The sequence below is a fragment of the Amaricoccus tamworthensis genome (genome assembly GCF_049800875.1).
In the GTDB taxonomy this organism is placed as follows: Bacteria; Pseudomonadota; Alphaproteobacteria; order Rhodobacterales; family Rhodobacteraceae; genus Amaricoccus; species Amaricoccus tamworthensis.
This window is the reverse complement of record NZ_JBNAFV010000022.1, coordinates 1-57,324: the sequence shown is the minus strand read 5'-3', so window position 1 is coordinate 57,324 and position 57,324 is coordinate 1. Positions and strand designations below refer to the sequence as shown.

General features: G+C 59.8%; 51 protein-coding genes. 38 read left to right on the top strand and 13 right to left on the bottom strand.

All coding sequences use genetic code 11. From position 1 onward, the window contains the following. Positions 1-83 precede the first annotated feature (83 nt). Together ACP15P_RS21510 and ACP15P_RS21505 are read left to right on the top strand one after the other, a co-directional pair. Positions 84-1,044 (top strand): IS630 family transposase gene (locus ACP15P_RS21510; RefSeq protein ID WP_424926437.1). Its coding sequence is split into 2 segments (ribosomal slippage): positions 84-428 and positions 430-1,044, totalling 960 coding nucleotides; the frame shifts between segments, so codons are not numbered across the junction. A 208-nt stretch (positions 1,045-1,252) separates the two neighbouring features. Continuing rightward, positions 1,253-2,206 (top strand): FliM/FliN family flagellar motor switch protein, encoded by a 954-nt coding sequence (locus ACP15P_RS21505; RefSeq protein WP_424930527.1) that lies wholly within the window; start codon positions 1,253-1,255, stop codon positions 2,204-2,206. Positions 2,207-2,381: 175 nt separating this feature from the next. Here ACP15P_RS21505 and ACP15P_RS21500 read toward each other — a convergent pair whose 3' ends face one another. Further along, positions 2,382-2,759: a response regulator gene (locus ACP15P_RS21500; protein WP_424930526.1), complete on the bottom strand. Its 378-nt coding sequence runs from the start codon at positions 2,757-2,759 to the stop codon at positions 2,382-2,384. Positions 2,760-3,218: 459 nt separating this feature from the next. Here ACP15P_RS21500 and ACP15P_RS21495 point away from each other — a divergent pair, with 459 nt between their 5' ends. The 9 genes from ACP15P_RS21495 (at position 3,219) to ACP15P_RS21455 (ending at position 11,813) form a co-directional block, all read left to right on the top strand. Next, positions 3,219-3,539, top strand: a complete 321-nt coding sequence (locus ACP15P_RS21495; RefSeq protein WP_424930525.1) for an STAS domain-containing protein — start codon at positions 3,219-3,221, stop codon at positions 3,537-3,539. Beyond that, positions 3,536-3,904: a response regulator gene (locus ACP15P_RS21490; RefSeq protein ID WP_424930524.1), complete on the top strand. Its 369-nt coding sequence runs from the start codon at positions 3,536-3,538 to the stop codon at positions 3,902-3,904. The genes ACP15P_RS21495 and ACP15P_RS21490 overlap by 4 nt, the downstream gene beginning before the upstream one ends. Before the next feature lie 23 nt (positions 3,905-3,927). After that, positions 3,928-6,120, top strand: coding sequence for a chemotaxis protein CheA (locus ACP15P_RS21485; protein ID WP_424930523.1), 2,193 nt, complete (start codon positions 3,928-3,930; stop codon positions 6,118-6,120). A gap of 4 nt (positions 6,121-6,124) precedes the next feature. After that, positions 6,125-6,595 (top strand): chemotaxis protein CheW, encoded by a 471-nt coding sequence (locus ACP15P_RS21480; RefSeq protein WP_424930522.1) that lies wholly within the window; start codon positions 6,125-6,127, stop codon positions 6,593-6,595. After that, positions 6,592-7,470, top strand: a complete 879-nt coding sequence (locus ACP15P_RS21475; protein WP_424930521.1) for a CheR family methyltransferase — start codon at positions 6,592-6,594, stop codon at positions 7,468-7,470. Before ACP15P_RS21480 ends, ACP15P_RS21475 begins: the two co-directional genes overlap by 4 nt. An 81-nt stretch (positions 7,471-7,551) precedes the next feature. Further along, on the top strand, positions 7,552-7,938 hold the full coding sequence (locus tag ACP15P_RS21470; RefSeq protein ID WP_424930520.1) for a hypothetical protein: 387 nt from the start codon (positions 7,552-7,554) through the stop codon (positions 7,936-7,938). Between the two features lie 353 nt (positions 7,939-8,291). Continuing rightward, the gene (locus ACP15P_RS21465; protein WP_424930519.1) at positions 8,292-10,187 is read left to right on the top strand and encodes a methyl-accepting chemotaxis protein; all 1,896 of its coding nucleotides are present in this window, start codon (positions 8,292-8,294) and stop codon (positions 10,185-10,187) included. A 43-nt stretch (positions 10,188-10,230) separates the two neighbouring features. Then, positions 10,231-11,268 carry a protein-glutamate methylesterase/protein-glutamine glutaminase gene (locus tag ACP15P_RS21460; RefSeq protein WP_424930518.1) on the top strand — a complete coding sequence of 346 codons (1,038 nt, stop codon included), beginning with the start codon at positions 10,231-10,233 and terminating at the stop codon, positions 11,266-11,268. Further along, on the top strand, positions 11,265-11,813 hold the full coding sequence (locus ACP15P_RS21455) for a chemotaxis protein CheD (RefSeq protein WP_424930517.1): 549 nt from the start codon (positions 11,265-11,267) through the stop codon (positions 11,811-11,813). The genes ACP15P_RS21460 and ACP15P_RS21455 overlap by 4 nt, the downstream gene beginning before the upstream one ends. Positions 11,814-11,852: 39 nt before the next feature. Here ACP15P_RS21455 and ACP15P_RS21450 read toward each other — a convergent pair whose 3' ends face one another. Continuing rightward, a complete protein-coding gene (locus tag ACP15P_RS21450) occupies positions 11,853-12,881 on the bottom strand; it encodes an aldo/keto reductase (RefSeq protein WP_424930516.1) in 1,029 nt (342 codons plus the stop codon). A 171-nt stretch (positions 12,882-13,052) separates the two neighbouring features. Here ACP15P_RS21450 and ACP15P_RS21445 point away from each other — a divergent pair, with 171 nt between their 5' ends. From ACP15P_RS21445 to ACP15P_RS21435, 3 genes are all read left to right on the top strand, one after another. Further along, entirely contained in the window at positions 13,053-13,496 is a 444-nt protein-coding gene (locus ACP15P_RS21445; RefSeq protein WP_424930515.1) for an RbsD/FucU family protein, read from the top strand. Positions 13,497-13,537: 41 nt separating this feature from the next. Next, positions 13,538-14,383 carry an EamA family transporter gene (locus ACP15P_RS21440; protein ID WP_424930514.1) on the top strand — a complete coding sequence of 282 codons (846 nt, stop codon included), beginning with the start codon at positions 13,538-13,540 and terminating at the stop codon, positions 14,381-14,383. Between the two features lie 61 nt (positions 14,384-14,444). After that, on the top strand, positions 14,445-15,386 hold the full coding sequence (locus ACP15P_RS21435; RefSeq protein ID WP_424930513.1) for a hypothetical protein: 942 nt from the start codon (positions 14,445-14,447) through the stop codon (positions 15,384-15,386). Between the two features lie 44 nt (positions 15,387-15,430). Here ACP15P_RS21435 and ACP15P_RS21430 read toward each other — a convergent pair whose 3' ends face one another. From ACP15P_RS21430 to ACP15P_RS21420, 3 genes are read right to left on the bottom strand one after another with little or no spacing between them, the layout of a single operon-like run. Next, complete coding sequence (locus ACP15P_RS21430; protein ID WP_424930512.1) at positions 15,431-16,483, bottom strand: substrate-binding domain-containing protein; 1,053 nt, start codon at positions 16,481-16,483, stop codon at positions 15,431-15,433. Positions 16,484-16,505: 22 nt separating this feature from the next. Continuing rightward, positions 16,506-17,561 carry an ABC transporter permease gene (locus tag ACP15P_RS21425; protein WP_424930511.1) on the bottom strand — a complete coding sequence of 352 codons (1,056 nt, stop codon included), beginning with the start codon at positions 17,559-17,561 and terminating at the stop codon, positions 16,506-16,508. Continuing rightward, on the bottom strand, positions 17,552-19,078 hold the full coding sequence (locus ACP15P_RS21420; protein ID WP_424930510.1) for a sugar ABC transporter ATP-binding protein: 1,527 nt from the start codon (positions 19,076-19,078) through the stop codon (positions 17,552-17,554). The genes ACP15P_RS21425 and ACP15P_RS21420 overlap by 10 nt, the downstream gene beginning before the upstream one ends. A 129-nt stretch (positions 19,079-19,207) precedes the next feature. Between ACP15P_RS21420 and mtnK the strand changes: the two genes are divergently transcribed. Continuing rightward, the gene (gene mtnK, locus ACP15P_RS21415; RefSeq protein WP_424930509.1) at positions 19,208-20,479 is read left to right on the top strand and encodes an S-methyl-5-thioribose kinase; all 1,272 of its coding nucleotides are present in this window, start codon (positions 19,208-19,210) and stop codon (positions 20,477-20,479) included. Further along, the gene (gene mtnA, locus ACP15P_RS21410) at positions 20,479-21,591 is read left to right on the top strand and encodes an S-methyl-5-thioribose-1-phosphate isomerase (RefSeq protein WP_424930508.1); all 1,113 of its coding nucleotides are present in this window, start codon (positions 20,479-20,481) and stop codon (positions 21,589-21,591) included. The genes mtnK and mtnA overlap by 1 nt, the downstream gene beginning before the upstream one ends. A gap of 6 nt (positions 21,592-21,597) precedes the next feature. Here mtnA and ACP15P_RS21405 read toward each other — a convergent pair whose 3' ends face one another. Both ACP15P_RS21405 and ACP15P_RS21400 read right to left on the bottom strand, forming a co-directional pair. Further along, positions 21,598-22,572 (bottom strand): sugar-binding transcriptional regulator, encoded by a 975-nt coding sequence (locus ACP15P_RS21405; protein ID WP_424930507.1) that lies wholly within the window; start codon positions 22,570-22,572, stop codon positions 21,598-21,600. A gap of 72 nt (positions 22,573-22,644) precedes the next feature. Next, entirely contained in the window at positions 22,645-23,925 is a 1,281-nt protein-coding gene (locus tag ACP15P_RS21400; RefSeq protein ID WP_424930506.1) for a RepB family plasmid replication initiator protein, read from the bottom strand. A gap of 686 nt (positions 23,926-24,611) precedes the next feature. Between ACP15P_RS21400 and ACP15P_RS21395 the strand changes: the two genes are divergently transcribed. The 8 genes from ACP15P_RS21395 (at position 24,612) to fdhF (ending at position 35,353) form a co-directional block, all read left to right on the top strand. Next, complete coding sequence (locus ACP15P_RS21395; protein WP_424930505.1) at positions 24,612-26,024, top strand: AAA family ATPase; 1,413 nt, start codon at positions 24,612-24,614, stop codon at positions 26,022-26,024. Then, the gene (locus tag ACP15P_RS21390; protein ID WP_424930504.1) at positions 26,002-27,078 is read left to right on the top strand and encodes a ParB/RepB/Spo0J family partition protein; all 1,077 of its coding nucleotides are present in this window, start codon (positions 26,002-26,004) and stop codon (positions 27,076-27,078) included. Before ACP15P_RS21395 ends, ACP15P_RS21390 begins: the two co-directional genes overlap by 23 nt. Positions 27,079-27,126: 48 nt before the next feature. After that, positions 27,127-28,002 (top strand): LysR family transcriptional regulator, encoded by an 876-nt coding sequence (locus ACP15P_RS21385; RefSeq protein WP_424930503.1) that lies wholly within the window; start codon positions 27,127-27,129, stop codon positions 28,000-28,002. Positions 28,003-28,212: 210 nt separating this feature from the next. Next, positions 28,213-29,880: a formate--tetrahydrofolate ligase gene (locus ACP15P_RS21380; protein WP_424930502.1), complete on the top strand. Its 1,668-nt coding sequence runs from the start codon at positions 28,213-28,215 to the stop codon at positions 29,878-29,880. A gap of 168 nt (positions 29,881-30,048) precedes the next feature. Next, entirely contained in the window at positions 30,049-31,740 is a 1,692-nt protein-coding gene (locus ACP15P_RS21375; RefSeq protein ID WP_424930501.1) for an NAD(P)H-dependent oxidoreductase subunit E, read from the top strand. Then, the gene (locus tag ACP15P_RS21370; protein ID WP_424930500.1) at positions 31,737-32,105 is read left to right on the top strand and encodes a VOC family protein; all 369 of its coding nucleotides are present in this window, start codon (positions 31,737-31,739) and stop codon (positions 32,103-32,105) included. The genes ACP15P_RS21375 and ACP15P_RS21370 overlap by 4 nt, the downstream gene beginning before the upstream one ends. Before the next feature lie 8 nt (positions 32,106-32,113). Then, positions 32,114-32,554, top strand: coding sequence for a hypothetical protein (locus ACP15P_RS21365; RefSeq protein WP_424930499.1), 441 nt, complete (start codon positions 32,114-32,116; stop codon positions 32,552-32,554). 3 nt (positions 32,555-32,557) lie between these two features. Beyond that, complete coding sequence (gene fdhF / locus ACP15P_RS21360; protein ID WP_424930498.1) at positions 32,558-35,353, top strand: formate dehydrogenase subunit alpha; 2,796 nt, start codon at positions 32,558-32,560, stop codon at positions 35,351-35,353. Between the two features lie 4 nt (positions 35,354-35,357). Here fdhF and brnA read toward each other — a convergent pair whose 3' ends face one another. Both brnA and ACP15P_RS21350 read right to left on the bottom strand, forming a co-directional pair. Continuing rightward, a complete protein-coding gene (gene brnA / locus ACP15P_RS21355) occupies positions 35,358-35,573 on the bottom strand; it encodes a type II toxin-antitoxin system BrnA family antitoxin (RefSeq protein WP_424930497.1) in 216 nt (71 codons plus the stop codon). After that, entirely contained in the window at positions 35,560-35,823 is a 264-nt protein-coding gene (locus tag ACP15P_RS21350; protein ID WP_424930496.1) for a BrnT family toxin, read from the bottom strand. The genes brnA and ACP15P_RS21350 overlap by 14 nt, the downstream gene beginning before the upstream one ends. A 215-nt stretch (positions 35,824-36,038) precedes the next feature. Between ACP15P_RS21350 and ACP15P_RS21345 the strand changes: the two genes are divergently transcribed. Further along, positions 36,039-36,869: a sulfite exporter TauE/SafE family protein gene (locus ACP15P_RS21345; RefSeq protein ID WP_424930495.1), complete on the top strand. Its 831-nt coding sequence runs from the start codon at positions 36,039-36,041 to the stop codon at positions 36,867-36,869. A 109-nt stretch (positions 36,870-36,978) separates the two neighbouring features. Here ACP15P_RS21345 and ACP15P_RS21340 read toward each other — a convergent pair whose 3' ends face one another. Both ACP15P_RS21340 and ACP15P_RS21335 read right to left on the bottom strand, forming a co-directional pair. Further along, positions 36,979-38,088 carry a Gfo/Idh/MocA family protein gene (locus tag ACP15P_RS21340; protein ID WP_424930494.1) on the bottom strand — a complete coding sequence of 370 codons (1,110 nt, stop codon included), beginning with the start codon at positions 38,086-38,088 and terminating at the stop codon, positions 36,979-36,981. Positions 38,089-38,098: 10 nt separating this feature from the next. Continuing rightward, the gene (locus tag ACP15P_RS21335) at positions 38,099-38,797 is read right to left on the bottom strand and encodes a GntR family transcriptional regulator (protein WP_424930493.1); all 699 of its coding nucleotides are present in this window, start codon (positions 38,795-38,797) and stop codon (positions 38,099-38,101) included. A 91-nt stretch (positions 38,798-38,888) separates the two neighbouring features. Between ACP15P_RS21335 and ACP15P_RS21330 the strand changes: the two genes are divergently transcribed. From ACP15P_RS21330 to ACP15P_RS21280, 11 genes are all read left to right on the top strand, one after another. Next, positions 38,889-40,043 (top strand): LLM class flavin-dependent oxidoreductase, encoded by a 1,155-nt coding sequence (locus ACP15P_RS21330; protein WP_424930492.1) that lies wholly within the window; start codon positions 38,889-38,891, stop codon positions 40,041-40,043. Beyond that, positions 40,044-40,937: an aldo/keto reductase gene (locus ACP15P_RS21325; protein WP_424930491.1), complete on the top strand. Its 894-nt coding sequence runs from the start codon at positions 40,044-40,046 to the stop codon at positions 40,935-40,937. Further along, positions 40,934-41,560 (top strand): flavin reductase family protein, encoded by a 627-nt coding sequence (locus ACP15P_RS21320; RefSeq protein WP_424930490.1) that lies wholly within the window; start codon positions 40,934-40,936, stop codon positions 41,558-41,560. The genes ACP15P_RS21325 and ACP15P_RS21320 overlap by 4 nt, the downstream gene beginning before the upstream one ends. A gap of 59 nt (positions 41,561-41,619) precedes the next feature. Continuing rightward, the gene (locus ACP15P_RS21315; protein WP_424930489.1) at positions 41,620-42,210 is read left to right on the top strand and encodes a TRAP transporter small permease; all 591 of its coding nucleotides are present in this window, start codon (positions 41,620-41,622) and stop codon (positions 42,208-42,210) included. Beyond that, positions 42,210-43,499 (top strand): TRAP transporter large permease, encoded by a 1,290-nt coding sequence (locus ACP15P_RS21310; protein ID WP_424930530.1) that lies wholly within the window; start codon positions 42,210-42,212, stop codon positions 43,497-43,499. Before ACP15P_RS21315 ends, ACP15P_RS21310 begins: the two co-directional genes overlap by 1 nt. A 66-nt stretch (positions 43,500-43,565) precedes the next feature. After that, complete coding sequence (locus ACP15P_RS21305; protein WP_424930529.1) at positions 43,566-44,591, top strand: TRAP transporter substrate-binding protein; 1,026 nt, start codon at positions 43,566-43,568, stop codon at positions 44,589-44,591. Between the two features lie 322 nt (positions 44,592-44,913). After that, positions 44,914-46,821: a hypothetical protein gene (locus ACP15P_RS21300; protein ID WP_424930488.1), complete on the top strand. Its 1,908-nt coding sequence runs from the start codon at positions 44,914-44,916 to the stop codon at positions 46,819-46,821. A gap of 258 nt (positions 46,822-47,079) precedes the next feature. Further along, positions 47,080-47,445: a hypothetical protein gene (locus ACP15P_RS21295; RefSeq protein ID WP_424930487.1), complete on the top strand. Its 366-nt coding sequence runs from the start codon at positions 47,080-47,082 to the stop codon at positions 47,443-47,445. A 148-nt stretch (positions 47,446-47,593) separates the two neighbouring features. Further along, positions 47,594-48,682, top strand: a complete 1,089-nt coding sequence (locus ACP15P_RS21290; RefSeq protein ID WP_424930486.1) for a glycosyltransferase family protein — start codon at positions 47,594-47,596, stop codon at positions 48,680-48,682. Beyond that, on the top strand, positions 48,669-50,768 hold the full coding sequence (locus tag ACP15P_RS21285) for a glycosyltransferase (RefSeq protein WP_424930485.1): 2,100 nt from the start codon (positions 48,669-48,671) through the stop codon (positions 50,766-50,768). Before ACP15P_RS21290 ends, ACP15P_RS21285 begins: the two co-directional genes overlap by 14 nt. Then, positions 50,713-51,123 (top strand): hypothetical protein, encoded by a 411-nt coding sequence (locus tag ACP15P_RS21280; protein ID WP_424930484.1) that lies wholly within the window; start codon positions 50,713-50,715, stop codon positions 51,121-51,123. The genes ACP15P_RS21285 and ACP15P_RS21280 overlap by 56 nt, the downstream gene beginning before the upstream one ends. Positions 51,124-51,342: 219 nt before the next feature. On the opposite strand, the gene ACP15P_RS21275 is transcribed toward ACP15P_RS21280, so the two are convergent. Then, positions 51,343-52,365 carry an NAD-dependent epimerase gene (locus tag ACP15P_RS21275; protein WP_424930483.1) on the bottom strand — a complete coding sequence of 341 codons (1,023 nt, stop codon included), beginning with the start codon at positions 52,363-52,365 and terminating at the stop codon, positions 51,343-51,345. A 13-nt stretch (positions 52,366-52,378) separates the two neighbouring features. Continuing rightward, positions 52,379-53,737 (bottom strand): UDP-glucose dehydrogenase family protein, encoded by a 1,359-nt coding sequence (locus ACP15P_RS21270; protein ID WP_424930482.1) that lies wholly within the window; start codon positions 53,735-53,737, stop codon positions 52,379-52,381. Positions 53,738-53,981: 244 nt separating this feature from the next. Here ACP15P_RS21270 and ACP15P_RS21265 point away from each other — a divergent pair, with 244 nt between their 5' ends. Together ACP15P_RS21265 and acs are read left to right on the top strand one after the other, a co-directional pair. Further along, on the top strand, positions 53,982-54,971 hold the full coding sequence (locus ACP15P_RS21265; protein ID WP_424930481.1) for an MDR family oxidoreductase: 990 nt from the start codon (positions 53,982-53,984) through the stop codon (positions 54,969-54,971). A 569-nt stretch (positions 54,972-55,540) separates the two neighbouring features. Further along, on the top strand, positions 55,541-57,324 hold a 1,784-nt coding region (gene acs, locus ACP15P_RS21260; protein WP_424930528.1), incomplete at its 3' end, for an acetate--CoA ligase.

Sequence of the window (57,324 nt, the reverse complement as noted above, 5' to 3'; positions counted from 1 at the left end):
TAAAGCGGTTTGCGTTTGATCTGAATCGAATTGGGATTCACAAGCCCGCCTTCGTCTGATTCACTTCTGTTTGGAGGTGGATCATGGGCAAACCTTACTCTTTGGACCTTCGGGAACGGATTTGCGCCTACGTCGCTAAGGGCAATTCGGCCCGTTCAGCGGGGCGGCTGTTCGGTGTGAGCGCAGCCACGGCGGTGCGATTGGCAGCGGAGCACCGTAAACACGGCACGGCGGTTCCCAAGCCGCAAGGTCGTACCGCCGGCCGGTTCGGCAAACTCGCCCCGCACCGGGACTTTTTGCTGGAGATCGTGCAGGCCGAACCGGACATCACGCTCAAGGAACTGGCCGCCGCCCTCGCAGAGACACATGGCGTGGAAGTACAGCTCTCCTCGCTGCACCGCGCGCTCGAACGCGCCGGACTGTCATATAAAAAAAGGACTGATCGCGGCGGAACGTGACCGACCGGCGTTGCTCCAGGCCCGCCGTGATTGGATCAAGCGCCGCCAGCCCCGTATGCGCGCGGAGCCGCACAGGCTGGTTTTTATCGATGAAACTGCCGTGAAGACGAACCTCACACGGTTGCGCGGTCGGGCCCCTGTCGGTGAGCGGCTTTATGCCGGGGCACCTTTTGGCAAATGGGGCACGCAGACCTTCATCGCAGGGCTGACGCAGGATGCCCTGATCGCACCGTGGGTGATCAAGGGAGCCATGAACGGTCCGGCCTTCGACACTTACATCGAAACCCAACTGGCCCCGGCGCTCGAACCCGGAACAGTTGTGATCCTCGACAACCTGTCCACCCACAAAAGCCCGCGTGCGGCACAAGCCCTGAAAGAGCGCGGCTGCTGGTTCTTGTTCCTGCCCGCATACAGTCCCGATCTCAATCCCATCGAAATGGCCTTCTCGAAGCTCAAAGCCCACCTGCGACGCATCGGCGCCAGAACCTTTGAAACATTGTTTCAGGCGCTCGGAGACATCTGCGATCTGTTCGACCCGCAGGAGTGCTGGAATTTCCTCAAAGCTGCAGGGTATGCCTCAGATTAAACGCAAAACGCTTTAGAATCGGTTCGGTCCATCCACAAACGAACGACCCACCACCACCCATTTTCGGCGGCAGGATTAAATGTCCTGCCGCCTTTTTCTTACCGTATGCCGGATTCCCGGGGTGATTGTCACCGCGCGGTGCAGACCGTTCAGGTTTCAGTAACCATTAACTTCTTTAATACAATTGGACTCAAATGGAGATGGATCAATGGCTGCTGGTGAAACCCTGCTGGAGCGGAAGCTTAATCAGACCGGTGTCGCACGCTCACCGCTGCCCGATCCCGATCTGCTGGGCCAGACCTTTGCCCGCCAGATTGAGGAAAAACTGCGCCCCCTGATCAAGACGACGGTCAGTGCGATGGTTCTTGAAAACAAGATCATCAAGGTAGCGGAAGCCAATCAGGACATATCCGTTCCGTCCATGCTGGGTTTCATCGACGTGGAACACGCGACGATCAATGGTTTGATGGTTCTCGATACGGACTTCACCTATCACCTTGTCGACCTCATGCTCGGGGGCGATCCCTCCACGGCACCAATGGCGATTACACGGTCCTTTACCGAAATCGACACCTCCATGTGCCGGCTTCCGATGGATGCAATGATGCAGGGATTTGTCGCGGCCCTGACCGCCGCGTTTGGCAAACCAATGACAAAGAAGATCTCCATTACGGAGATCCGTCAGGACATTACGCAAACGCGGTATGCGGCAGACTATGTCGACCTGTTGGCCTTCAATATTGCCATGGACATGGGCGACGCCGCGCGATCGGGCATGATGCAGGTATTGCTGCCGCTTGCGACGCTCGATGTTATTTATGCCTCGATGCAGGAAAATGTTGTAGCCGAGGACAGCCGCCCCCGGGATCTGTGGAAGAAACAGATGCGCCGCGCGGCATCTCTTGCGCCTGTGGGCATTGATGCCGTTATCCACAAACAAAAAATGAGCATTGGCCAGATCCAGGATCTCGCCAAAGGCGATTATCTGCTGCTGCCGGATGATGCGACCAACAATGTCGAACTGACAATGTCCCATCCGGGCTCCAAAAAATCGGTCATCGCGACAGGACGTCTTGGTGCGTACAAGGACAAGAAGGTCGTCAAGCTTAAGGAAGACCTGGATGATCGTGTCACCGATCAGATCAGCCGCAGTCTGACCTGATCCATGGGCATCCTTGAGATGCCCATACCCTCTCCCAACACCGCATAAAAAAACCGCCCCCCTGGGGGCGGTTTGAACAGTTCCGTATTCTTTTTTCAGTCCGATTTTCGCTAAAAGTTTCGAAACCGGCTGGAATTCGATTAAAGAGCGACGATGATTTATCCGCGGTTGCGGCTCAGGTCAGCGTTCCGAGATGTGTCTCAATGGCTTCCTTCAGATCGGGCACCATAAACGGCTTGGCGACGAAGTGATCCACGTTTTCGCCGGCCTGATCCTGATAGGCCTTGGACGTTGCCAGGAAAAACGGAATGCCGTTGGTGGCGGGGTCGGCCTTGAGCTTTTCGGCCAGCTCAACACCGGACATGCCCGGCATGTTGAGGTCGGAGATAACGACGTCAAACTTCTTGCCGCCGATCTGTTCAATCGCGGCTTCGGCGCTCGCGGCGACCGCAACGTCCAACACGCCAATTTGTTTGAGAACCAGGCGGGCCATGGCACGCATGGTCTGCTGGTCATCAACTACTAATGCTGTCAGGCTTTTTGCTTCAGGCATGTTTCTCACTCTTTATGAAGTTGGTGCCCTGTTTTCTGATACCAACCGTTAAAAAGTCACAAACCCGTGGGGCAGACAAACGCCTTCATTAAGTAAAAATCTAGGCACCGGCAGGTTCGCAGACATTTTCACATGAACGGACAACTGGGCCTGTCATCCCCACATGCAGGCCGGAAAACTGTTTCGGCAGAGTAATCGTTTCTTAAGCAAGCCCTGCGAACAACACGTCTATGGAAATGGACCAGTACCAGTAGTTACCGGGATTGGCGCAGTTCATTCAGTCCAGACAGACAGAACGAGACGGAAAACAGGCCAATATGACACTCCACCGTGCATTTATTGAAACTGTTTCACTTGCTTTTAGCGCGGGTGCTTCCTGTCCATCCGTGTCCGGACCCCGACCCTGCCACAATCGATTCCCCGTGACGAACGACGCAAGCAAAAACGGATGGATGGCGAATGCCCAATGACGAAACTTCTGTTGAAGCCGATAGCGGTGGAACCGTGCTGATCGAATTGGAACCCAAACTATCGATGCCGCAGGCGGATGCACTGTCGCAGCAGCTCCAGTCCCACATGGGCCGTGATGTTGATGTCGACGCCAGCCGGGTCGAATCGCTTTCTACCGCCGCCGTGCAGGTCCTGTTGGCCGCTGCGAAAAGCTGGACCGTGGACCAGTGCAAACTTAACCTGGTTAATCCTTCAGAAGCGTTTTTGACAACGCTGGAACGAATTGGCCTCAGCCCCGAGTCTTTCAAGTCCAATGAGGCTACATCATGAGTTTGAATATCCTTGCCGTTGATGATTCCAAAACGATGCGGGATCTTCTGCACGCAGCTCTTGCTCCGCAGGGTTTTGATGTGTCGCTGGCGGAGGACGGTGTCCACGGTCTCGAGACACTCAAGGAAATGACGCCGCCGGACGTGATCATCACCGACATAAACATGCCCAAGCTGGATGGATTCGGATTCATCGAGGGTGTGCGTGAACAGCAGAATTACCGTGGGACGCCGATTCTCGTCCTGACGACGGAAAGTGCGCCGGAACTCAAGATGCGGGCACGCGATGCCGGCGCGACCGGCTGGATCGTAAAGCCGTTCGACAAGGACAAACTGATTGCCGCCATCCGGCGTGTCGCGAACTGATTGCGCAAGGAGGCGCTGATCACATGGATCCGATGGAGGAAATCAAACAGATGTTCTTCGTGGAATGCGAAGAACTTCTGGAAGCCCTGCAGGATGGTCTCGAACAGCTATTGGAAGATCCAACCGAAGCTGAAACCGTAGCCACGATTTTCCGCGCGGTTCACTCCATGAAAGGTGGCGCTGGAGCGTTCGGCCTTGAGGATCTTGTCGGGTTTGCCCACAACTTTGAAACCGTTCTGGATGCCCTGCGCTCGAACCGTCTGGAACCCACCGACGAGGTTCTGACCGAGCTTCAGCGGTCGGCCGACATCCTTAACGATCTGGTTTACGCCTGTAAGGACGGTACCGACTTTGACCAGTCCCGCGCGGATGCCCAGATTGTCAAACTTCAGGCACTCCTGGCGAACGAAGGTCCAGCCGATGCCAGCGCCGATGAACCGGCGGCTGTAGCAGAACCTGCGGCAGCAGAAGAGGCGGATGGAGGCGCATCCTTCACAAATTACCTTGTTAAATTCAAACCGCATTCAGGACTCTACGAACGCGGAAGCGACCCCGCGCTTCTTATTCGTGACCTTTGCGAACTGGCCGTCGAAGATGAGCCCGCAGAGATCGAATGCGATATCTCGGCCATACCGGAGATCGAGGACATTGATCCTGGTCAGTCGTTCCTGAGCTGGGAAATTCGAATCAAGTCGGAAGCGACGGAAGCCGGTCTGGCGGAAGTCTTCGAATTTGTGGAAGGCGACTGTGATCTTGTGATCAGCAGCGTTAATGCACCAGCAGAGCCTGAAACTGCTGAAACGGAAGCCGACATGGAGGTCGACGTCCCCGCCCCAAAGCCGCAGGCGCAGGCCGATAGCGCGCCTGCGCAGGTTTCCGATGCTCCCGCCGATGCACCTGCAGCGTCAGCGGACCCCGAAAAACCAGCTTCAGCCACACCGGCACCTGCCGCAGCCAAAAAGCCTGCGCCGAAAACGGAGAAGGCTAGGGAACCCGCTAAAGGCGGTGGCAACGCCACCGTTCGCGTTGACCTTGACCGCGTTGATCGCCTAATCAACCTGGTCGGCGAGCTTGTAATCAATCAGGCCATGCTCTCGCAGTCGGTTGTGGAGTCGGGTCTTGCGAATTCGACCTCAATCGCTGTCGGTCTCGAGGAATTCAAACACCTGACCCGAGAGGTTCAGGAAAGCGTTCTGGCCATTCGTGCGCAACCGGTGAAATCTCTGTTCCAGCGCATGTCGAGGATTGTACGCGAGGCTGCCGACGCAACCGGCAAGAAGGTAAACATTGTCTCCGACGGTGAGATGACCGAGGTCGACAAAACAGTCATCGAACGGCTTGCCGATCCGCTGACGCACATGATCCGCAATGCGGTCGACCATGGCCTCGAGTCACCGGAAAAACGCACGGCGGCGGGCAAAGATGAGGTCGGCACGGTCAGCCTGATCGCGGAACACCGTTCAGGTCGGGTTCTGATTGAGGTTTCAGACGACGGGGCCGGGATCAACCGCGAAAGGGTTTTCCAGATTGCCGTCGACAAAGGTTTGATTTCGCCGGATGCACAACTGAGCAACTCCGAAATCGACAACCTTCTTTTCCTACCGGGATTCTCTACGGCGGAGAAGGTCTCCGACCTATCCGGCCGCGGCGTCGGCATGGACGTTGTTAAACGCTCCATCGCGAGCCTTGGCGGACGGATCAACATTTCCTCCAATCCGGGCAAGGGTACGATCTTCAGCATCTCGCTGCCCCTGACCCTGGCAATTCTGGATGGAATGATCGTCAGTGTCGGATCGGAAACGGTCGTGGTCCCGCTCTCGGCCATCCTCGAAATGCTGAAACCCGAAGAGGCACAGATCCACCCACTTGGAAGCGGTGAATCCGTTCTTCAGGTGCGCGGAGAGTTCGTACCGACCATCGACGTGGCCTATCAGCTCGGGTTCGGGCCGAAACTTGAGAACTATAACGACCGTGTGATCCTTCTGATCGAGACCAGTGACGGAGGCCAGCGCGCGCTCGTCGTCGACTCGATTCAGGATCAGCGACAGGTTGTAATCAAGGGCCTTGAGGAAAACTACGGCGAGGTTTCCGGAATAGCCGCGGCCACAATCCTTGGGGATGGAAGGATCGCTCTGATCCTCGACCCGGACGCCATTGTCAACGACGCGCAAGGCGGCGGCCCCACCCACAACAGTTCATTCGCCCTAGCAGGATAGTACCATGAGTGACCAGGAACAGGAATTTGACGTGTCCCAATCCCGGGAGATCGTGACATTTCGACTGTCGGAACAGGATTTCTGTATCGACATCATGAACATTCGTGAAATCCGTGGCTGGACCCAGCCGACGCCCCTGCCCCATTCTCCGCACTATGTTCGGGGTCTCATCAACCTGCGGGGCGCGGTTCTGCCAATAATGGATCTGGCCGAACGCCTTGGTCTTCCGGCACGCGAGGCCACGGCCCGCGACGTCATTATAGTAGCGATGGTCGAATCCCAGTTGATTGGACTCGTTGTCGATGGCGTGTCGGACATTTTGACCGTTTCACAGAACGACATCCAACCCACGCCCACCATGGGTGCGGAGAGCTCCCAGGGTTATGTCGAGGGTATCATGTCAATTGATGACCGCATGATCCGTATCCTTGACCTGGCACGCATCTTTCCCAAAGCGCTCGGAGAAGCCGCGTGAACATCACAAGCAGTCCGTCGGAGTTCGCCCCGACGGACGTAGTTGAGGACGCCCTCTCTGAAGCAGACTTCAACAAGCTAGCCGCACTCGTACAGGGTATGACCGGCATCTCCCTGCCACCAAGCAAAAAAACCCTGGTTCAGGCAAGGCTGGCCAAGCGGCTTCGCATTCTTCGAATGCATTCGTTTTCGGCTTACTGCAAACTCGTCAGCGGGACCGATGCCGCGGCACTGGACGAGCGTCCCAACCTGATTTCTGCCATCACTACGAATGTGACGCGGTTTTACCGCGAACCGCATCACTTTGAGGACCTAAAGACCCGCGTACTTCCACCGCTGATTGAGCGCGCCCGCGCCGGCGGCCGGGTGCGTATTTGGTCCGCTGGCTGTTCCACCGGCCAGGAACCCTACTGCATCGCCATGACGATTCTTGAAATGATGCCCGACGCACTGCGCCACGACATCAAGATTCTCGCTACCGACCTTGACCATGTCGTGCTCTCGACGGCTGAGAAGGGCAAATACGGGATCAACCTCATGGAAGGGGTGACCGACGCCCAGAAAAACTCATTCTTCGAGGTCAGCGGAAATGGCGAGGACCGGATGTATACGGTTCGTCCGGAACCCAGAAAATTGATTTCCTTCAAACAACTGAACCTTACCGGTCCCTGGCCGATGAAGGGCAGGTTTGACTTCATCTTCTGCCGTAACGTGGTCATCTATTTTGAGCACGAACTGGAGATCAACATATTCGATGGCTTTGCCGAGAAACTGATGCCCGGAGGATATTTGTTCGTGGGTCATTCAGAACGTATCAACACTCTTGAGGTACCACTGTTTGAAACCGCTGGTGTGACAACCTACCGCAAGGTCTGATTGCCGGCGATCTGACATCCCGTGTGGGGCGGGGTGGGTTTCGCGACGAAGGCGCGGAGCCCAGGTTTTTGGGGGCTACAAATGACTGAACTTTCGTGGCAGCCGGACCCGGCGGGTTCGAACTTACACATCAATGACGCACTGCGCGCGCTTTCTGAGGAACTGGCTCAGGCACAGCAGGCGGCCCTTGGCGTCCAGGATACGATCCATGAGGTGGTTGAGGCCCTGGGCGACAAACCCTGCGACGCGATTTTCAAGCTTCAGCGTATGGATTACCTTGCCCAGATCCTTGGCGACCTGTCAGCTTTTGCCGACAAACTTAGTGCCAGTGTTCCCGGAAATCTGGGCATGTCGAAAAACGACGCGACCGGCGACCTGCATTTGAAAGATCTCGCGCATCGTCTGGCTGGCGATCCGACGCCGGCAGAAAACGGTGAGGATGGAGAATATTTCTTCGATCCTCTCTAAGGCCTCTGGATTTTAAAACAAATCACGGACTGTCGGGTCGATCATTATCATGATCGGCCCTTTTTCGTGATCGGCCGGGGCAAAATGCCAAAGGCGTCCGAAAGCCTGTCATGATTAATGGGCCTTTTACCTTACTGCCCTTACATGGCGCGGACGACCGAGTCCTCCCTCACGGGTTTTTACGGGGCCCGGTCCATGTAGCGTAAACCGGCGTCGCAGGGACAGATCATCGTGTCTATCAGAATTTCAGAAACTGAATGCACGCGTGACACTGCCCGGACACTCCTCCCCGGCTTCCAAGAGTTCAGTAACTTTGCCAATGCCTTCGCAGGTATTGAGTGAAAGGCGTACCCATGAAATTCGTCCGCGATCTCCCCGTGTTTCCCAAGGTCTTCTCGGTTTCAGCAGCCGCTGGACTGGTTGCCATCGGCCTGATGCTGTTGGAGCGGAACGCTGCCGTTGGCAAAGCTGCCTCAGCTTCAGCGGAATCGGCATCCGTTGGATTCCCTTTCGTCGATGTAATTGTGGCCGTACTGATAGTTCTTGCCGCCGCCGCAGGACTTGGTCTGTTGTTGTCGGGTAGCGCCAAACGACTGAAATCGCGGGTGGATGACCTCGAAAACAACAAACTCGACACACTCTCGGACACCTATGACGCTGACGAGTTTGGTCAGATCAGCAAGGGTCTTGCGAAAGTGCAAAAGGCACTTTGGGAAAAAGGCTCAACTACGACCAACCAGATGGAATTCTACGAGGCCCTCCACGCTGCGCAATGCGTATTCTCCGTTAATCCGGACGGGAGCATTCGCTACGCCAACCAGAATTTCCTGAAATGCCTCGGCATTGAGGATTCGGAGATTGCAGGCACCGCATTGGCGGCCCGGCTGGACGAACGTTTTGCGGATAGCAATGCGTTCCAAAACATGTGGGCCGCCGCCGCATCCGGCAAGGCCGCTTCGGGAACGCTTGTATTCGCTGATGGACACGGGGCAACCAGAACCCTTCGGGGTGGCTTCAGCGGCTTGAATGACGCCAAAGGCCGTTTCCATCAGACCGTATTTGTGGGCGCGGAACAGGTGGAAGCCGCTCCCCTGCCATCGTCCAAACCGGCCGCAGATGAGCAGACAACCGCTCTGGTCGGAGAAGTTGATCAGGCCCTGAAGTCTCTCGCGTCCGGCGATCTCACGGTCCGCATGAAATCCAAATCCGACTGCGAGTACGACTATCTCCGCAAGAACTTCAACTTCGTGGCAAAAAAGCTGGATGACGCAATTGCGGCGGTCGTGAACTCCTCCAACAGCATTCTGTGGGAATCCGACCAGCTGGCCTCCGCATCTTCCGACCTTTCGCACCGCACGGAGAACCAGGCGGCCGCGCTTGAGGAAACGGCGGCTTCGCTTGAACAGTTGACCGCGAGCGTGAAAACGGCGGCCGAGGGTGCCGAAAAGGCGAATTCCGATGCGGAGACGACCAAACGCAACGCCGAGGAAAGCGGCCGGATCGTTGACACCGCCATAGATGCAATGAACGAGATTGAAAAATCTTCGGACCACATTTCGCAGATTATCGGGGTAATCGACGACATTGCTTTCCAGACGAACCTCCTCGCCCTGAATGCCGGGGTTGAAGCCGCCAGAGCCGGGGATGCCGGTCGTGGCTTTGCCGTTGTGGCGTCCGAGGTTCGCGCCCTCGCCCAACGGTCATCCAACGCTGCGAAGGAAATCAAAACCCTGATCACAACCAGCAGCGAACAGGTTGGCCGCGGTGTCGAACTCGTTCAGGAAACCGGCAAGGCGCTCAAGACAATCGTGGAATCCGTGAAGGGCGTAAGCGCACTTGTGGATGAGATCGCCGTCTCGGCAAAGGAACAGGCCGTTGGACTGACCGAAATCAACACCGCCGTGAACCAGCTTGATCAGGTTACCCAGCAGAACGCGGCCATGGTTGAGGAATCTACGGCCGCAAGCCGGGCGCTCAAGAGCGATGCAGATGATCTGGCGAAACTCGTGAGTGACTTCAAAACGAAATACGTCGAAACCGTCAAAAAAGCGCAGAGGGACGCCGCAGCGGCAAAACCAGCGGCAGCACCAGCAAAACCGGTGACGGTGACACCGCCTGCTGCTCCGAAAGCCGCCGCGCCGGTGCCACCCAAACCGAAGCCGGCCCCAATGCCCACTCCAGCAACCAATGGGTCTTCGGCCCTGGCACTGGAACCACGTCATCCGGTCGATGACTGGGAAGACTTCTAAGTTCTTAAAAATGCCAATCAAACTCCAGTCATAGAGGAAACAGATGGGTCGGGTCAGGGTAGTAATTGTCGATGACTCCGCGACCATGCGGACGATCATCAGAGGTTGCCTGAGCCGCGACAGCGAGATTGAGGTCGTTGGTGAGGCTGCCGACCCCTATGAGGCCCGCGAGGTCATCAAGGCGCAGTCTCCTGACGTCATAACGCTCGACGTCAATATGCCGAGAATGAACGGGCTGGAGTTTCTCGAAAAGATCATGCGGCTGCGCCCTACTCCCGTAATCATGGTTTCAGCGGAAGTGGCCGAAGGCGCGGCGGCATCCATTGAGGCTTTGTCGACGGGCGCGTTCGACTGTGTTCCAAAACCCGCAGAGGGTCACCCGCTCGATGCCTTCAGGGAACTCAGTGAGAAGATTAAGGCCGCGGCACAAACGACACCGCGAACCCTCGCAAACCGCGTCCAGCACAAACCCGGCAGTAGCGACTTCAGTCCCAACGGAAGAATCATCGCGGTCGGCGCGTCCACGGGTGGCGTGGACGCCCTGAGCTCGCTGCTCTCCGCCTTCCCAGCCCACTGCCCACCCACAGTCATCACCCAGCACATGCCGGCAAGCTTCACGGGCAGTTTTGCGCAACGCCTTGACAACCAGTGTGCGCCCCGTGTGGCAGAAGCCTGGAATGGCGCGCCGCTGGAAAACGGACAGGTTTACATAGCCCCAGGTGGCAGCGCACATCTCGAGATCGGTGGATCGGGCAAACTCGTCTGCCAATTGCGGGAAGGTGACCCCATCACGGGACACCGGCCATCGGTGGATGCACTTTTCAGCTCGCTTGCAAGACAGGGACCAAATGTGGTCGGCATCATCCTCACCGGAATGGGCCGGGACGGTGCCGCCGGACTGCTTGAACTTCGAAACAGGGGAGCGTCAACCATCGGCCAAAACCAGGCGAGCAGCCTCGTTTACGGAATGCCGCGTGCCGCCCACGAACTCGGCGCAGTGGAGATACAGCTTCCACTGGGCGAGATACCCGCGGCTGCCCTGTCACTCTGTACTGCCGGTAACAGAAGGAAAGCTACATGAGCACTGCCGTCAGAATGGACGACCCCCCACTAAAACTCATCCATGTGATTCAGGGTGAGTTTGCAGTAGCCGATGATGATGACGCGGTGCTCACCACCGTACTGGGATCATGCGTTGCGGCGTGTTTGCGCGACCCGGTGACCGGCGTTGGAGGCATGAACCATTTTCTCCTGCCCGATTCAAAATCCAACAGTTCCGACCAGGTCATCTATGGCGCCCAGTCAATGGAGCTCCTGATCAACGCGCTGCTTCGGGCCGGAGCCAGCAAGGAACGCCTCGAGGCGAAAATCTTCGGCGGCGCACGCATGGTCGCCGGTCTGTCCGACATCGGCCAGAATAACGGCGAGTTTGCACGGCGGTTTCTGCGGAACGAAGGCATCAAGTGCGTGGGTGAAAGCATCGGAGGCAACAAGGCCCGTCGCATCCGGTTCTGGCCCCGCTCGGGCCTTGCCAGACAGATGCTGCTCGGCGCCGCAGCCGATGTGGCACCGGTTGTGCCGCCCAAACCGAAACCCGCACTCGGCAACGACGTGGAACTCTTCTAGGCAGGGGGATCAGACGATCACCGAGCCCCCAAGCCGGTGTCAGGATACAGGCGCGTCCTGGTGCATCAGGTTTTTGGCCTTGAGATCCTGCCAAAGTTCCGTGGGAACTTTCTGTCCCGCAACCTGGATGTTGCTGTGCATCTGCTCAACGCTCTGACCACCCGGAATCACGGAAACGACCGATGGGTGTTGCAGCGGAAACTGGAAGGCCGCGGAAATTAGCGGAGTATTGTACGCGCGGCAGACAGCCTCAATTTTCCCAACCTTCGTGAGTATATCATCCGGCGCCGGATCGTAATTATACATCGCGCCTGGCACGGGTCCGGTCGCAAGAACCCCGGAATTGTACGGCCCACCCAGCACAATTCCGATGCCCCTCTCCTCGCAAAGTGGCAAAAAGCTCTCAAGTGCTTCCTGCTCGAGCAGGGTATAGCGCCCTGCAAGGAGGAAAAGGTCGAAGTCTCCACGCTCCGCCATCGCCTGGCAGGGCTGCCACTCATTGACCCCTGCCCCGAACGCCTTGATGGTTCCCTCGTCACGCAACCTGGTCAGTGCCCTGTAGCCACTGTTCATCAACTCATCGAGCGTGGCGTCCACCACCTCCTGGCTGCCACGGCTGAAAATATCGATGTCATGGGCAAAGAGAATATCGATCCGGTCCACGCCCATCCGCTCGAGCGAAAACTCCACGGAGCGCATGATGCCGTCATGGGTATAGTCAAAGACTTCCCGGCGGTTTGGAACCTCAAACCACTTGCCATGCCCCTCGCGCTGCTCCGGCGGGCACACCTCCAACAGGCGTCCGATTTTGGTGGAGAGAACATACTCATCGCGCGGTTTACCCCGGAGGAAGCGGTTCAGGCGCGTCTCCGACAAACCGAGCCCATATAGAGGTGCCGTATCATAATAGCGAACACCACCTTCCCATGCGGCTTTCAAAATTGCATTTGCGTCATCGTCACTGATGGCACGGTAAAGGTTTCCCAGCGGGGCCGTGCCGAACCCCAGTTCGGTGAAAGTCAGACCACCGTTGCCAAGCCTGTCCCAGTGTCGCGTTCCAAACCCCATGAGTTCCTCCAGTTCCGGATATCGTTGCTTATTGCTGCGGCAATATTCACTGAATCACCGGAGGTTCCAACCCGTATTCCGTGCTGACAGCCGGCCCACACACCGGCCGAAAGCTTCAATTGCCTTCCTGTCTGACCGGGCATAACATTCGCAAAAACAGGGAGGTACGATTTGCTCAAGGGAATTGATCCGCTGCTGAACGCGGAAGTGCTGCATGCTCTTCGGTCGATGGGACATGGGGACGATCTGGTGATCGTAGACACGAACTTTCCGGCATCGAGTGTGGCGAAACTGACCTCATGGGGAAAGCTCCTGCGCATTGATGCGCCGGCCGCGCGGGTGGCGGAGGCAATTCTTTCGGTGTATCCGCTGGACACATTCGTTGACGATACCGTCGCACGCATGGAGGTGGTCGGTGATCCGGACCGACTGGAGCCTGTTCAGCAGGAGGTGAAGGAGAAGATCGACGCGGTCGGGGATTTCACACTGAACTCGATTGAGCGCTACGCTTTCTACGAGCGGGCCAAAAATGCTTTTGCCGTCATCCAGACCGGAGAGCGCCGCTTCTACGGCTGTTTCGCCCTGCGGATGGGAGTTGTCGCTCCGGACGAGTGACACGAGCACTACTTCGCCTCTAAAGGAAGCCTTGCCGCCATATGACCACCACGGTTTTTCTTGTCGTTCTTTTCGCTGCGGGGCTTCATGCGGTGTGGAACGCGCTGGTCAAAAGTGGCGAGGACAAATTCCTTGGCATGGCCGCAATCGTGTTGGGTCAGGGTATTCCGGGCCTGCTCCTGGCACCCCTGCTCCCCCTGCCCGCAGCCGAAAGCTGGCCCTATATAGGGGCCAGCATTTTTCTCCATATCGGCTACCAGCTGTTTCTGCTCTATTCCTACCGGATCGGTGATCTGACCCAGGTTTATCCTCTCGCACGGGGCAGTGCGCCACTCCTGGTAACACTGTTCTCGGTTCTGGTTCTGGGCGTTCATTTCGATGGTGTCCAACTTTTCGCCGTCGCATTGATCGTTGCGGGTATCGCCAGCCTCGGGCTGGTTCGCAGCGGCGCGGGACAGAAAAACGGAACCGCAACACTGCTCGCATTGATGACCGGCGCGTTTATAGCCTCATATTCGATCATCGACGGATCTGGCGCCCGCCTGGCCGGTACAGCGCTTGGGTTCTACTGCTGGGCGGCCATGGGCAACCTGATTGTCTATTTTATATTCATGGGGCTCACCAAACCTGAAACGCTCGCGCAATTACCAAAAGTGGGCAAAAAACTGACCGTCATTGGCGGCGGCGCATCATTCGCGGCCTACGCCCTTGTGGTCTGGGCTTTTACCCAGGCTCCGATTGCACTGGTCACGGCTTTGCGCGAGACCAGTATTGTCTTCGCGCTGCTCATTGGGGTTTTCGTACTGCGCGAACCGTTAAACCTGCTGAAGGTTGCCTCTACAATGGCAACACTCTGCGGCGCCGCCCTGCTTCGCTTCGCGCGATGAAAAGCCCATCGAGAGCAACCTAAAGAGAGCAGGAGGATTTCGTATCGAAAACCGCACGTGGATGATCTGGACCGTGTTGCCGGTCGCACCACTGATCCTGTCCTTCGTGGCACTAGACATGCTGTATGCGGACGGCTTTCGTGAACTTTTCCAATCACTCGGAATCGAAAGGTATTTCCCCTCTCACGGCGACGTGCGTTTTTTCAACAGCCTGATCGTCTACGTTTCCATCGGCTTGTTTCATCTCATGGCATGCCTCGTGGTGATGGCGATGATGGCAAGGTTCATTCAACGGATGGACGAAACCATCCGTCGACGCACATGGGTGGTACTTGCGGTATCCATTTTAATCCTCGGGCTGTTAAACATCATGGCACGGCAGGCCGCCTTCGACGGCCCCCTGAATCTGACCTATCGCAGCATCTGCTCCATCATACAGCCCTCGAATGTAGCGGAGCACATATTACCGGGAGGATGCACGGAACCCGGCCTGAGCATGTTTGCCTGGTTCGCGGTCCTGCCTTACGTTTTCGGTCTCGTTGCAGCCGCATTTGCCTCAGCAGCGATCAGCACGGTAGGCGATCCGCTGAAGGAAGAAGTTACGGACTCGTCTGACGAAATCCACAACCGTATGCATCTCATTGAGACGGCATTTCAGGCAACCGTCTTCGTCCTCGTGACAAGCACACTGAGCCTGATGCTGTTCTACCAGTTACCCCTGTCAGTCGTTGAGGACGACACGTCCCGCACACTGATCTCGGGGTTCGCGCAGGGTATGACGATGTTTTGGGGTATGGTGTTCACTCTAACGCTGATCGCAATTTTCGGTCCAGCGCATCTTCTACTTCGCCACAGAGTACACTCGGGCGGTCAAGCGGAAGTCCCGCAGACCCTGGGCGGCGAAAGTTTGCGCAAACGACTGTCGCGCATCCTCGCAGTACTGGCACCGCTGCTGTTGGGGTCATCGGCTTCGCTGGTCGACCTCATCTCGTCTGCATTATAGACGGGCCTCGGCTAAGGCCCGTCCAAATCAGCGTTCCCGGATTATCAGCGCGCGGGTAGCGGCATCCATTCCGGTACGGCCACATCGGCATGGGCAAACTGCGGCATTTTTGCTCCCAGTTCCTCCATGTTCTTGATGTCCAGCTCATTGAGCATGTCCTGGGAAATCAGTGTCGGCGGAACAACCACCTGGGCTCCAGGATCCTCACCGGCCAGCAGCATGGCAAGCGCCCGCACGCTCACCTCACCCACCACGGCTGGATTGGTCGCGGCCGTTGCGGCCCAGGCACTGCCCTCCTCCCGCATCGCGGAAATGTCGGCGGTCGAAACATCAGCCGAGTAGATTTTGATCTGATCGGAAAGACCGGCCTCGTCCACGGCAATCTTCACGCCTTTGGCAAACTCGTCATAGGGCGCGAACATCACGGTGATATCCGGGTTGGCCTGCAATACCGAGCGGGCCTGGTTGGCGTTGGAGTTGGCGATCGGATTGTCCAGCGTACCAAAAACCGCCGCCTCCTTGATGCCCTCGTAACGGTCCTTGAAATCCCGCCAGGTTTCGTCACGACGATCCAGCGGCGCAATGCCAGGCACGTAAACGTAGCCTGCCTTGAATTCCTCTCCGTTGTCCGCAATCGCCTGCTCCAGCGCGAGGCGGGCAAGATCGCGGTCGGACTGTTCGATCTGCGGCACCGCCGGGTTTTCGACATTCACGTCAAAAGCCACGACCTTTATGTCGGCGTCCACAGCGCGCTGAACCGCCTCCTGCATGGATTCCGTCAACCCGTGCTGCACAATAATACCGTCCACGCCGAGCGCGATGGCCTGGTCCACCATATCGGCCTGAAGCGCCGCATCCTGGCGACTGTCGAACACCCGCAGGTCAACACCAAGCGCCGCGGCCTGAGCCTCAACACCCGACAGGTACGCCTGAAAGAAGTCTCCGGTTGACAGGTACCGAACCAGAGCGATTTTCACGTCGCCTGCAATGTCGAACGGTGCGGGCATGTCCTGCGCCAGACCGCCGGTCGCGAATGCCGTCAGTCCGAAAACCAGGCCGCTGGCGGATGCCAGAAAACCGCGTCTTTTGAATTCCATGAGTGTTTCCTCCGTTGGATTGTTATTTGTTTTCTCCGGCCCGGTTGGCCGAAAGGTAGAATGTAAAGACCAGCGCCACCACCAGGACCGCACCTTTCACAAAATCCTGCGTGTAATAAGGGGCGTTCATCATGGTCAGACCCTGAAGCAAAATCCCCACAAACAGGGCTCCCATGGCCGTGCCAAACGCATTCGGTTTGGCCTTGCCCAATACGGCAAATCCGATCAGCGCCGCCGCCACGGAATCCAGCAGCAGGTTGTTGCCCGACGCAATGTCCCCCCTCCCCAGACGCGCGGCCATGAGGATGCCGCCAATGGAGGCAAGAACCCCGGAAATCATGTACGCCAAGACTTTGTACCGGTTCACATTGATCCCGGCGAGCGCAGCCGCCTTCTCGTTCGATCCGATTGCGTACATCAGCCGCCCATGACGGGTCAGTTCAAGGAACACCCACACAAGCACTCCGATAGCCAAAAGGAATACAACGGACACGGGCAAAAGGTTGTCGAGGAAGAAATCAAACCGGTGTCGCCCCAGAAACAGAAATCCTTTGGAAAACGACCCCTCGGCCACCGTCCCGTCGGGAAGCGTCATCCCCGTGGCAATGGATCGGCCCTCCGTCGGAATACGTTGCAGACCAACCAGCAGGAACATCATGCCGAGCGTCGCCAGCAGATCGGGAACCTTCATCCGCACGATCAGTATGCCGTTCACAAAACCAACAAACGCACCCATCACCAGACAGGCCGCAACGGCTACAGCCGCATTCTGCTCCCAGACAACCATCACATAGGCGGACAGCATAAGCGCCGACGTCGCCACCGACCCGATGGACAGGTCAAACCCGCCAACCACCAGTGTGCAGGTCACCCCGAGAGCAAGAATGCCCGTGATCGCCACCGACTGGAAAATAAAAATCGCGCTGATCGGGCTGAAAAACCCATCTGCCGCCAGAGCAAAAAACACCACCAGACCGAACAGCAAAGCCAAAAAGCCATAGCGGATCGCTAGGTCGAGCACGACCGCCCTTGAGAGACCTCCCCCGGACTGATTTGCGGTTTCAGATTTTATTGCCATTGTTCCCCAACCGTAGTCTGCGGGCGGGACCGCCCGGCGACCTCTGCCAAAATACTGCTGATATCGAGGCTGCCCGCCATGTGCTCCCCAACGATCGTGTGATCGCTCATCACAAGGATACGGTCGGCAATCTCGATTGCCTCATCGAGTTCAGCCACCAGAACGATCGTTGCCCTGTCACCGGATGTTTCGCGGATCTTCCGTCCAATGTCGCGCCGCGCACTAATATCCACTCCCTGAAATGGTTCGTCGAGAACCAGAACCCGGCTTGGCTCCGAAAGCCAGCGCGCCACCATGACCTTTTGCTGGTTGCCACCGGAGAGGTTGCCGATGGCATCCTGCTCTGACTGACAAACGATGCCAAGGTCGTTGATCAGTCCACGGCTGCGGGTCTGCTGCGAAACACGGTTCAAAAATCCAAGACTGGAATAGTTTTTAAGGAACGGGAGCGTAATGTTGCCGCTAATGTCAAAATCCGGAACCACGCCGCTTGTGCTTCGGTCGCGCGCGCAGAGGAAAACCCCGTGCCGTTTCGCGTCCGGGACCGAGCGCGGCGCGTAGGTCCTTCCATCAATTGTCATACTGCCCTGCGCCGGCGGCCTGAGGCCGTAAAGAACGCTCGCAAGATCGCTCTTGCCACTTCCGATTAGACCCGTAACAGCAACGACCTCGCCCACGCAGAACCGCGCATCTATCGGGCTCGACGTTTCGCGCAGGCGCAGACCCTCCAGCTCCAGAACCGGCATTCCAGCCTTACCCGCGCGAATATCGACGTCCGTCATGCCATGCCCCAGCATCGCCTCGACGGCCCCCTCGTAATCAAGTGGCTGCCGCTCAAACCGGCCGGTAATGATCCCGTCCCGCATGGTTACGATCCGGTCAGCGATCCTGCGAATGTCCGACATGCGGTGGGAAATATAAAGGATGCATACCCCCTGCCCGCGCAACCGGTCGATCAGATCAAACAAACGCTCGGCCTCTGCCGCGGAGAGCGACGATGTGGGCTCATCCAGGATCAGGACCTTGGGGTCATGGTTCATCGCACGGGCAATCGCGACAAGCTGCCGGTCCGCGAGGCTAAGACGGGACACCATCCGCCCCATATCCACCTCCAGCCCGATGGACGCCGCGACTTTGCCCGCCTCCTGACGCAGCTTCCGGGTATTCACGAAAAAGCCCGACCCATGCTTCGCAAGCCGGTCCAGCATCAGGTTCGACGCCACATCCAGATCGGCTACAACCCCGTCATTGATACTTTGATGGACAGTCACCACACCAGCCGCCATCGCCTCCGAGGGCGAACCCGGTTCAAAGCGTTCGCTGCCCAAACGAATAATCCCGCCATCGGCCCGGTGAACGCCGCTCAGGATCTTCACCAATGTGGATTTGCCAGCCCCGTTCGCCCCCATGAGCGCGGTGACCTCACCCTCACGCAGCGACAGATTAATCCCCCGCAGGACGTGATTGGCCCCAAAAGACTTCTCGACCGCTTCCGCCGTTATGACAGCTTCGCTCATTTATTCCTCCCGTAGCGGCAATTATTGGAAGGGGTATCGTCAAAAGTCAATCGACATTGACTTTTGACGAAAAGTCCACAACCATGCCCGGTGATCAATCAAAATAACTGGGCAACCGGGGGGACCATCTTGAGCAACCACGGATATTCTCCGCTGACTACGGAAACAATCGCGGAACGGCTTGGCAACGTTGATATACTTCAGGAAAAACTGGGGTCTGACGGATCCCAATGGACGTCCAGGGAGGTCGGTGACGGCAACCTGAACCTCGTTTTCATTGTGGACGGCCCGAATGGCTCCGTCATCGTTAAACAGGCCCTGCCCTATGTCCGCCTCGTCGGTGACAGCTGGCCCCTGCCCCTCAGCCGTTCCTTTTTTGAGTACCACGCCCTGACCCGTCAGGCCGCAAGAGACCCAGGCCGCGTCCCGGAAGTCTACCATTTCGACGAGGAGCAGGCGCTCATCGTAATGGAGTATCTCTCGCCGCATATCATCCTGCGACAGTCACTGATTGAAGGTAAAAAAACCGAAGGCCTTGGCACCGCGCTCGGCAATTTCTGTGCACGCACGCTGTTTCGTGGCTCCGACCTCCATATGGAAACGTCCCGGAAAAAGGCCGATGTAGCGCTGTTCGCGGACAATGTAGCGCTCTGTGATATCACCGAAAACCTCGTATTCACCGACCCCTATTTCGAAGCGGAAATGAACCGGCACACCTCGCCGTGGCTTGACGACCTCGTTGCGGAGCTTCGCGCCGACACGGAAATGAAACTGATCGTGCAGGAGATGAAAACCGCTTTCTGCAACCGTGCCGAGACCATGCTTCACGGCGATCTGCATACCGGCTCGATTATGGTGACGGACAGCGACACCAAAGTCATCGACCCCGAATTCGCACTCTATGGCCCGATGGGCTTCGACATGGGAATGCTGACGTCCAACATGCTGATGGCCTGGTTCGCGCAGCCAGGACATGAGGCGTCGCCTGGGTCGCGCACCAGCTTTCAGGACTGGATCGCCAATGCCACCAGTGAGATATGGCAGGTGTTCACAGATGAGTTCACCCGCCTCTGGGAAACGGAGCGCACCGGTATCCTTTACCCGTCCGCAGTCCTCGAGGATCAGGGCCATACCGCCGCTTCCCGCAAGGCTCTCGAGCAATGGTTGAACACGGTCTGGCAGGACTCGCTGAAGATCTGCGGTATAGAGATTCACCGACGTATTCTGGGTCTCGCCCACAATGCGGACTTTGAGACTATTACGGATGAGGAGCGTCGCGCCACGCTCGAGGCCCAGGCCCTGCGGTTCGGCCGGGAACTCATTCTCAATGGGAACGACCGCTGCGCCACTGTCGCGGACATTTTTGATGTGGCCGGCTCATTTGTACTGGAGGACGCCTGATGCGGGTTGGGGATACACACTACCGGTCGATCTGGTTTGACGAAGCGACCAGTGAGGTTAAAATCATTGACCAGCGCTGGCTCCCACACGAATTCCGCGTCGTATCCCTGAAGACCCGCGAGGAATACGCCGCCGCCATCCGCGACATGTGGGTGCGCGGCGCGCCGTTAATTGGTGCGACAGCCGCCTACGGTGTCGCGGATCAGATGAAGCGCGACCCGTCGGACACCTCTCTGGATGAAACGTGGAAAGTCCTGCACGAGACGCGGCCCACGGCGGTGAACCTCCGCTGGGCACTGGACGACATGCGCTCGGTTCTCAGCCAGCTCCCGCCGGAGAAACGGGCGGAGGCCGCATTCAGGCGTGCAGCCGAAATCTGCGACGAGGATGTCGAGAACAATCGCATGATCGGCGTCCACGGCCTCGAAATCGTCCGTGAGATCGCCAAAAACAAGGCTCCAGGGGAACCCGTGCGCATCCTCACACACTGCAACGCCGGATGGCTTGCGACGGTCGACTGGGGCACCGCCACCTCGCCCATGTACCACGCCATGGAAGCCGGTATCCCGATTCACGTTTGGGTGGACGAAACACGGCCCCGCAACCAGGGCGCCCTTCTCACCTCCTGGGAAATGGCCGGCCATGGGGTGCCGCACAGTCTGATCGTCGACAATGCCGGCGGCCACCTGATGCAGCATGGCCAGGTCGACGTGGTCATCGTTGGGACCGACCGCACCACCGCCGCCGGCGACGTCTGCAACAAAATCGGCACCTACCTGAAAGCACTTGCCGCAAAAGACAACGGAGTTCCATTCTACGTCGCCCTGCCCTCCCCTACCGTCGATTGGACCGTCACCGACGGATTACGGGACATTCCCATCGAGGAACGTGACGGCTCTGAGGTCACCCACGTCCAGGGGAAGCTGGAGGACGGCACAATAACCCAGGTCCAGATCTCGCCTGATGCCACACCCGGCCACAACCCTGCCTTCGACGTCACACCCGCACGTCTTGTCACCGGGCTGATCACCGAACGCGGCATCTGTGAGGCCTCCATGGAAGGCTTGGCCGGCCTCTTCCCAAAACAGGGCGTTGCCGAACCGGCGGAGTAACTCGGCTCAGCCGTCATCCAGGGCAAGAATGGCGGCCGCCGTACTTTCCGACGTCACGACATGGGTAACATACCCGCCCCGAATGGCTGACAGCATGGGCCGGACCTTGTCCTCACCCACGGAAACCAGAATACCCATGTCAAGACCGGTCAGCAGGTCGAGTTCGACACCCATGATCCGGCCATCCAGCGGTCCCCGCACTTCGCGCCCCGACTGGTCAATGAACCTACCGCACAGCACGCCAGCCGCCCCGTCTTTGACGTAGGTTTCAAACTCTGGCAGGGTCGAAATCCCGCTTAGAACAACATGGCTGTCGGGCGCGCAGGACCCGGCCGCAAATATCGCCTTGTTGCATTGTGATAGCGCCGCGAACTGCTGTTGGATGATCGGTTCCTCCCGCAGGCGGTTGGCCAGCTCGGCGGTGCTGATCACTGCGGGCGCATGCAAATTCACGCAGCGCGCGCCCAGCCGGTCGGCGAGGTGCGCGGAACAGACTTCCGCCGTAAAACCGTAGGGACTCGAGACCGACCCCACCAACTGGTGCACCACCACATCCGTCGTGCGCGTCGGGTTCATCGCTTCCGCGATTTCGAAGACCGTTTGACCCCACGCCACGCCCAAACGATCCCCCGGCGCAAGAAGGTCAGGCAACCATTCCGCAGCCCCCCGCGCCACGCGGGTCAGTGACCCCTCGGCAGAGGCGTCATCGGCAACTACATAAACCGCCTCAAGCCCGAAGCGCTGTTTAATCTCCAGTGACAGTTCGTGGGAGGTAAAAACCCGATTGGCCAGGGTTATCCGAACGAAGCCTTTTTCCCGCGCATCCGAAAGGTAATTTACCACCGTCGCCCGCGACACATCCAGCCGTTCCGCAATGGCGTTCTGGTTCATGCCCTCGTGATAATAGAGCCACGCGGCCTCAATAATGATCCTGTCACCGCCGAATGCGCCGACCGAGCGGCGCCTGGTTGATATCGCCATTGGCTTCCCTGTTTTTCAAACATTGTCAGTAGCATCTGACAAATGTCAACAAGAGCCATTGGTGTTGCGAGGTCAAACCTCGTCCCCGTCAAAAATACCCGGCGCCATCTGTTCCCAGAAATCAAAGATGGCTGGTGCGTTGATCGCCGAGGCCCACCCGTTGCGCTGGAAATCTTCCCGTTCAAGCTCATCGGTCAGCTTTGCCATGAACAGGCGCCGGTCCGCGTCACGCAGGGTGGGTGACCGCGCATCCGCCACCTCACGCACCCGCGCGAGCTTTTGGGCCCGTTCCGATTTTTCCCGCGCCAGAGCCGCATTGCGGGCGTCCAGCGCCGCCTGCCGCTCTTCCTCCTTAAGCTTTCTGGCCGTCACTGCACGCAGGCTCTCCTCATCCTGCACCGTCATCTCGGCCTCACCACCGAAGCGATCGCGCATGGCGGCGCTAAGATAGCGCACCGGACTGTTGACATCCTTCTGCTTGCGCACCCAGTCCATCTTCTGCGCAACCATATCTTCCCCGTGCTCGGCAATCCACTGGCGCGCCAGGCGATCGCCCACGCCCAGTTTGACGAGGCTCTCATAGACCTTGCCGGACCGGACCGCCTCACCGTCGTCAATGTCAAACATGGCGAGTTGCGGGTTCTCCTTGATCAGGAAGCGGATATCGCTGACCGCCCTGCCCTGTCGCCGGACCTCCGGACGCACGACAATATTTGAGCTCTTGTTGATCTCGGCGACCGCCGGTTTGATGATCTTCGCGTTCAGGTGTTTGTAACTCTCATAATACGCGGACCCGTCGACGCCCATCAGGCGGCGAAACAGATCAATCGGCCACCACCCGGTACTGCCCGTTCTCACAAACCGGTAGCAGTTTTCATAAAGCGCAAGAGCATGGCCCGATGTGAACCTGCGTTGGATATTCAGGTTGATGAGCGCAAAGACCTTGGGGTCGTGCAGCTTTTCCGCAAGCGCCGACGAATAGGCATACTCGCAAACGCCCCCCTTCAGCCGAGCAAAGGAAAGCAGCGCGGAGACACCCCATTCCTGCCGGCCTTTTTCGTCCAGCATGTCCCACTCGGCCACGGTTTCCGCCAGGGATTTCAGCGACGCCTTGAGCGTATCCATATCATTTGAATTGTAGCCGATCATCAGGCACAGGGTCCGCGCGTCGATCCTATGCGTCGGCTTGGTGATAAGATCATCATAAGCATTGAGCAGCAAGACATTCGACAACTTCCGCTGAAGCAATGTCAGTTTGCCGGACACATGAATCGCCGCCACATTCTTTTTCACCGAGCTGCGCCGTAGAGGCCCGGTCAGTTTGTCACGAGGTATATCAACCTGCCCGCTCATGATTCCCACCTTGTTTGGGGTTTTTATTACTATCATACGACAAGGCACCCGTGGACAAGTTTAGATCGGGTACTTTCCACCATTCAGGGTTGTTGAGGGGACCACCAGTCACACCGCGTGCGGACCGGATGTGCCACACACGGGAGAAATCAATCGGTTTTCGCGAGCAAGGCCGCCAAAATTGACTCCCGTAACCGGGTACCTTTGGTCTGCATCCGTCTAAAACACATCCCGTAAACCGGTACCTTAACCTCAGATGGCCGCCCGTCCCTGCCCGGATACAACAATTTTGGAGAGCTTTTTGCCGAAAAATTCGACCTGCGATCCACCTAATTCGCTCCACCGGGAATCGGTACCCGTCTCCCCGTGAATCGGCACCCTTCATCCCGTATCCAGGCACCATCCATCCTGTAACCGGGTACCCGCCATCATGGATATGGGCACCTGTTCACTCATATCCTCATGATATCGAACGGTTTTTCCGCAACAAAGACTCTAAATTCCTACAAGAATCAATACACTTTGTTGCATCTCTCGATGTTCCAAAAAGAGTAATCGCGGTGGTTTCGCGACGAAACCCGACAGATCATGCTCAACATTTTTCGACGATTCACAAACCGGTTGAGATGTGCGATGTTTTGCATATCGATGCAGAGAATGTGTGACATGAAAAAGGATAATCCTGCGTGAACCGTCCCACAGACCCAACACCTCCGCCCTATTTCAACCTAGACCCAGAACGGGCCGCTGGCAACCTTGGCGATCCGGTTGATACCGCCCGATTCGCGAAAGCCGCAGCCTTTGCTGCGCGAGGTCGTGAAGACCTTGCCAAGCGTGGTCATGCTCCCGATGGGCGCAAGCGTCTGCGAAAGTTTTCCACATGGGAAATATGCCGATACCTCCTGCCGATCGCTCCGGCCCATTTCAGGCGTGTCCTGAGACAAAACCCGGAATTGCCTCAGGGCGAAGGATCCGGCGGCACCAAATGGTTTACCCTCGAAGAAATCATGGTTCTCCGCCAGCACCTGGCTCACGAAGGCCTGTCGTCAAAGGAATATCTGCCCTATCGGCCCGAAGGTCTACCGGCAAAAATCACAGCCGTGGCCAATTTCAAGGGCGGTGTTGGCAAGACCTCGACGGCGGCGCATCTGGCCATGTCCGCAGCTCTCGACGGCTATCGTGTCCTTGTCATCGACCTCGACAGTCAGGGGTCCATGACCTCCATCATGGGCGGTTCCGTGCCAGACGAATGGTCCACGGTCTTCCCGCTGATCGCGAAGGACTATGCCAGCCATTTGTCGGAGGAAAACCGGGTCCGTGAAGCCAAGGGCGTCCAGCCTCTTCCATTCGATGAGACTCTCATTGAAGCCCAAAAAACCACGGCCAGCGACGTCATCCAAAAAACTCACTGGCCCAATATTGACCTGATCGGCGCCCAGTTGAACCTCTATTGGTCGGAGTTCCAGATCCCCGTCTGGCGGATGCAGGCGCGCGCTTGGCCGCTGTGGGATGGGTTGACGAACGCCCTCGAAAACGACGGTGTGTTCGACAATTACGATGTGGTCATTCTCGATACGCCACCGGCGCTCGGCTACCTGACAATCAACGCGCTTGCGGCGGCCGATATTCTGCTCGTGCCACTCGGGGCATCCTTCCTCGAATTCGACAGCACCGGTCGGTTCTTTGACATGCTCTACTCTACATTTGCTTCGATCGAGACCGGAGAAAACGCCGCGCGCCGAGCCGCAGGTTTACCGGAGTCCATGTTTGAATGGGATGTGGTCCGGACACTCATCACCCGGTTCGACGCCAATCAACAGGGGGATCTCGCTAACGCCATTCAGGCCTATTTTGGTGACTTCATGAACAATACGCGGCAGGAGTTCACGGCGTTGGTGGGTCAGGCTGGCGAACAGGTCAACGGGATCTACGAGGCCGATTACCGTGATTTCAACCGCGAGACCTATGCGCGCGGCCGGGAGGCGTTCGACCGGACCTATGCCGAGTTTAAGGAAATCCTGATTGGCTGCTGGTGGCGGGACAAACAATTGATGGACGCGGAACAGGGAGGTGACAATGGCACGAAGGAAACGCGTTGAAGGCCCAAGTGCCGAAGAATTGCGCGAACTCGAGGCAGGTTTCGCCGCGAAACCTTCAGGGAACCCGTTTGCGGTTCCACCCATAGCCCAGGTAGCCCGGGACGCGGCATCTGCGGTTGATCCCGAGACGACAGAACGGCGAATGGAAACGGCCCGGAACGAAGCCGATGCTAAAAAGTACCGCGAAGCGGAGCGGGGCGGTCTGCTCCTCCAGGAAATCCCGATCGCGTCGATTGCGGCTAACGATCTGACCCGCGACCGCATGGATGTGGACCGCGAGGAATTGGAAGAACTCAAGGCGTCAATCGCCAGCAGCGGGCTGCGCATGCCCATCGAGGTCTTCAAAATTTCCGACGATGAGGCCGGTCAGCGCTACGGGCTGATATCCGGTCTGCGCCGTCTGACCGCGGTTCGGGAGATAAATGGCCCATCGGCCTCCATCCGCGCCATCATCCGAAGCCCGCGGGACGTCCAGGAAAAGCTGGTCTCCATGGTCGAGGAAAACGAAATCCGTAGCGACCTGAGTCATTACGAAAGGGGTCGTATCGCGGCTTTGGCTGTCGCTCAGGGAACGTTCCCGAACATCGACCAGGCCGTGGCCGGGCTTTTCCACGCCGCATCCAAGGCGAAGCGATCAAAGGTTCGTTCTTTCGCTCTGATACATGAGGAATTGGGCGACATGCTTAACCATGCCACGGTCTTGACGGAAAAGGACGGCCTCCGGCTGGCCAACGCACTGCGCCTGGGTTTCGACGCGAAACTCCGGTCAGAACTCGCGCTGGGGCAGGGTACGGATCCGGCGTCTGAGTGGGCGCTTCTCGAACCCGTCATCCGCGAAGCCGAAGGTTCGGGTCGTAAGGCGGGCAGGGGCGGCAGACCTAAAACACAGACCCCGGATCTCAACGGACTTGAGCCGGTCAGTCTTCCGAATGGCATTACCCTCACGCCCGCATCCGACAGGAAAGGATATCTGCTGCGTTTGAGCGGTGACAACGTGGACAGGGACGCCGTTTCGACCGTTCTGGCCGTACTCCGTGATAATTTACATAATTAAATCAATTAGTTGTATCAATTTTGGTGTCCGCTATGCAGAGTTCGTCCCATGATTGACCTCCGCGACATGAGGCTCATCACCGCTCTGGCACGCCACAGGCATTTTGCCAGGGCGGCAGAGGAGTGTGGCATTTCGCAACCGGCATTTTCGATGCGGCTACGCAATCTGGAGGCTGATCTGGGCGTGCCAGTGGTCCGGCGGGGTAACCGGTATGAGGGCTTTACGGAGGAGGGTGAGATGCTCCTCATCTGGGCGCGGAAACTGCTGGATGATGTCAAGGTTTTGGAGCAGGAAGTCCGATCCGTGCGAGGGTCGGTGTCGGGCAAGCTGTCGATTGGTTGCGTGCCAACGGCCCTCGCCTGGACCTCCCAATTGCCACCCAGGCTGCGGACGATGCACTCGCAGATTGGAGTACGCATTCATTCCCAGACCTCACTCGAGATCCAACGGGGCATTGAGGACGGAACGCTTGACGTTGGCGTCACTTACCTGGACGGTACCTCCGCAGACTTCGTAGACATCCATCCGCTCTACGACGAAACCTATGTGCTGCTCGTTTCCACAAAGATGGCCCCGCGCGAAACCGGGACGGCCACCTGGCGTGAGGCCGCGGAACTGCCGCTCAGCCTGCTGGTACCGGAGATGCAGAACCGCCGCATCCTCGACCGGACGTTTGCCGATCTCGGTCTCGTCCCAAACGTTATATCGGAGGCCAACGTATTTTCGGTCTCGCAGCACCAGGTCCGCAGCGGTTTTGCCGCGACCATCGTGCCTGATGCGCTGGCCATCCCGTTTGCCGACAATCCCGACATCGTGGTGTTGCCACTCGTTGAGCCAAGCGTGCGCAAGGCCATGTGCCTGATCACCGGGAACCGAAATCCGGTTACACCGGCGGTGCGGGTTTTGCTGGATCTTCTGCGGTAGTTCGCGGGGCCTGCGAACGCACACCCTGTCCCGACCATCACGGCCAGCCCTGCTTCTCGAAAACTGATGATAGTCGGTTTTGGCGCACGCCTGTTCGCAGGGCAAAGGGTCGCGGGCAAAGTTTCTGTTAGACCTGAGCCTGTCCGCGATGGGAGGAAAAATTGCGGGCGGCATAACCGAGACAGAAAATCCCGACAGGAAGAATGTGGAATGTCCGACATAGAAATTGCCCGCAAGGCGAACAAGAAACCGATTCAGGAAATTGGTGCCACGCTCGGGATCGATGCGGAGCATCTGCTTCCCTTCGGTCATGACAAGGCCAAGATCTCGGAGACGTTCATCCGTTCTCTCGCCGACCGCAGGAACGGCCATCTGGTCCTCGTCACGGCAATCAACCCGACGCCGGCAGGGGAGGGCAAGACAACTACAACCGTAGGTTTGGGCGATGGTCTCAATGCGATTGGCAAGAAGACGGCGATCTGCATTCGTGAAGCCTCCCTTGGCCCCTGTTTCGGGATGAAGGGTGGTGCGGCTGGTGGCGGTTACGCCCAGGTCGTACCGATGGAGGACATGAACCTCCACTTCACCGGGGACTTCCACGCCATCACCTCTGCGCACAACCTGCTCAGCGCCATGCTCGACAACCACATCTACTGGGGCAACGAGCAGGACATCGACATCCGCCGCATCGCGTTCCGTCGCGTGATGGACATGAACGACCGCGCCCTGCGCCAGATCGTCTGCAACCTCGGCGGCGTGGCCAATGGCTTCCCCCGGGAGGCGGGCTTCGACATCACCGTGGCGTCCGAGGTTATGGCGATCCTCTGCCTTGCCACGGATCTTGCTGATCTTGAACGGCGTCTTGGGGACATCATCGTGGCCTACCGTCGCGACCGTTCGCCGGTCTATGCGCGCGACATCAAGGCCGACGGTGCCATGACCGTGCTCCTGCAACAGGCCATGCAGCCCAACCTGGTGCAGACGCTGGAGAACAACCCGGCCTTCGTGCATGGCGGACCGTTTGCCAACATCGCTCACGGCTGCAACTCGGTCGTTGCCACCACCACGGCGCTGAAGCTGGCGGACTATGTGGTGACGGAGGCCGGTTTTGGCGCGGATCTGGGTGCGGAGAAATTTTTCGACATCAAGTGCCGTAAGGCCGGACTGGCCCCGGAAGCGGTTGTGATCGTCGCGACGGTGCGCGCGATGAAAATGAACGGGGGTGTTTCGAAGGATGATCTTGGGACCGAAAATGTCGAGGCGGTGCGCAAGGGCTGCGCGAATCTCGGGCGGCATATCGAAAACGTCAAACAGTTCGGCGTCCCGGCCATTGTCGCCATCAACCATTTCGTGACCGACACCGACGCCGAAGTCGAGGCGATCAGGAAGTTTGTCAAAAGCCAGGGCTCTGAGGCCGTGCTCTGCAAACACTGGGCTGAAGGCTCGGCCGGGATCACGGACCTGGCCGAAAGGGTCGTCAAACTTGTTGAGGGCGGGGCCGCGCAATTCGCGCCGCTTTATGGTGACGACATGCCGCTGTTCGAGAAAATTGAAACCGTTGCCAAGCGGATTTACCGCGCTGATGAGGTGATCGCGGACAAAAAAATCCGGGATCAGCTGCGACAGTGGGAGGCGCAAGGTTACGGTAACCTGCCGGTCTGCATGGCAAAAACCCAGTATTCCTTCTCCACCGATCCCAATCTCCGCGGCGCGCCGGAGGGTCACAGCGTTCCCATCCGTGAGGTACGCCTTTCCGCCGGGGCGGGGTTCATCGTGGTGATCTGTGGTGAGATCATGACGATGCCCGGTTTGCCCCGGGTTCCATCTGCGGAAGCCATCCGGATCAATGAGGAAGGTCTAATCGACGGACTGTTCTAGGCGGAAAAGCCGCTGCCCGGCCCGCGGATGGGGCCGGGTGGTCAACCTTCGGTTAATGATAAGCCCAGCTTATCGTATCTGTTCCTTTTTTGATTTGATGATATGTTTTCCTGATGGCAATGGGTGAACAGTTAAAAACAGCCCGTCCGGGCCGGTGGAGAGAAACGTATGGCGCCGTTGGATGATCGCCCGGGGGTTTGGAAATCGGGCAAAGGCAAGGGCCGCAGACAGCCCAAGGGCCGTCAGTATGACGATGCGGCACTTGAGGACGTACGTGACCTGCTCGGTGACCGTCCGCGCCGCCGCGACCTTCTCATCGAGTTTCTGCACCTGATCCAGGATCACCATGGTCACATCTCCGCCCGTCATTTGCGGGCACTGGCCGAGGAAATGCGTCTGGCCCAGGCGGAGGTTTATGAGGTCGCGACCTTCTACGCCCATTTCGACGTGGTGAAAGAGGACGAGGCGCCACCGCCCGCGCTGACCATCCGGGTGTGTGACAGCCTGTCCTGCGAGATGGCGGGCTCACAGGCGCTCAGAGTCGCTCTGGAGAGCGGTATGGATCCCTCCGAGGTCCGGGTGCTGCGCGCGCCCTGTATGGGCCGCTGTGACACCGCTCCGGTGGCAGAACTGGGGCACAACCATGTGGACCACGCTACTCCGGAGAAAATTGCGGCCGCAATTGCTGCAGGCGAAACCCATGCCGTCATCCCGGACTACGAGGACCTTGCCGCATACCGCGCAGGCGGTGGCTATAGGGCGCTTGCCGATATCAGGTCAGGCAAACGCAGTGTGGAGAGTGTCATCAAGGATGTTCTCGAAAGCGGACTTCGCGGTCTGGGCGGGGCGGGGTTTCCGTCCGGCAAGAAATTCGACATTGTGCGTGCGGCTGAAGGTGAAAAGTATCTGGCCGTAAATGGCGACGAGGGCGAACCGGGAACCTTCAAGGACCGGTACTACCTTGAGCGCACCCCGCATTACATGCTTGAGGGTATCCTGTTGGCCGGCTTCGGGATTGGAGCCACGCGCTGTTACATCTACATGCGGGACGAATATCCGGCGGTTCTGGAAATCCTGCGCCGGGAGATCGCGGCGCTTGAAGAGGCCGGGATTGCGGAGCCGGGATATATCGAACTGCGTCGCGGGGCTGGGGCCTATATCTGCGGCGAGGAAAGCGCGATGATCGAGAGCATCGAGGGCAAGCGAGGTTTGCCCCGGCATCGACCGCCTTTTGTGGCGCAGGTCGGTCTGTTTGGCCGTCCAACGCTCGTGCATAACGTTGAGACACTGCATTGGATTGCCCGGATTACCCGTGAGGGGCCAGAGGTATATGGCAATCACGGGACCAATGACCGTAAGGGTCTGCGCAGTTATTCGATTTCGGGGCGTGTGGCGAAACCGGGTGTTTATGCACTCGATGCCGGTTCCACTATCCTCGATTTAATAGAGGCCGCGGGCGGTATGGCGCCGGGGCATGTCTTCAAGGCCTATCAGCCGGGCGGTCCGTCCTCGGGGCTTTTGCCCGCGTCGATGGGGGATATTCCGCTCGATTTTGATACTTTACAGCCTCATGGTACATTCATTGGATCCGCGGCGGTTGTGGTTCTGTCGGATCATGATCGGGCGCGGGATGCGGCGCTGAACATGCTGCGGTTTTTCGAGGATGAAAGCTGCGGACAGTGTACGCCGTGCCGGACGGGTTGCGAGAAGGCGGTAAAACTGATGCAGGCCGAAACCTGGGATCAGCCGTTGCTGGAAGACCTCTGTCAGGTGATGGGGGACGCGTCCATCTGCGGCCTGGGGCAGGCCGCACCGAACCCCATCCGGCTCGTGATCAAGCATTTCGGGGACGAGATATGAGCGACCTTGGCGCTTTCTCCATCAGTCTTGCGGTGAAGGATCTGAAGGCGTCAATCGCGTTCTATGAGAAGCTGGGCTTCGAGGCCGCCGGGGGTGGCGAGGGCTGGATGATGATGCGCATGGGCGACAAGGTCATCGGTCTGTTCGAGGGCATGTTTGAAAAAAACATCATCACCTTCAATCCCGGCTGGACCCAGGGGGCTGAAAACCTTGAGGAATTCGCTGATGTCCGCAACGTTCAGGAGGAGCTGAAAGCCAGGGGCCTGGAACTGACCTCCGAAGTGGAGGCTGGCACCAGTGGCCCCGCGTCGATTACCCTCCTCGACCCGGACGGCAATCCGATCCTGATAGATCAACACAGGTAGAAAAATTTATGCGAGCTTTCATACTTTTGTTCCTAATTGCCGGTGTTCCGGTCCATGCAGAAGAGTTGGCGCATTGTTATTTTGGAGACGCGCCGGAAGGTGCGCCCTTATCCTCTGATGACTCAACTACAATGGATGGTTTTTACTCCGCATTTGATGTCGCGGCGGCCCGGTATGCGTGTGGACTATTGAGTGACACCGATCTTCGCGTTTTGGATGCCCAGCTGGAGGCTGGCGGCTGTTCTCCAGAATCTGAAATTGCTGCGTTTGCTGCTTCAACATGGGAAGAGGACGCGTCGGAATATCGGGCGGCGCTTGAGGAGATCTTGGGCGGCGCAGACGCAACCGGGGAATTTTGTACTTCTCTCGAAGTCTGTGAATCGAACGATGGCGAAGACTATCCGCCCGAGTGTTACGAAGTGTTCAAACTTATGATGGAGCAGGAATAGCTGATGGCAGATGGTGCTCAGGTTCCAACCGTTACCTTCATGTTGAATGGTGAGGAAACCACCGTTCCCGAAGGCTGGACGATCTGGGAGGCGGCTCATGGGCGGGGGCTGGTGATCCCGCATCTGTGCCATAAACCCGAGCCGGGCTACCGCTCCGATGGTAACTGTCGCGCCTGCATGGTTGAGGTCGAGGGCGAGCGCACGCTGGTTGCGTCCTGCATCCGGCCGGTGGCCGAGGGCATGGTGATTGAGACCGAAAGTGAGCGGGCGAAAAAGTCGCGGGCGCTCGTAATGGAACTGCTCGCGGCGGACCAGCCGGAGCGGGAAACGGCTCACGATAAATCCTCGCATTTTTGGGACATGGCGGACGCTACGGGCGTGACGGGGAGCCGGTTTCCGAAGGTGGAGGCCGTCCGCGTGCCTCTGCTTGATGACAGTCATGTGGCGATGCAGGTCAATCTGGATGCCTGTATCCAGTGCAACCTATGTGTTCGGGCCTGCCGGGAGGTTCAGGTCAATGACGTGATTGGAATGGCCGATCGCGGGCGGGATGCGAAGATCGTTTTCGACTTTGACGATCCGATGGGCGCGTCGTCCTGTGTGGCCTGTGGCGAATGCGTTCAGGCCTGTCCGACGGGGGCTCTGATGCCCGCGACGGTGGTGGATGAGAAACAGGTTGGAGACAGTGAGGACTATGACCGCGAGGTGAAATCGGTCTGTCCTTTCTGTGGCGTGGGATGCCAGGTTTCGTTCAAAATCAAGGACAACAAGGTCAAATACGTCGACGGGATCAACGGCCCGGCGAATGAGAACCGGCTTTGCGTGAAGGGACGGTTCGGGTTTGACTACATTGACCATGCGCATCGTCTGACCACACCACTGATCCGCCGTGAGGACGCACCGGCCAAGGGTTTGAACGTTGATCCCGCCAATCCGTGGACGCATTTCAGGGAAGCGACATGGGAGGAGGCGCTGGACAGGGCCGCGGGCGGTCTGGCCGAATTGCGGGACGTGCACGGCGGTAAATCGCTGGCCGGGTTTGGGTCGGCCAAGTGTTCCAACGAGGAAGCCTATCTGTTCCAGAAGCTGATCCGGCAGGCGTTCCGGCACAACAACGTGGACCACTGCACCCGGCTTTGCCATGCGTCATCTGTGGCGGCGCTGATGGAGAATGTCGGGTCCGGAGCTGTCACGGCGACGTTCAATGAGATCGAGAACGCCGATATTGCCATCGTGATCGGGTCAAACCCGACCGAGAACCATCCGGTGGCGGCGACCTATTTCAAGCAGTTCGCCAAGCGGGGCGGCAAGCTCGTTGTGATGGATCCGCGGGGGCAGGGGCTTCGGCGCCATGCGACCCATATGCTGCAGTTTCGGCCGGGGGCGGATGTAGCGATGCTCAATGCGATCATGAACGTGATCGTCGAGGAAGAGCTATATGACCGGCAGTATATCGACGGGTTCACGGAAGGTTTTGACGCGTTCCGCGAGCACATAAAGGACTTCCCGCCGGAGAAGATGGCGGAGTTGTGCGGGATCGATGCGGAGACGCTGCGCACGGTGGCGCGGGAGTTCGCCACGGCGCAGCGCGGCATGATCTTCTGGGGCATGGGCGTGAGCCAGCATATCCACGGTACGGACAACTCCCGCTGTCTGATTTCGCTCGCGCTGCTTTGCGGGCATGTGGGGCGGCCGGGGACCGGGCTGCATCCGCTGCGCGGGCAGAACAATGTGCAGGGAGCCTCGGATGCGGGGCTTATCCCGATGTTTTTGCCGGATTATCAGTCCGTGAAGGAAGGCGACAAACGCGACCTGTTTAAGGAGATCTGGCAGGGGACGGAGATCGAGGCGGAGCCTGGTCTGACCGTGGTTGAGATCGTGGACGCGATGTATCGTGGTGACGTCAAGGGCATGTATATTCTGGGCGAAAACCCGGCCATGTCGGACCCGGATGTGGAACATGCCCGAGATGCGCTGGGGCGTCTGGAGCATTTGGTAGTACAGGACATTTTCCTCACGGAGACCGCGAATTTTGCCGATGTGATCCTGCCCGCGACGGCGTGGCCGGAGAAGACCGGGACGGTGACGAACACCAACCGTCAGGTGCAGATGGGCCGCAAGGCGGTGGATGCGCCGGGTGAGGCGCGGCCCGATTGGGAGATCACGGTGGAGCTTGCCAAACGGCTGGGGCTTGGCTGGGAGTACGCCGCGCCGCGTGAGGTGTTTGAGGAGATGAAGCTGTCCATGCGTTCGCTGGAAAACATCACCTGGGACCGGCTGGAGGCCGAGGATGCGGTGACCTATCCGAGCCTGTCGGAGTCCGATCCGGGCCAGGCGGTGGTGTTTGGTGATGGCTTCCCGCGAGCGGATGGACGGGCGAAGTTCACGGCTGCGAAGGTGTCGCCGCCGGCGGAACTGCCGGATGAGGTCTATCCGTTTATCCTGATCACCGGGCGGCAGCTCGAGCACTGGCATACGGGATCGATGACGCGGCGGTCGAAAATTCTCGACGGAATTGAGCCGGAAGCGAGCGCGTCGCTGCATCCGCGCACCCTGCGGGAGATGGGTGTGGAGCCGGGGGACATGATTAATATTACCACCCGGCGCGGCACGATTTCCATTATGGCGCGGGCGGACCGGGCGGTGGCGGAGCGGATGGTGTTCGTGCCGTTTGCTTATGTGGAGGCGTCAGCAAATGTCCTGACAAATCCGCAGCTTGACCCCTATGGCAAGATTCCGGAGTTCAAGTTCTCGGCCTGTCGGGTTGAGGTTCCGGGCGGCGCGATGGCGGCGGAGTAGGGCTCTATTCCAGCCGCTCTGCGATCCACATTTTGATGAGTGACTGCCGGGTGACACCGAGGTGACGAGCCTGGCGGTCGAGGCCCTCGACCACCCAGGCGGGGAAGTCGACATTGACGCGCCGCGTGCGGTCGTTGGGCCGGGTGGCGCGGGACCAGTCGACGGCGTCGGAGATGTCCTCGCCCGCGTCGAATTTTTTATCGAAATCAGAGGCTTCCATAGTAGCCGATCTCCTCTTTCCTTGCCCGTCGCACCGAGATGATGCGGACGCGGCCATTACGTGGTGTCCAAACGGCGGTCCAATGTTTGCCGTCGATCCGGCCCACGGAGAGGAACCGTGGTTCATCCGTGGTTCGGGCCGGGGCCTCCAGCAGCCAGGGGTCGTCCCAGAGAGCCTGGGCCGCGTCGAAGCTGATGCCGTGTTTGGCCTCGTTGGCGGCACTCTTGGCTGGATCGTATTCGAACTTCATGGGGTATAATAGTATAATTATTATTCATAATCAATGAGCGCACGGTGGGGCGAGGGTTTCTTAATTCGGTGAGGGCATGATGCCGGGTGAATTGTCCGGTTGAATGTTTTGTAAACCGGGCTTACCAAAACCGGTGTGTTAATTTTTGCTTGGCTTCGGGTTTCCGGATGCCTTCGGGCTGTGGAGTCGTTCCCGGCTCAAATGACGGGACTCGAATGGAAACTCTCTACTCACCGGGCTTTCTGGCGCTGTTGGCGGCCGGGCTTGTTCTGACCGGGGCGATTGCCGGGGTATTGGCGGGACTTTTGGGTGTTGGCGGTGGCATTGTCATCGTGCCGGTGCTTTTTTGGCTGTTCGATTACCTCAATGTGCCGGACGTGGTAGCCATGCATGTGGCCGTGGGCACGTCCCTTGCCACGATCATTCCGACCTCGATCTCCTCCGCGCGCTCCCATGAGAAGAAGGGCAACATTGACCGAAAGGTCCTGATGACCTGGGCGCCGTGGATTTTTGCCGGTGCGCTGGTGGGTGGAATTTTGTCGAAATTCCTGTCCTCGGCATATCTGACGGGGATTTTCGGGGTGATTGCGCTTCTGGTCTCCATCAACATGGTTCTGCCGAAAGCCATTGTAATCGCTAAGGAATTGCCTTCGAATCCGGCGGGGCGCAGTGCGTTGCCGTCGTTTATTGGGCTCTTTTCCTCGCTGATGGGGATTGGTGGCGGGACCCTGTCGGTGCCGACGCTGACGGCGTTCTCGTATCCCGTTCACAAGGCGGTTGGCACGGCGGCGGCGTTTGGGCTGGTGATTGCGGTGCCGGCGGCGATCGGGTTTGTCTGGTCAGGCTGGGGCGTGGATCTGCGGCCGCCGTATTCGCTGGGTTATGTCAGCGTTCCGGCGGCGGTTCTGATCTTCTCGGCCAGTGTGTTTACCGCCCCGGTGGGCGCGCGGATTGCGCACAGTTTGAACCCGGCGCGGCTTCGGTTGGCGTTCGCGGTGTTTCTGTTCCTGAGCAGTTTGAAGATGCTCAATTCGGCGTTTTTTTAAGGGGCGCGACCGGTTGAACCCTCCCGCCGGGCAGCGCCGACCGCCCCCATGGGCGGCGCTTCGCTTCCGCCCGCGGCCGTCGCCGCCCTCCGGGTCAGGGTTTCACGTTTCAGCTGAACAACGGGATCTGAACGGCCTGGTGGGTCTGCGCGGAATGCTGCGCGGCGATGCCGAATTCCACGGCGCGCCAGCCGTCCTCCAGGCTGACCTCCGGCGCGCGGGTTTCGCCGCGAACAAGGGCCAGAAAATTCCGGTGCTGGTAGAAGGTCGAGCCGTTATGGTCGCCCGCGTCGAGCAGTTCGGGGTCCACGGGGATCGCCTCGCTGACCGGACGTTTGGGGTTGCGCGGAGAAATGCGCAGCATGGGCAGGGGCGGTTCGCCCAGATCGTCGGGCCAGAAGCGGGTGGGGCCAGGGACGAAGGCCTCGATGCGCCCGTCCGGTCCGGTGGCCGACAGTTCCTCCTGGTATTTGGACCCTTCCGCGAACATGCACAGCTCCAGCATCGCGCGTGCGCCGTTCGCGAAATCCGCGATTACATAGCCGTTGTCGAGGACGTCGGGAATGTGACCGTCATGGACCTCGTCGAGATGGTTCACGTCCTGCCCCGCGCTCGCCATGACGCGGACGGGTTCGGACCCCAGGGTCAGGCGCATGAGGTCGAAGAAGTGGCAGCACTTCTCCACGAAGGTTCCCCCGGTGTTGAGGTTGAAGCGGTTCCAGTTGTCGACCTTGCTCAGGAAGGGGAACCGGTGCTCGCGGATGGTCAGCATTTTGATGCCGCCGGTTACGGCTTCGGCCCGCTTGAGGAAGGCGGCAATGGGCGGCATGTAGCGGTATTCCATGCCGACCCAGATATGCGCGGGGTAGGTCTGCGCCAGGGCGCGGATGGCGGAGAGGTTTTCCTCGCCGGTGAAGAGCGGCTTTTCCACGAGCAGGGGCAGGGGGCGGGTCCGTTCGATTTCCAGAAGCTGGTCGCAGTGGAAATGATTGGGGCTCGCGATCACCAGGCAGTCCAGATCAGGCAGGGCCAGCAGCTCGGCCAGGCTGCCGGGGAAGACGGCGTCAGGCGCGAGCGGTTTGGCCCGGTCGCGCATTTCGGCGTTTGGCTCGAGGATCGCGGAGATCTGGGTGTCGGGCAGAAGGTTGATATTTTTGATGTGCTCCCTGCCCATCATGCCACAACCGATCAGGCCGTAGCGGATAGTTTTTTTTGTCATTGCAGTACCGTTATTTGAGACGCTGTACGTAAAGGGCGCGGGCGGTGTCGAACCAGGTTTGCGAGAACTCGACCGGGTGTTCCGGCTCGGACCAGCTTAACCGCGTGATGTAGCCGCAGGTGGTGCCGGGGGGGAGGCTGAAGCCCGGCGGCGCCCAGGCGGGCACGGTTCCGATGCCGACACGGTCCTCCGCGCGGGCGATCCAGAAACCGAGGCGGCTTTGATAGGTGTGGTAGAGCGAGTCCGAGATGGTCTCGCGGGTGAGTTCGCCCATGTCGGCGTCGAGCCAGATCTCCTCCACCGCGATCGGGGTCCGGTCCAGAAACCGCAGGCGCCGGATGCGGGTGCCGCGGTGTGAGGTGCCGAATGTGGGCAGGTCACCGGGTTTGTCGAGGGTGTCGACCGCGAGGATTTCCGCCGTAGGCAGGCCGCCGCCCGCGTGGAGTTCGAGGCGGAACATGGAATAGATGCTGCCGGTGTTTTCGGCATGGCGGATGTAGTTGCCCGATCCCTGCCGCCGTTCCAGGAGGCCGCGTTCGGTAAGCTCGGCAAGCGCCTTTCGCAGGGTGCCGACCGAGGCGCCAAGCTGTCGGGCGAGTTCCCGTTCGGGGGGAAGGCGTTCCCCGTCCAGCAGCCGTCCCGCCCCGATGTCCCGGATGAGACGTTCGCTCAGCTCGATATATTTCGGGAGCGTGTTGGGCGGGTTCATCTGCGTGGCCTAAAAAATTGATACATCATTGATCTATATCAAGGCGGGTGTTACGAAAAGGGAAAAGCAACCTTCCGCGGAGAAATTTCCGATGACTGTCGTACCCGTAACATCGCCCGATCTGGACGCGGCCGAGGTGTCCTGGTTCTCGGCGCTGTGTTCCGATGACTACCGGTATCTTGGCGTTCCCGACGGGGATCTCCGTTCCAGCTGGAGGCACTGTTCGGATATTGTGAAGACCGCCGAGACCCAGGGGTTTCGCAACATCCTTTGCCCGTCCTCCTATCAGGTGGGGCAGGACACCCTGAGCTTTGTGGCCGGGTGTGCGCCGATCACCGACAGGATCAATCTTCTGGCCGCGGTGCGCTGTGGCGAGATGCAGCCGATCATGCTGGCGCGGACGGTGGCGACGCTTGACCACATGCTTGAGGGGCGGCTGACGGTGAACATCATCAGCTCCGATTTCCCCGGCGAGAAGGCGGAAAGCGGATACCGGTATCAGCGCTCGCGCGAGGTTGTGGAGATTCTGAAGCAGGCGTGGACGCGGGACGAGTTCGACCACCAGGGCGAGATCTACAACTTCACCGGGCTGACCACGGATCCGGCGCGACCGTATCAGACGGGTGGGCCGCTGCTCTATTTTGGGGGGTATTCCCCGGCGGCGCTGGACCTCTGCGGCGAGCACTGTGACGTTTACCTGATGTGGCCGGAGAAGAAAGAGGATCTGGCCGGGCGGATGAAGGCGGTGCATGAGCGGGCCGAAGGGTATGGCCGGACGCTGGATTACGGCCTGCGGGTGCATGTGATCGTGCGCGATACCGAGGCCGAGGCGCGGGAATATGCCGATGACATCGTCTCGAAACTCGACGACGAGTACGGCCGCAAGATCCGGGAGAGGGCGCTTGATTCCACCTCGCTCGGCGTGTCGCACCAGTCGAAGAACCGCGATGTGGCCGATGAGTTTGGCTATATCGAGCCACATCTGTGGACCGGTGTGGGCCGGGCGCGGTCGGGCTGTGGCGCGGCGATTGTCGGATCGGCGGACCAGGTTCTGTCCGAGATTGAGGAATATCAGAAGATGGGCATTCGCGCGTTCATTTTTTCCGGCTATCCCCATAAGGAGGAGGCGGAGCATTTTGGCCGTCTGGTCATGCCGCATCTGAAAACATGTTCGCTGCCGGAAGCCTATGGTCGCAAGCCGGCATCGACACCGGCAACACCGCTTGGCGTGGGGGCAAGGGTTTAAATGGAACGTGTAAGTCTCTCAAAAGACATTGAATTCAGCCGCATTGTTTATGGTCTCTGGCGGCTGGGAGACGATCCGGATCATTCGGTGGGTCATGTTCAGGCGAAGCTCGAAAGCTGCCTTGAGCAGGGCATTACCACCTTCGATCAGGCTGATATCTATGGAGATTATGCCTCTGAGGAGATCCTGGGCAATACGCTGAAAGCCGCGCCGGAACTGCGCGACCGGATGGAGATTGTCACCAAATGCGACATCATGCTTCTGTCCGACCGGCGGCCGGGAACGCGGGTGAAGCATTACGATACGTCAGCGGATCATATTCGCACATCCGTCGATAACTCACTGAAAAACATGGGCATTGACGTGATTGACGTTCTGCTGATCCATCGGCCGGATCCGTTGATGGACCATGTGGAAACCGGTGGCGTGCTGGATGAGTTGATCGCGGCGGGCAAGATTCGTGGCGCCGGTGTGTCGAATTTCCGGCCATGGGAGTCTGAGCTGCTTCAGTCGGGGATGAAAAATCTGCTTATTACCAATCAGTTGGAGATCAGTCTTGCGGCGCGGGACAGCCTTTCGAATGGTGATCTCGCATGGTTGCAGCGTCATGGCATTCGGCCGATGGCGTGGTCACCGCTGGGAGGCGGGTCGCTGATGACTGAAACCGGCACGCCGCTTGCGGGTATTCTCGATACGGTTGCGGAGCGGAATGGCGTGGACCGCGCGGCGGTGGCGGTTGCGTGGCTTCTGGCGCATCCTTCTGGAATCATTCCGGTTTTGGGAACGAACAACCTTGAGCGCATTGGGGTGATGTCGAAGGCGATGGATGTGGACATGGATCGTCAGACCTGGTTTGAAATTCTTGAGGCCGCCTGCGGCCATGAGGTGGCATGATGGCGGATGGTGGCGAAATGGGTGCGTTTCGGGACATCCGTCCGGGACCGGAGAACACGCGGGAATTCCGGGAAGCGCTGGGGCGATTTTCCACGGGAGTGACTGTGGTTACGACGCAGACCTCAACCGGTCCCATAGGCATTACGGTCAACAGTTTTTCGAGTGTTTCGCTCGATCCGCCGCTGATCATGTGGTGCGTGGCGAAATCCTCGGGGCGGTATCCGGCGTTTGAGGCGGCGGAACGGTTCGCAGTGCATGTTCTGGGGCATGAACACCGGGACATTGCGGCGGGTTTTGCGAAGTCCGCGACGGCCTTTGAGCACCTCGAACTGGCACAAACCGGTCGCGATTTGGCGCAATCGAGCAGTGATTTGGCACAGTCGTGCAGCGAAGTGGCACAGATTGAGAGTCAAATGGCACAGATTGCTGGGGAAACGGGTGAAAATGTGTCCGCGCCGGCACTTTTTGATGACTGTCTCGCACGGTTTGAGTGTACGGTTGCACAGAAACACGATGCGGGAGATCATCAGATTATCGTGGGTCGTGTGGACCAGGCGGCGTTGCGGGAAGGTGATGCCCTGGTGTTTTGCATGGGTCGGTTCGGACGGTTTCTCGACGCCTGAACGGATGGCTGAAAAGTGATCCGGGGAAACCGGGCACGGGATTAAGGGGAGGTTCCTGAATGGGGCCATTGTTTGCGGTTGTGAAACCGCTTGGTCTGGTGAACGAGACGGTGTTCCGGATTGCGCGGGGCATCGGAGTAGTTGCCGTGGCGCTGATGGTCCTGGTTATCCTGATTCAGGTGTTCTTTCGCTATGTACTGAACAATGCCCTGCCGTGGCCGGATGAGGCGGCGCGGTTCTGCATGCTGTGGATGACGGGGCTGATGGCGCCGACGGCTTTGCGGCGGGGCGGGTTCGTGGCGATCGACATGGCGGTGCGGGCGTTGCCGCGGCGGATGGGGGAGATCCTGTCGCTGCTGCTGCTCATTCTGAGCCTGTCGGTTCTGGTGATGGCGGTCCAGATTGGCTGGAGCGAGGTCACGGGGTTTGGCGGGAAGTTCAAATCCGGGTCGCTGTTCATTCCCTCCGATCTGACCTTCACGGCCTGGGAGAAGATGCCCAAGAGTTGGATGATGGCGTCACTGCTGGTTGGGATCGTGATGATGATTTCGGCCAATATTGAGCTTATCATCCGCAGCGTGATTTCGCTGATGGGTGGTGGTGACAGGCTGAAACCCATTCCGGGTGCGGCGTCGATGGGAGCCGAATGATGCTGATCTGGTTTCTGCCGCTGTTTCTCGTCTTTCTCATGGTCGGTCTGCCGGTGTTTTTCGCGCTGATCGCGGCGCCGGGGATCCTGCTTCTGCTCAATGGGCAGGAGAAGGACCTGACGCTGCTTTACCGTAATGTTTACAACGGTATGGACAGCTTTCCTCTCATGGCGATTCCGTTCTTCATGCTGGCCGGTGAGTTGATGAACCGGGGTGGAATTACCATGCGGCTGGTTGAGTTCAGCCAGGCGCTGATGGGGCATCTGCGCGGGGGACTTGCGCATGTGAACATCCTGTCCTCCATGCTGTTTGCGGGGCTGTCGGGGTCGGCGGTGGCGGATACATCGGCCCTGGGCTCGATGCTGATCCCGGCGATGGAGAAGCAGGGCTATACGCGACGGTTCGCGGCGGCGATTACGGCGGCAAGCTCGGTAATCGGGCCGATCATTCCGCCCTCGGGCATTATGATCATTTACGCCTATGTCATGGGTGAGAGTGTGGCCGCGCTGTTCCTCGCGGGGATTGTGCCGGGTGTTCTGGTCGGTGTTGGCCTGATGCTGATGGTGAAGCTGATGGCGGACCGGTATGATTTCCCGGTGGCCTCGAAGAAGTACACCTGGACGGAGCGGGGACAGGCGAGCCTCAAGGCGTTCTTCCCGTTGATGACGCCGGTGATCATTCTGGGCGGTATTCTGGCCGGGGTGTTTACGCCCACGGAGGCCGCGTCGGTGGCGGTGGCCTATGCGCTGATCGTCGGGTTTTTCGTGCTGCGGACGCTGAAGGTCTCGGACCTGCCGGACATTCTGGGCAAGGCGGGGCTGACCTCGGCGGTGGTGCTGCTGCTCGTGGGGGCGGCGATGGCGTTCAAGACGGTTGTGAGCCTGTCGCACGCGCCGGAGATCATGGCGGAATTTGTCTTAGGCCTGTCCAGTAACCCGCTGATTTTGCTGTTTTTGATCAACCTGCTGCTGTTCGTAGTGGGCATGTTCCTGGATGCGGGGCCGGCGATTATCATCCTGGGTCCAATTTTGGGTCCGATCTTTATTGACCTGGGTGTGGACCCGATCCATTTTGCCATAATCATGAGCGTCAACCTGACGGTTGGGCTGGCGACACCGCCGATGGGGCTGGTGCTGTTTGTGGCCTCATCGGTGTCGGGAGAGAGGGTGGAATCCATTTCCCGTGCCGTGCTGCCATTCCTGGCCGTGGAGATCCTGGTGATTTTCCTGATCACCTATTTTCCGGCCATTTCCATGACGATCCCGCAACTGACCGGGTTTGCGAACTGAAACGAGACTGAACCGGGAGGACTTACGTTGTTCAGAACCACACTAAAATCACTGACGGTGGCGGCCATGCTGGCTGGAACCGCAATTGGCGCCGCCGCGCAGGATTTCACCCTGCGCGCCACGGCGAATTCCAATGAGAATGACGAGGATTATGACGGCCTCGTCGTGTTCAAAAACTACGTCGAACAGGCGTCGAACGGAGCCATCGAGGTTGAGCTGTTCATCGGGACGCAGCTTTGCTCCAACGGTGCGGAGTGCCTTCAGGGCGTGGCCGAGAGCCAGATCGACATCTTCATCTCGACCTCCGGTGGCGCATCGGGGATTTTTCCGTTTGTTCAGGTGCTTGACCTGCCTTACCTGATGGCGGATGACCGCATTGCCGAAACCGTCATGGCCAATGGCAGCCCGTTTGTAACCACCATGCAGGACATGGTGACGGAGGCCTCCGGCGGGGCGATCCGGCTGATGACCATTGGCAACACCGGCGGCTGGCGCAACTTTGCCAATACCCAGCGTCGGGTGCAGACCCCGGCCGATCTGGAGGGTCTGAAGATCCGGACCGTTGTGGCCGATTTGCCGCAGGAACTGGTCAAGGCGCTTGGCGCGTCGCCCACGCCGATCCCGTGGCCGGAGCTGTTCACCTCCTTCCAGACCGGTGTGGTTGAGGGTTCCAAAAACGGTATCACCGATATCATGGGCATGAAGTTCCCCGATGCCGGCCTGCAGTATGTGACGCTTGACGGTCACGCCTATATGGGCGCGCTGTGGTTTATGTCGAACGAGACCTTCATGTCCATGCCCGAGGATCTGCGCCGGGTTGTGGTTGACGGGTTCTATCAGCTTCAGCAGGCCACGTTCGCGTCGCCGAAGCGCAAGTCGATCCAGGCCTATGAGGATTTTGTTGAGGGTGGGGGCGATCTCTACGTGCCGACGCCCGAGGAAAAGGAAGCCTTCAAGGAGGCCGCAGGGCCGGTTTACGACTGGTTCAAGGCCAATGTTGATGGCGGCGAGCAGATCTTCGATGCGCTGAACACGGCTGTTGCCGAGGCCGAGGAAGAGGTCAACGCGGTCCGTGACCGTGAGGTGAACTGACCCCTGGCATGATGCGGGGTTTTGTCGCCCCGCGCTGCGGAAATTGGTCCGTCCTGGAGCGGTCCGGGGCGGGCTTTTCATTGGTGTTTGTGCGGGTGGAAACAGGTACTGATTCTGTCTGTTTGGGTTTCGTTTACCGGTTTGGCAACTTTAACGGTGGTGTTTAACCCCATCATAACACGGGATAACCCATGCTCTGGCGTCGCGGGGGCGAACGGTCTATGATGGGGTTGGGTGGACTTGTGTCGGTTACGCCCCAAATAAGTATGTGTTGCAGGTCGATCGAGGGAACGGCCTGACGGTTTGACGTGGTGGAGTGGGCATGGCTGAGGACGGCCAGACAGGCGGACAAAACGACAGTGATGCACCGGTGCCGTTGAGGCCTCTGGAGGGGCGTGCGCTGGAGGAACGGCTTGCGAAGGCCGAGGCCCGGCGTAAGCAGGCGCTGGCGGAACGCAAGGCCAAAGGGCCGGGCACGGATGAGCCGTCCGCGGAGCGGGTGCTGCCGCGGGCGATTGAGGTTGACGCGTCCGAAACGCCGGTGCCGCATGTGGTCGATGACCGCGAGCCGCCGGCTGCGGCGGTGAAGGACGACACGCCGGCGATACGGCCCGCGCTGGAAGAGGATATGCCGGCTGAGGAAGAAGCGCGCCGGGTCGAGATTTTGGATGCGGAGGCCTTTGATCGCCGTCTGGCCGAGGCGCGGGAGCGCAGGCAGGCGGCCCTGGAGGCCCGCAAGAAGCCCAGGCCGAAGCCTGCGGAGGAAAAACCGCCGGTGGCCGAAAAGCCCGCGGCGAAGGTGCCGTTCTCGAAAATTCCCGGTGTGCGCCGGGCGGGGGTGAACCCGTCGAATTATACGGTGGTGGTTGAGAAGCTGCCCGATCCCGGGCCGCGTCCGGAGCCGGAGGAGCGCCGGGGTGTGCCGCTGGCCGGGGCGCTGGCCGCATCGTTGCTTGCTGCGGTTTGCGTGGCATCGGCGGCGTATGTGTTCCGCGATCCGATCATGCTGATGTTTGCCCAGGCGCCGGATGTGCCGGGCGGGGTGGATGAGGTTGCCTCCGTGTCCCCTGGAGCGGGGGATGGTGGAGCGTCGGCCACGTCAATTCGGGTGGTGGACAGTGCGCGGGGCTGGAACCCGCCGCAGCAGTTTGAAAGCCCGGTCGCGAATGTGGAGCGTCCGTCGGAGTTTCTTCTGAGCGTGCTCGACACGGTGGCGCCGGAGACGACCTCGCCCGTGCGGCTGACCTTCGGGGTGCCGGGTGAGATGCCGCAGGTGCCGGGCTTTCCGTCCGAGCTGTTCACGGAGGAGGGCGCGCATGGCACGCCCGCCGGGTTTGAGACGACCGCTGTTGAGGCGGTGCCGACCGGCCTGCCTGGGCCGGTTGACCAGCGGCCGGAGGTGCGGATGGCCGAGCGGTTCACGCTGCCCGTGGACCCGGGCAAGATCAGTGGTCTTGCCACGGTCACGGCGGATGATCTGAACGTGCCGGATGTGATGACGCTGGCCTCGGTCGGGACGGGGTCGGTGGCGCATCCGGACCGGAGTGGGCCGGTTTATCCGTTCCTGTGGCGGCCGGATGAGCTGGCGGGCCTTGGTGGATCGGTGGTCGATTCGAAGGCTGAACTGGCGCCGCGCAATGCGGCTCTGGTACGGCACGGGTCGCCGGAGCCTCTGGTTGGGTATGACGCCATTCAGGAGGATGGTGGCAGCCTCGACGAGCTGGTGACGCCGGGTGAGGCTCTGGCCGCTGAGGAGGAGGTGACGCCCACGGCATTCACGCAGACGCGGGTGCCGGTGCACTATCCGTCCAATGCGGGTTCGTCGGCCGCGAATGCGGTGGCTCTCCTGCGGGCGAATGGGGTTGATCAATCGAATGCGGTGCCGGTCGGGTTTTCGATCAGCCGCAGCAATGTGCGCTATTACTTCGACAGTGACCGTGAGGCGGCGCAGAAGGTCGTGGATGTTTTGAACGCGGGTGGTCAGCCGGGTGGCGTTGAGCTGCGTGATTTCACCGATTTCCGGCCGTCGCCGGAAAGGGGGATGATCGAGGTCTGGCTCTCCGGTGAGCCGCAGCGGAGCGCGGCCGCGCCGCAGCCGGCGGCCCCGGCGGTGCGTCAGCAGCCGGCAGCACAGGCGCCGTCGAGCCGCGAGATGCAGGAGCTTGAGGCATTGCGGCAGAGACGCCAGGCGATGGTAGAGCAGCTTCTGCGCCAGCAGTTGTCGGAGTGATGCGGGTTGTGACGCCGTGTTAACCAGTTCGTGAAAAGGCCGGAAATTCCGGCCTTTTTTAATGTCCTGATTTCAAAGGATTTTCGCGGGTTTCTCATTTCGGCGGGTTTTTGCCTGCCTGAGAAATGGGCATTCAGCGCTTCCAATTTTCATAAAACACCGCTAAAAACCCGTGCTGTCTGTCGGGATTCGGGCTGTTTGCCCCTGCGCGTTTAAGCGGGTCCCGGCCAGCGTGACTGAGTGGTGGGGACACGTCAATTGGGTAACAAACGCAAGATCGGCATTACGGTTGCCGCGATGATACTGGCGATCCAGATGGGCAACCAGCTGGATGCGGCGGAGCCGACGCTCGATGAGCTGGGCAAGATTGCCGTGTTCCTGGAGAACAACGATGTGGACGCCCTGGCGGCGTTCCTGGAGGTCAATCCGGACCTGATGGAAGGCGATACGCAGTTTGCGGTTCTGCTGCGCCAGTTCATGGACGAATCCGAGGACATGAACGCGTTTTTCTCGCTCAAGGACGCGGGCGATGACCTGAGAAACAGTGCCGGGTCCTGGGATCTGGGGTCGGGCGACTCCCCCGATGCGTCGCGGGGTCTGGGGCTGTCGGCGGCGGCGTACTGACGGGGTTGGACGCGCGACGCGACCCTGCGATCGATCACAAAGCGACGTAAATACCGGTTGTCCGGGCTGTGTTTTCAACTATAGCCTGCGGTAACATGGTGATTTCAATGACTATCCCATTCCCGCGCGGTGTCCCGTGGTGACGCCGGTGCGGATTTCGCGATCCAATGCGCCGCGTCCGCGCAGGCGGGTGACGCTCGTGGTCGATCCGCGCTTTTCCGGCGGGACCTCGGCCGCCGTGGCGGCGGAGATCGGGACGCTGGCGCCGCATGTGGACCTGTCCGTGGTGGCGGTGGAGACCGCGATGTTCAGCGGGCGCACCGTCCATGCCGGTCTTCAGCGGGCGATGGAGGAGAATGGGATCGATCTTGTGTGGAACCCGAAGGTCGTTCGTGGCGATGTGGTTGTCATCCACAATCCGTCCTGTCTCAAGTTCAATTCCGATCTGGCCCTGCGCATCAGCTGCCGGGTGGCGGTGGTGGTGACCCATGAGAATTTCGTGCGCCCGAACGGGTCGGAAGGCTTTGATGTGGGCCTCTGCCTGGATCTGATTGACCGGGCGCTGGTCTGTGGCGTGCGGGTTCTGGCACCGGTGTCGGATTACAACCGGCTGGGCGTGGCGGAGTGGCTGGACAGGGAAGGCGCGGCCTGGGATCTGGCTGAGTTCAACTGGTTCAACATCTGTGATTTCGAGATGAAGGCCCCGAACCCTGCGCCGGCGGACCGGCGGGGTCGGCATTCGCGGGCCGGGCTGGAAAAGTTTCCGCCGCTGGGCGTGATGAAGGCTCATTTTCCGAAGACCGCTGAGAGCTGTACCATTCTGGGCGGGGATTATTTTCTGGAGGATCCCGACAGTGTGCCCGCGCACTGGACCGTGCGAAAATTCGGTGCGATGGATGTGGGCGAATTTTTGCGCGAACTGGACTTTTTCGTGTATTTTACACACTCGAGCTGGCGGGAAAGCTTTGGTCGTGTGATTGCCGAGGCGATCGCGGCGGGCAAGCTGGTCATAACGGATGCGGGGACGGCGCGGGTGTTTGGCGACGCGGTGGTGTCCTCCGATGGCAGCGATGTGGATGAGATTGTGGCGGCATATGTGGCCGATCCGGAGGGGTATGTGCGCTTTGTCGAGGAGGCGCAGCGGGCGCTGGAGCGGTTTCGTCCGGAGCGGTTCGTGAGCGACGTCCTGCGGGGTATTGAGCGGTTGGAAGAGGCCGGGGTTGATGCTGTTTTGTGAGCCGGGCGGCGACGGTCTGAGGGATTTCGAGGAGCTGGCGGTTTTTGTTGACCAGCTGCGCCAGCTTGGCCATGAGGCGGGCATCCGGGTGGACAGCGTGCCGCGGGAGCTGAACCGGAACTCGCAGTTCGATCTGGCGCGGTTTCTGGTCGACGGGCATGGCGGGCCGGAGGATATGGTGGTTCTGGGTGGGGCGCACCGGACCACGACACGCAAACTGGCGCGGCTGCGGCGGCACGCGGAAGCCGACATGACGGACTGCCTGGCGTTTGGCAGTTTCGAGAACCGGCAGCAGCGGATCGGCGTGGAGACGCGGCTGTCCTATGTGTTTGGGCGGGATCCGAAGATTGTGGATCTGGCCATGACGGCGGTGGCCGGGACCGGGAAAACCCGGGGGTTTCCGGTCATTGGCGTGAAGTCGGCCTCAGAACGCGCGGGTCTGCCACGGGTGCTGATCGTGCGGCCTGACCTGGAGGACCGGGCGAGTGAGCGGGCGCTGATTTCGCTCTCGCTCTCGAAGCGGTTCAATCTGGCGGTGCTGACGGACGGGAAGTCGAAACACGCCTGGAAGGCGCGGCACGGCAACGCCATTCCGGTCTATCATTTTGGTGAGATGCTGCCCTCGAGCCTGTCGGAGCGGGTGGATGTCTGCGTGACGTTTACGCCGCTGGAGCGGAATTACCGTTTGCAGTGTCTGGCGGCGAACCTGGCGCGGTCCTCGAAGGTTCTGATCGATGGGACGCTGGACCACGGGATTGCGGCGAAGGCGGATGTTTTTGTGCGCGGTCCGGTGGATGTGGCTGGAGTTGCGGCGTTTTTGGAAAGCAACATTCTGCCGAACCTGGAGCAGATCGGACGGCATACGCTGGCGTCGGCTTTTTCGCGGGGCTGTGATCCGGCGGTGGTTCTGGAGGCGTTGCCCGCACCGGCGGAGGTCGGGACGGCAGCGGCAGGGCCGTCGCGGATCGTGTTCATGCCCACCAACGGGGTGGGGCTGGGTCATGCGCAGCGCTGTTCGCTGATTGCGCGGGAGTTTGCGCCGCAGGCGAAGCGCTCGGTTTTTGCGGTGTTCCCGTCCTGTGTGCGGCTGGTCAAGTCCTTCGGGTTCGATACCATGCCGCTGATCGGGCGGAGCGGGCTGCATGCGCAGAGCCATGAGAATGACATCGTCAATTACCTGCGGCTTGGGGCGCTGGCGGAGCCGGGCGACACGCTGGTGTTTGATGGCGGCTATGTGTTCGACAGTGTCTACCGGACTGTATTGGAGAAGCGGCTGCGCGGGGTGTGGATCCGGCGGGGGCTTTGGAAGGCGGAGCAGGACAATTCCGTTGCGCTCGACCGGGAGAAGGCCTTTGAGCGGGTGATCGTGCCGCGTGAGGCGTTTGACGAGCTGAATTTCGACTATTCCTCCGGGCGGCATCTGGTTCAGGTGGGGCCGGTGGTGCAGCGGATTTCCGTGTCCGATCAGGAGCGGGCGTCGTTTCGGGAGGCGCTGGCAGAGCGGATGGGGCGGCCGTTTGAGCGGCTGGTGGTGTCTTTGCTGGGCGGCGGTGTGGCGGCGGATCGCGGGGCGCAGCTGCAGGCGCTGTGCGGGATGATGGAGCGGCGCGATGATGTTCTGCATCTGATTGTGGTCTGGCCGACGGCGAGCGTGCAGCCAAATCTCTACAACTGGCGCAACAGCCGCGTGGTGCGGACCTCGCAGGCCGGGGTTTTGATGGCGAATGCGGATCTGTCGGTGAGTGCGGCGGGGTATAACTCGTTCCACGAGGCGCTTTATAACCGCGCGCCGACGATTTTCATTCCCCAGGGCGGATCGTTTATGGACGACCAGCCCGCGCGGGCGGAAGCGGCGCGGGAGAGGGGTGTCGCGGGTTATGTCGAGCCGTTCGATCTGATGCGGCTTGAGCGGGAGATTGGCCGGATGCTGGATGGTGACGGGGCGGCGCGGATGCTGGATGCTCTTGGGCGGCTGGAGCTGCCGGAGACCGGCAACCGCGCGGCGGCGGGCTGTATTGAGGAGTTGGGCAATGGGTTTGCAGACCTGGACGGAGATACTGTCCAGAATTACGTCCCAGGACGCTGAGGACCTTGAGGATCTGATTGCGGAGCGGTTCCCGCGCAGTGAGGCTGTGGGCGGTGACGTGTTTCCCGAACCCGTGGCGGTGCTGCGGCGGGAGACACAGATGCGGGATCCGGCGACGGTCTGCGTGGGTCTGCGTGTGCTGGAGCAGATGCCGGATGTGGCGGACCGGGCCATGCGGCTCGCGAGTTTTGCGCTGGAGCGGCAGGTGGAGATTGTCATTCTGTCGCACTGTGACCGCAGTGGTTTCGAGCGCTTCGGGTTCCGTGTGGAGCTGGTGAAGGGCGATACGGAAGCGGCGCGGGCGGCCTGTGAGGAGCAGATCTGCCGGATGTGGAATATTGATCTGGTTCTTTAGGTGTGTGGGGTAAGGTGTTGGTTTGCCTGAGTTAAGCCGTGCCTGCGTCGGACCGGGGACGGCGCACCGAACGGTTGATCGTCGCGGTTTTATGGCGTCGTGTACCGCGTGCCTCGGATGTGGGAGCAGCCGGTGACGTTGCGTCGGCCCATGGGGCGGTCCGACGCAGGCACGGCGGGGTTTCACCCCTTTGTTCCGTGCCGGGGCTTTTGGCGGTCGTTATTTTCGGTAGTACTCCCGATACCATTCCACCAGGTTGGGCACGCCTTCGCTGACGGGCGTGGCGGGGCGGTAGCCTGTGGCGGTCTCCAGCCGTGAACTGTCGGCGAAGGTGTCAGGCACGTCGCCGGGTTGCAGGGGCAGAAGCTCCTTTTGGGCTTTTTTGCCGAGCGCGTTCTCGATGGCGGCGATGAAGTCGCCGAGGTGGACCGGATCGTTGTTGCCGATGTTGTAGATGCGGAACGGTGCGTTCGACGTGCCGGGATCGGGTCGTGCTGCGTCCCAGGCCGGATCGGGGGTGGCTGGCTGGTCGGAGGCGCGGATCACGCCATCCACAATGTCGTCGATATAGGTGAAATCGCGGCTGTGGTTGCCGTGGTTGAATACCCTGATGGGGCGGTCATTGGCGATGGCGTTGGTGAAGAGGAACGGCGCCATGTCCGGACGGCCCCAGGGGCCATAGACCGTGAAGAAGCGCAGCCCGGTGCAGGGAAGGCCGTAGAGATGGGCGTAGGAATGGGCCATCAGCTCGTTGGAGCGTTTGGTGGCGGCGTAGAACTGCAACGGGTGGTCAACGCCATGGGCCTCGGAAAACGGCATGGTGGTGTTGCCGCCATAGACGCTTGAGGTGGAGGCGAAGGTCAGGTGTTTGACGCCGTGGTGGCGGCAGGCTTCGAGAATGTGGGTGAAGCCGAGGATGTTGCTGTGGACATAGGCGAGCGGGTTTTCGATGGAGTAGCGGACACCAGCCTGGGCGGCGAGGTTGATGACCCGATCCGGTTTTTCGTCTGAGAAACAGGCGTTTACGGCGTTCTGATCCGCCAGATCCTGACGGTGGAAGCTGTAGGGCGTGCCGGTTTTGCGCGCGACCTCATCAAGTCTGGCGAGGCGGGCTTCCTTGAGGGTGGGGTCGTAATAGTCATTGACCACGTCGAAGCCGATAACCGGGTCACCGCGTTCGAGCAGGGCTTTGGCGACGTGGTATCCAATAAACCCCGCCGATCCCGTGACCAAAGTTGGCATTTCGACGGCTCCGTTAAGAGGCGGTTTCCGGGGAATTGGCCGTGCCTGGTAGACCGCGGCCAATGGCGTAGTAGTCGAAACCGCGTTTTGCCATGCGCCTCGGGTCGAAGAGATTGCGGCCGTCGAAAATCACCGGTTTGGCCAGGCGTTCCATAATGAGATCGAAATCGGGTGCGCGGAAGGCCTCCCATTCGGTCATGGTCACGAGCGCGTCGGCGCCTTTCAGGCAGCCTTCCTTGGTGCCGCAGAGGGTGAGGTCGTCGCGGTCGCCGTAGATGCGCTGGGTTTCCTCCATCGCCTCGGGGTCATAGGCCTGAACCTTCGCACCGGCGGCCCAGAGAGCCTCCATCAGATTGCGGCTTGCGGCTTCGCGCATGTCGTCGGTCTTGGGTTTGAAGCTGAGGCCCCAGAGAGCAAAGGTTTTGCCGGAAAGATCGCCTTTGAAGTGGTGGAGGATCTTTTCGAAGATGACGTTTTTCTGGGCGTTGTTGCGGTTTTCCACGGCGTTGAGCACGATGGGATCGAAGCCGTTTTCCTGAGCCGTGTGGATCAACGCCTTGACATCCTTGGGGAAACAGGATCCACCATAACCCGCGCCGGGATAGATGAAATGGTAGCCGATGCGCTGGTCCGCGCCGATGCCGACGCGCACGCTCTCAATATCGGCGCCGAGCTTTTCGGCGAGGTTTGCAATCTCATTGATGAAGCTGATTTTGGTCGCGAGCATGCAGTTGGCGGCATATTTTGTCAGTTCCGCCGAGCGCACGTCCATGACGATGACCTTGTCGCGGGAACGGTTGAACGGCTCGTAGACCTCGCGCATCAGGTCCTCGGTCTCGCGGTTGGTGGTTCCGATGACGATGCGGTCGGGGCTCATGCAGTCGGCAACGGCGGCGCCCTCCTTGAGGAATTCCGGGTTGGAGACAACGTCGAAATCGAGGGTGCTGCCCCGTGCCGCGAGGGTTTTGGCGACGCGTTCGCGCACCTTGTCGGCGGTGCCGACCGGCACGGTGGACTTGTTGATGATGACCTTGGGCCGGGTCATGTGTTCCGCAATGGTTTCAGCCACTTTCAGGACATACTGAAGGTCAGCTGATCCGTCCTCGTCGGGCGGGGTGCCGACGGCAATGAACTGCATGTCGCCGTGTTCAACACCCTGGACGGCGTCGGTGGTGAAGTTGAGGCGGCCGTCGGCGTGGTTCTTGACCACCATGTCCTCGAGCCCCGGCTCATAGATGGGGATGCGTCCGGCCTTCAGTCCCTCAACCTTTGCGGCGTCCACGTCGATGCACAGGACGTCATGGCCAACCTGGGCAAGGACCGTGCCCTGTACCAGTCCGACATAGCCGGTTCCAAAGACCGTAATCCTCATCAATACACCCCATTTCCCAAATAATCTGACCGTCCGGTGACCGGATCGTCAGGGGTAGTAGCAACATTAATTGATGGGGCCAATAGATTTGGGTCCTGGGGGACGGGTGGTGTTGCGGTTTAGACATGTGGGCAATCCCTGCCGGAGACAGGAAGATGCTGGCCTTGTGGATTTGAATGATGCACAAAAACCGTGTGGGCCTGCGCCCGCAAAGGGGATGTATCAAACGGCACAAGGGGGACACATGGTCAGGGCACTGGTGGTTGAGAAGGCGGAGGATGGCAGCACCTCGGCGGGGGTTCAGGATCTGGAGATGGACCGGTTTCCGCAGGGGGACGTGACCGTTGCGGTTGAGTATTCCACGCTGAACTACAAGGACGGTCTGTGTATTGGGCCGGGCGGGGGACTGGTGCGGACATATCCGCATGTGCCGGGCATTGATTTCGCCGGAACGGTGGAGAGCTCGAATGACGACCGCTACAGCCCGGGTGACAGGGTGATCCTGACCGGCTGGCGCGTGGGGGAGGTGCACTGGGGCGGTTACGCCGAGAAGGCGCGGGTGAGCGGTGACTGGCTGGTGCCGCTGCCGGAAGGTTTGACGACGCGGCAGGCGATGGCCGTGGGCACGGCGGGGTTTACCGCGATGCTGGCCGTGAATGCTTTGGAGGCGCATGGACTGATTCCGCGGCATGGCCCGGTCCTCGTCACCGGGGCTGCGGGGGGTGTGGGGTCGGTGGCGACCGCGATCCTGTCCTCGCTCGGGTTTGAGGTGGTGGGCGTGTCGGGTCGTCCGGAAGCCACGGATTACATCACAGGCATGGGCGCGTCGCGGGTAATCGACCGCTCGGAGCTTGCGGAAACGGTCAAACGGCCGCTTGAAGCTGAGACCTGGGCGGGCTGTGTTGACGCGGTTGGCGGGTCGATGCTGGCGCGGGTGCTGGGGCAGATGAACTATGGCGCGTCAGTTGCGGCCGTGGGTCTGGCGGGGGGTGCGCAGTTGCCCTGTACGGTTATTCCGTTCCTTCTGCGCGGGGTGAACCTGCTCGGCATCGACAGTGTGATGAAACCCTATGATGACCGGGTGCGGGCGTGGAACCGGATTGCCTCGGACCTGCCGATGGAGCGGCTGGAGGAAATGGTTGTTCCCGCGACGCTGGAGGATCTGCCGCAGCTTGGGGCGGATATTCTGAAGGGTCAGGTGCGGGGCCGCGTGGTTGTTGACGTGAACGCCTGAGCGGGGGATTCGCGGAGCCGGTTCCCGATGGGTGGGATTTCCGGCTCCCGTTAAAAATGTCAAGCGGCGTCAGATGGTCCGGGGCGGATTGGTCGCGGCGGGCGTGGCTTGGTGGTTGTTTTTCCGCGTTTGCGCGGCCGCCGGAGCAGTTCGGTGGAAATACTCATACAAATTTCGCGGCACGGTTGATTTTTTCGCCGCAAGTAACGAAGGTTACATGGTTTTGATGTGCCGGGTGGGCTTGTTACCCGGCGGTGGTGGCGTGCCCGGATGGAGGTCCGTGAGGGGGTTTCGTCCGGTGAATAGTTAATTTTTGACAGTTTTTCATAACAGGGGAGTTTTTATTTTACAAAATAAACCCATTGATAACAGTGGCATATATATTTTTTGACAAAATATGCTATTAAGGGTGCAACAAAGAACACGGGCGCCCTACGGCGTGAATAAAAATATCGTGACCTGGGAGTGAAAAAATGTCTGACGAGGTAATGGATAATACGGCTGATGCTGGCACGGGTTCAGGCCCGGGTGGCGTCACCCCCCATATCGACCTTTCGCGTTATGAGGAGATGTACGCGGCGTCGGTTTCGGATCCGGAGGGGTTCTGGCGGGAGCACGGGCAGCGGGTTGACTGGATCCGGCCCTATACGAAGGTGAAGAACACCTCGTTTGAGCCCGGCAATGTGAGCATCAAATGGTATGAGGATGGCACGCTGAACGTGGCGGCCAACTGCATCGACCGGCACCTGGCGACGCGGGGCGACCAGACGGCGATCCTGTTTGAGCCGGATGACCCGAAGGACCCGGCGCTGCACATCACCTACCGTCAGCTGCATGACAGCGTCTGCCGCATGGCGAATGTCCTGAAGGACCTCGGTGTGGGCAAGGGCGACCGGGTGGTGCTGTATCTCCCGATGATCCCGGAGGCGGCTTACGCAATGCTCGCCTGTGCGCGGATCGGCGCCATTCACTCGATCGTTTTCGCGGGCTTCTCGCCGGACGCGCTGGCCGCGCGGATCAACGGCTCCGAGGCCAAGGTGGTGATCACGGCGGATCACGCGCCGCGGGGCGGGCGGGTCACCCACCTCAAATCCAATACCGATGAGGCGCTGCTGCACTGCTCCGACAGGGTGAAGTGCCTGGTGGTCAAGCATACCGGCGCCCAGACCACCTGGATCGCCGACCGGGATGTGGACTGCAACGCGCTGATGGCCGAGGCCTCGAACGAATGCGCGCCGGAGGAGATGAATGCGGAGGATCCGCTGTTCATTCTCTACACCTCCGGCTCCACCGGCCAGCCCAAGGGCGTGGTGCACAGCTCCGGCGGCTATCTGGTTTACGCCTCGATGACCCATGAGATCGTGTTCGACTACCACGAGGGCGACGTGTTCTGGTGCACGGCCGATGTGGGCTGGGTCACGGGGCACAGCTACATCGTCTACGGGCCGCTCGCCAACGGCGCCACGACCGTGATGTTCGAGGGCGTGCCGACATTCCCCGACGCCTCGCGCTTCTGGCAGGTCTGCGAGAAGCATGGGGTCAACCAGTTCTACACCGCGCCGACGGCCATTCGCGCTTTGATGGCGCAGGGCACGGAGTTTGTGGAGAAATGTGACCTTTCCGCCCTGCGCACGCTTGGTACGGTGGGCGAGCCGATCAACCCGGAGGCCTGGAACTGGTACAACGACGTGGTGGGCAAGGGGAACTGCCCCATCGTCGACACCTGGTGGCAGACGGAAACCGGCGGGCATCTGCTGACCCCGCTGCCGGGCGCGCACACACCCAAGCCCGGTTCCGCGATGAAGCCGTTTTTCGGGGTGCAGCCGGTGGTGCTGGAGCCCACATCGGGCGAGGAGATCACGGAGGTGCCGTGCGAGGGTGTGCTGTGCCTCAAGGACAGCTGGCCCGCGCAGATGCGCACGGTCTGGGGCGACCACGAGCGGTTCGAGAAGACCTATTTCTCGGACTACAAGGGGTATTACTTCGCCGGGGACGGATGCAAACGGGATGAGGACGGGGATTTCTGGATCACGGGCCGCGTCGACGACGTGATCAACGTCTCCGGTCACCGCATGGGCACGGCCGAGATCGAGAGCGCGCTGGTGGCGCATGTAAAGGTGGCCGAGGCCGCCGTGGTGGGCTACCCGCATGACATCAAGGGGCAGGGCATCTACGCCTATGTCACGCTGATGGATGGCGAGGAATACACCGAGGAACTGCGCAAGGAGTTGCGCCAGTGGGTGCGCACGGAGATCGGGCCGATTGCGAGCCCTGATCTGATCCAGTGGGCACCGGGCCTGCCGAAGACCCGCTCGGGCAAGATCATGCGCCGCATCCTGCGCAAGATCGCCGA

Coding starts and splice junctions, on each gene's coding strand:
- ACP15P_RS21480 (WP_424930522.1), top strand. CDS start 6,125: ATGAGTGACCAGGAACAGGAATTTGACGTGTCCCAATCCCGGGAGATC.
- ACP15P_RS21455 (WP_424930517.1), top strand. CDS start 11,265: ATGAGCACTGCCGTCAGAATGGACGACCCCCCACTAAAACTCATCCAT.
- ACP15P_RS21370 (WP_424930500.1), top strand. CDS start 31,737: ATGAGCGACCTTGGCGCTTTCTCCATCAGTCTTGCGGTGAAGGATCTG.
- fdhF (WP_424930498.1), top strand. CDS start 32,558: ATGGCAGATGGTGCTCAGGTTCCAACCGTTACCTTCATGTTGAATGGT.
- ACP15P_RS21265 (WP_424930481.1), top strand. CDS start 53,982: ATGGTCAGGGCACTGGTGGTTGAGAAGGCGGAGGATGGCAGCACCTCG.
- mtnA (WP_424930508.1), top strand. CDS start 20,479: ATGCGGGTTGGGGATACACACTACCGGTCGATCTGGTTTGACGAAGCG.
- ACP15P_RS21460 (WP_424930518.1), top strand. CDS start 10,231: ATGGGTCGGGTCAGGGTAGTAATTGTCGATGACTCCGCGACCATGCGG.
- ACP15P_RS21350 (WP_424930496.1), bottom strand. CDS start 35,823: ATGAAGTTCGAATACGATCCAGCCAAGAGTGCCGCCAACGAGGCCAAA.
- ACP15P_RS21320 (WP_424930490.1), top strand. CDS start 40,934: ATGATGGCGGATGGTGGCGAAATGGGTGCGTTTCGGGACATCCGTCCG.
- ACP15P_RS21495 (WP_424930525.1), top strand. CDS start 3,219: ATGCCCAATGACGAAACTTCTGTTGAAGCCGATAGCGGTGGAACCGTG.
- ACP15P_RS21300 (WP_424930488.1), top strand. CDS start 44,914: ATGGCTGAGGACGGCCAGACAGGCGGACAAAACGACAGTGATGCACCG.
- ACP15P_RS21285 (WP_424930485.1), top strand. CDS start 48,669: ATGCTGTTTTGTGAGCCGGGCGGCGACGGTCTGAGGGATTTCGAGGAG.
- ACP15P_RS21490 (WP_424930524.1), top strand. CDS start 3,536: ATGAGTTTGAATATCCTTGCCGTTGATGATTCCAAAACGATGCGGGAT.
- ACP15P_RS21345 (WP_424930495.1), top strand. CDS start 36,039: ATGGAAACTCTCTACTCACCGGGCTTTCTGGCGCTGTTGGCGGCCGGG.
- ACP15P_RS21420 (WP_424930510.1), bottom strand. CDS start 19,078: ATGAGCGAAGCTGTCATAACGGCGGAAGCGGTCGAGAAGTCTTTTGGG.
- ACP15P_RS21325 (WP_424930491.1), top strand. CDS start 40,044: ATGGAACGTGTAAGTCTCTCAAAAGACATTGAATTCAGCCGCATTGTT.
- ACP15P_RS21425 (WP_424930511.1), bottom strand. CDS start 17,561: ATGGCAATAAAATCTGAAACCGCAAATCAGTCCGGGGGAGGTCTCTCA.
- ACP15P_RS21315 (WP_424930489.1), top strand. CDS start 41,620: ATGGGGCCATTGTTTGCGGTTGTGAAACCGCTTGGTCTGGTGAACGAG.
- ACP15P_RS21390 (WP_424930504.1), top strand. CDS start 26,002: ATGGCACGAAGGAAACGCGTTGAAGGCCCAAGTGCCGAAGAATTGCGC.
- ACP15P_RS21470 (WP_424930520.1), top strand. CDS start 7,552: ATGACTGAACTTTCGTGGCAGCCGGACCCGGCGGGTTCGAACTTACAC.
- ACP15P_RS21405 (WP_424930507.1), bottom strand. CDS start 22,572: ATGGCGATATCAACCAGGCGCCGCTCGGTCGGCGCATTCGGCGGTGAC.
- ACP15P_RS21340 (WP_424930494.1), bottom strand. CDS start 38,088: ATGACAAAAAAAACTATCCGCTACGGCCTGATCGGTTGTGGCATGATG.
- ACP15P_RS21385 (WP_424930503.1), top strand. CDS start 27,127: ATGATTGACCTCCGCGACATGAGGCTCATCACCGCTCTGGCACGCCAC.
- ACP15P_RS21365 (WP_424930499.1), top strand. CDS start 32,114: ATGCGAGCTTTCATACTTTTGTTCCTAATTGCCGGTGTTCCGGTCCAT.
- ACP15P_RS21465 (WP_424930519.1), top strand. CDS start 8,292: ATGAAATTCGTCCGCGATCTCCCCGTGTTTCCCAAGGTCTTCTCGGTT.
- ACP15P_RS21400 (WP_424930506.1), bottom strand. CDS start 23,925: ATGAGCGGGCAGGTTGATATACCTCGTGACAAACTGACCGGGCCTCTA.
- brnA (WP_424930497.1), bottom strand. CDS start 35,573: ATGGAAGCCTCTGATTTCGATAAAAAATTCGACGCGGGCGAGGACATC.
- ACP15P_RS21485 (WP_424930523.1), top strand. CDS start 3,928: ATGGATCCGATGGAGGAAATCAAACAGATGTTCTTCGTGGAATGCGAA.
- ACP15P_RS21280 (WP_424930484.1), top strand. CDS start 50,713: ATGGGTTTGCAGACCTGGACGGAGATACTGTCCAGAATTACGTCCCAG.
- ACP15P_RS21335 (WP_424930493.1), bottom strand. CDS start 38,797: ATGAACCCGCCCAACACGCTCCCGAAATATATCGAGCTGAGCGAACGT.
- ACP15P_RS21310 (WP_424930530.1), top strand. CDS start 42,210: ATGCTGATCTGGTTTCTGCCGCTGTTTCTCGTCTTTCTCATGGTCGGT.
- ACP15P_RS21505 (WP_424930527.1), top strand. CDS start 1,253: ATGGCTGCTGGTGAAACCCTGCTGGAGCGGAAGCTTAATCAGACCGGT.
- ACP15P_RS21450 (WP_424930516.1), bottom strand. CDS start 12,881: ATGGGGTTTGGAACGCGACACTGGGACAGGCTTGGCAACGGTGGTCTG.
- ACP15P_RS21430 (WP_424930512.1), bottom strand. CDS start 16,483: ATGGAATTCAAAAGACGCGGTTTTCTGGCATCCGCCAGCGGCCTGGTT.
- ACP15P_RS21330 (WP_424930492.1), top strand. CDS start 38,889: ATGACTGTCGTACCCGTAACATCGCCCGATCTGGACGCGGCCGAGGTG.
- ACP15P_RS21305 (WP_424930529.1), top strand. CDS start 43,566: ATGCTGGCTGGAACCGCAATTGGCGCCGCCGCGCAGGATTTCACCCTG.
- ACP15P_RS21375 (WP_424930501.1), top strand. CDS start 30,049: ATGGCGCCGTTGGATGATCGCCCGGGGGTTTGGAAATCGGGCAAAGGC.
- ACP15P_RS21380 (WP_424930502.1), top strand. CDS start 28,213: ATGTCCGACATAGAAATTGCCCGCAAGGCGAACAAGAAACCGATTCAG.
- ACP15P_RS21275 (WP_424930483.1), bottom strand. CDS start 52,365: ATGCCAACTTTGGTCACGGGATCGGCGGGGTTTATTGGATACCACGTC.
- ACP15P_RS21435 (WP_424930513.1), top strand. CDS start 14,445: ATGATCTGGACCGTGTTGCCGGTCGCACCACTGATCCTGTCCTTCGTG.
- ACP15P_RS21270 (WP_424930482.1), bottom strand. CDS start 53,737: ATGAGGATTACGGTCTTTGGAACCGGCTATGTCGGACTGGTACAGGGC.
- ACP15P_RS21440 (WP_424930514.1), top strand. CDS start 13,538: ATGACCACCACGGTTTTTCTTGTCGTTCTTTTCGCTGCGGGGCTTCAT.
- ACP15P_RS21500 (WP_424930526.1), bottom strand. CDS start 2,759: ATGCCTGAAGCAAAAAGCCTGACAGCATTAGTAGTTGATGACCAGCAG.